Source organism: Rahnella inusitata (genome assembly GCF_965118895.1).
GTDB lineage: Bacteria > Pseudomonadota > Gammaproteobacteria > Enterobacterales > Enterobacteriaceae > Rahnella > Rahnella inusitata_A.
The window spans coordinates 56,776-114,446 of sequence record NZ_CBCPJJ010000023.1; the positions used below are offsets into that span (position 1 = coordinate 56,776).

The 57,671-nt window shown below is 54.5% G+C and carries 44 protein-coding genes and 1 pseudogene (1 of these 45 running past the window's edge); 17 read left to right on the forward strand and 28 right to left on the reverse strand.

What is annotated here, in order from left to right; all coding sequences use genetic code 11:
- Positions 1-173, forward strand: the final stretch of a protein-coding gene (gene argA, locus ACMHLI_RS19300) for an amino-acid N-acetyltransferase (RefSeq protein WP_413530871.1). 1,153 nt of this gene lie to the left of the window's left edge; only the last 173 of its 1,326 coding nucleotides appear in the window; its start codon lies beyond the left edge, outside the window; its stop codon occupies positions 171-173.
- Positions 174-241: 68 nt separating this feature from the next.
- Here the strand turns inward: argA and ptrA are convergent, their stop codons facing one another.
- From ptrA to rppH, 9 genes are all read right to left on the reverse strand, one after another.
- Positions 242-3,127, reverse strand: a complete 2,886-nt coding sequence (gene ptrA, locus ACMHLI_RS19305) for a pitrilysin (protein ID WP_413530872.1) — start codon at positions 3,125-3,127, stop codon at positions 242-244.
- Between the two features lie 275 nt (positions 3,128-3,402).
- Positions 3,403-3,762, reverse strand: coding sequence for a prepilin-type N-terminal cleavage/methylation domain-containing protein (locus ACMHLI_RS19310; RefSeq protein ID WP_413530873.1), 360 nt, complete (start codon positions 3,760-3,762; stop codon positions 3,403-3,405).
- Positions 3,755-4,192, reverse strand: a complete 438-nt coding sequence (locus tag ACMHLI_RS19315; protein WP_413530874.1) for a YgdB family protein — start codon at positions 4,190-4,192, stop codon at positions 3,755-3,757. Before ACMHLI_RS19315 ends, ACMHLI_RS19310 begins: the two co-directional genes overlap by 8 nt.
- Before the next feature lie 56 nt (positions 4,193-4,248).
- Complete coding sequence (locus ACMHLI_RS19320) at positions 4,249-4,830, reverse strand: prepilin peptidase-dependent protein (RefSeq protein ID WP_413530875.1); 582 nt, start codon at positions 4,828-4,830, stop codon at positions 4,249-4,251.
- Positions 4,827-5,321: a prepilin peptidase-dependent protein gene (locus ACMHLI_RS19325; protein WP_413530876.1), complete on the reverse strand. Its 495-nt coding sequence runs from the start codon at positions 5,319-5,321 to the stop codon at positions 4,827-4,829. Before ACMHLI_RS19325 ends, ACMHLI_RS19320 begins: the two co-directional genes overlap by 4 nt.
- 240 nt (positions 5,322-5,561) lie before the next feature.
- Positions 5,562-6,356 (reverse strand): thymidylate synthase, encoded by a 795-nt coding sequence (thyA, locus tag ACMHLI_RS19330; RefSeq protein ID WP_413530877.1) that lies wholly within the window; start codon positions 6,354-6,356, stop codon positions 5,562-5,564.
- 6 nt (positions 6,357-6,362) lie between these two features.
- Entirely contained in the window at positions 6,363-7,232 is an 870-nt protein-coding gene (lgt, locus tag ACMHLI_RS19335; RefSeq protein WP_112165953.1) for a prolipoprotein diacylglyceryl transferase, read from the reverse strand.
- 181 nt (positions 7,233-7,413) lie between these two features.
- A complete protein-coding gene (ptsP, locus tag ACMHLI_RS19340; RefSeq protein WP_413530878.1) occupies positions 7,414-9,660 on the reverse strand; it encodes a phosphoenolpyruvate--protein phosphotransferase in 2,247 nt (748 codons plus the stop codon).
- An 11-nt stretch (positions 9,661-9,671) separates the two neighbouring features.
- A complete protein-coding gene (gene rppH, locus ACMHLI_RS19345) occupies positions 9,672-10,199 on the reverse strand; it encodes an RNA pyrophosphohydrolase (protein ID WP_112165949.1) in 528 nt (175 codons plus the stop codon).
- A gap of 696 nt (positions 10,200-10,895) precedes the next feature.
- Between rppH and mutH the strand changes: the two genes are divergently transcribed.
- The 3 genes from mutH to ACMHLI_RS19360 all read left to right on the forward strand — a co-directional run bounded on the left by mutH (position 10,896) and on the right by ACMHLI_RS19360 (position 13,156).
- A complete protein-coding gene (mutH, locus tag ACMHLI_RS19350) occupies positions 10,896-11,582 on the forward strand; it encodes a DNA mismatch repair endonuclease MutH (RefSeq protein WP_413530879.1) in 687 nt (228 codons plus the stop codon).
- A 138-nt stretch (positions 11,583-11,720) separates the two neighbouring features.
- Entirely contained in the window at positions 11,721-11,939 is a 219-nt protein-coding gene (locus tag ACMHLI_RS19355) for a YgdI/YgdR family lipoprotein (protein ID WP_413530942.1), read from the forward strand.
- A 176-nt stretch (positions 11,940-12,115) separates the two neighbouring features.
- Entirely contained in the window at positions 12,116-13,156 is a 1,041-nt protein-coding gene (locus tag ACMHLI_RS19360; protein ID WP_112165946.1) for an NADP(H)-dependent aldo-keto reductase, read from the forward strand.
- A 67-nt stretch (positions 13,157-13,223) separates the two neighbouring features.
- Here the strand turns inward: ACMHLI_RS19360 and lplT are convergent, their stop codons facing one another.
- From lplT to ACMHLI_RS19375, 3 genes are all read right to left on the reverse strand, one after another.
- On the reverse strand, positions 13,224-14,432 hold the full coding sequence (lplT, locus tag ACMHLI_RS19365; protein ID WP_413530880.1) for a lysophospholipid transporter LplT: 1,209 nt from the start codon (positions 14,430-14,432) through the stop codon (positions 13,224-13,226).
- Positions 14,429-16,594 carry a bifunctional acyl-ACP--phospholipid O-acyltransferase/long-chain-fatty-acid--ACP ligase gene (gene aas / locus ACMHLI_RS19370; RefSeq protein WP_413530881.1) on the reverse strand — a complete coding sequence of 722 codons (2,166 nt, stop codon included), beginning with the start codon at positions 16,592-16,594 and terminating at the stop codon, positions 14,429-14,431. The genes lplT and aas overlap by 4 nt, the downstream gene beginning before the upstream one ends.
- A gap of 325 nt (positions 16,595-16,919) precedes the next feature.
- Positions 16,920-19,190, reverse strand: a complete 2,271-nt coding sequence (locus ACMHLI_RS19375) for a molybdopterin guanine dinucleotide-containing S/N-oxide reductase (protein ID WP_413530882.1) — start codon at positions 19,188-19,190, stop codon at positions 16,920-16,922.
- A gap of 252 nt (positions 19,191-19,442) precedes the next feature.
- Here ACMHLI_RS19375 and galR point away from each other — a divergent pair, with 252 nt between their 5' ends.
- Positions 19,443-20,450, forward strand: a complete 1,008-nt coding sequence (gene galR / locus ACMHLI_RS19380) for an HTH-type transcriptional regulator GalR (protein WP_413530883.1) — start codon at positions 19,443-19,445, stop codon at positions 20,448-20,450.
- Here galR and ACMHLI_RS19385 read toward each other — a convergent pair.
- The 5 genes from ACMHLI_RS19385 to ACMHLI_RS19405 all read right to left on the reverse strand — a co-directional run bounded on the left by ACMHLI_RS19385 (position 20,443) and on the right by ACMHLI_RS19405 (position 24,910).
- Positions 20,443-20,895 (reverse strand): GNAT family N-acetyltransferase, encoded by a 453-nt coding sequence (locus ACMHLI_RS19385; protein ID WP_413530884.1) that lies wholly within the window; start codon positions 20,893-20,895, stop codon positions 20,443-20,445. The genes galR and ACMHLI_RS19385 overlap by 8 nt on opposite strands.
- A 5-nt stretch (positions 20,896-20,900) precedes the next feature.
- Entirely contained in the window at positions 20,901-21,674 is a 774-nt protein-coding gene (locus tag ACMHLI_RS19390; RefSeq protein ID WP_112165934.1) for an FCD domain-containing protein, read from the reverse strand.
- Positions 21,675-21,768: 94 nt separating this feature from the next.
- Complete coding sequence (locus ACMHLI_RS19395) at positions 21,769-22,086, reverse strand: PTS sugar transporter subunit IIB (RefSeq protein WP_413530885.1); 318 nt, start codon at positions 22,084-22,086, stop codon at positions 21,769-21,771.
- A 14-nt stretch (positions 22,087-22,100) separates the two neighbouring features.
- A complete protein-coding gene (locus ACMHLI_RS19400) occupies positions 22,101-23,537 on the reverse strand; it encodes a glycoside hydrolase family 1 protein (protein ID WP_413530886.1) in 1,437 nt (478 codons plus the stop codon).
- Positions 23,538-23,572: 35 nt separating this feature from the next.
- A complete protein-coding gene (locus ACMHLI_RS19405; RefSeq protein ID WP_112165928.1) occupies positions 23,573-24,910 on the reverse strand; it encodes a PTS sugar transporter subunit IIC in 1,338 nt (445 codons plus the stop codon).
- Between the two features lie 286 nt (positions 24,911-25,196).
- On the opposite strand from ACMHLI_RS19405, the gene ACMHLI_RS19410 reads away from it, so the two are divergent.
- Positions 25,197-25,514 carry a PTS lactose/cellobiose transporter subunit IIA gene (locus ACMHLI_RS19410; protein WP_112165926.1) on the forward strand — a complete coding sequence of 106 codons (318 nt, stop codon included), beginning with the start codon at positions 25,197-25,199 and terminating at the stop codon, positions 25,512-25,514.
- A gap of 127 nt (positions 25,515-25,641) precedes the next feature.
- On the opposite strand, the gene lysA is transcribed toward ACMHLI_RS19410, so the two are convergent.
- The gene (gene lysA, locus ACMHLI_RS19415; protein WP_413530887.1) at positions 25,642-26,901 is read right to left on the reverse strand and encodes a diaminopimelate decarboxylase; all 1,260 of its coding nucleotides are present in this window, start codon (positions 26,899-26,901) and stop codon (positions 25,642-25,644) included.
- A gap of 133 nt (positions 26,902-27,034) precedes the next feature.
- Between lysA and ACMHLI_RS19420 the strand changes: the two genes are divergently transcribed.
- Positions 27,035-27,964, forward strand: coding sequence for a LysR family transcriptional regulator (locus ACMHLI_RS19420; protein WP_413530888.1), 930 nt, complete (start codon positions 27,035-27,037; stop codon positions 27,962-27,964).
- A 54-nt stretch (positions 27,965-28,018) separates the two neighbouring features.
- Here the strand turns inward: ACMHLI_RS19420 and ACMHLI_RS19425 are convergent, their stop codons facing one another.
- Positions 28,019-29,182 carry an MFS transporter gene (locus ACMHLI_RS19425; protein ID WP_413530889.1) on the reverse strand — a complete coding sequence of 388 codons (1,164 nt, stop codon included), beginning with the start codon at positions 29,180-29,182 and terminating at the stop codon, positions 28,019-28,021.
- 336 nt (positions 29,183-29,518) lie between these two features.
- The gene (locus tag ACMHLI_RS19430; RefSeq protein WP_413530890.1) at positions 29,519-30,436 is read right to left on the reverse strand and encodes a LysR family transcriptional regulator; all 918 of its coding nucleotides are present in this window, start codon (positions 30,434-30,436) and stop codon (positions 29,519-29,521) included.
- A 116-nt stretch (positions 30,437-30,552) separates the two neighbouring features.
- On the opposite strand from ACMHLI_RS19430, the gene ACMHLI_RS19435 reads away from it, so the two are divergent.
- Entirely contained in the window at positions 30,553-31,428 is an 876-nt protein-coding gene (locus ACMHLI_RS19435; protein ID WP_413530891.1) for an MBL fold metallo-hydrolase, read from the forward strand.
- Between the two features lie 133 nt (positions 31,429-31,561).
- Here the strand turns inward: ACMHLI_RS19435 and ACMHLI_RS19440 are convergent, their stop codons facing one another.
- Entirely contained in the window at positions 31,562-32,278 is a 717-nt protein-coding gene (locus tag ACMHLI_RS19440) for a tetratricopeptide repeat protein (protein WP_413530892.1), read from the reverse strand.
- A gap of 130 nt (positions 32,279-32,408) precedes the next feature.
- Between ACMHLI_RS19440 and ACMHLI_RS19445 the strand changes: the two genes are divergently transcribed.
- Positions 32,409-34,163, forward strand: coding sequence for an ABC transporter ATP-binding protein/permease (locus tag ACMHLI_RS19445; protein ID WP_413530893.1), 1,755 nt, complete (start codon positions 32,409-32,411; stop codon positions 34,161-34,163).
- Between the two features lie 173 nt (positions 34,164-34,336).
- Positions 34,337-35,077, forward strand: a complete 741-nt coding sequence (locus ACMHLI_RS19450) for a GntR family transcriptional regulator (RefSeq protein ID WP_413530894.1) — start codon at positions 34,337-34,339, stop codon at positions 35,075-35,077.
- On the opposite strand, the gene ACMHLI_RS19455 is transcribed toward ACMHLI_RS19450, so the two are convergent.
- Positions 35,074-36,675 carry a PTS transporter subunit EIIC gene (locus ACMHLI_RS19455; protein WP_413530895.1) on the reverse strand — a complete coding sequence of 534 codons (1,602 nt, stop codon included), beginning with the start codon at positions 36,673-36,675 and terminating at the stop codon, positions 35,074-35,076. The two genes, ACMHLI_RS19450 and ACMHLI_RS19455, sit on opposite strands and share 4 nt — an antisense overlap.
- Before the next feature lie 391 nt (positions 36,676-37,066).
- On the opposite strand from ACMHLI_RS19455, the pseudogene ACMHLI_RS19460 reads away from it, so the two are divergent.
- Both ACMHLI_RS19460 and ACMHLI_RS19465 read left to right on the forward strand, forming a co-directional pair.
- Positions 37,067-38,977: pseudogene (locus ACMHLI_RS19460) on the forward strand (NAD(P)-binding protein).
- Positions 38,974-40,152 (forward strand): c-type cytochrome, encoded by a 1,179-nt coding sequence (locus ACMHLI_RS19465; protein ID WP_413530896.1) that lies wholly within the window; start codon positions 38,974-38,976, stop codon positions 40,150-40,152. The pseudogene ACMHLI_RS19460 and the gene ACMHLI_RS19465 overlap by 4 nt, the downstream one beginning before the upstream one ends.
- Positions 40,153-40,317: 165 nt before the next feature.
- Here ACMHLI_RS19465 and ACMHLI_RS19470 read toward each other — a convergent pair whose 3' ends face one another.
- The 4 genes from ACMHLI_RS19470 to ACMHLI_RS19485 are packed head-to-tail and all read right to left on the reverse strand — an operon-like array spanning position 40,318 to position 49,379.
- Positions 40,318-41,766 (reverse strand): efflux transporter outer membrane subunit, encoded by a 1,449-nt coding sequence (locus ACMHLI_RS19470; RefSeq protein ID WP_413530897.1) that lies wholly within the window; start codon positions 41,764-41,766, stop codon positions 40,318-40,320.
- The gene (locus ACMHLI_RS19475) at positions 41,756-44,884 is read right to left on the reverse strand and encodes an efflux RND transporter permease subunit (protein WP_413530898.1); all 3,129 of its coding nucleotides are present in this window, start codon (positions 44,882-44,884) and stop codon (positions 41,756-41,758) included. Before ACMHLI_RS19475 ends, ACMHLI_RS19470 begins: the two co-directional genes overlap by 11 nt.
- Positions 44,881-48,090 carry an efflux RND transporter permease subunit gene (locus ACMHLI_RS19480; RefSeq protein WP_413530899.1) on the reverse strand — a complete coding sequence of 1,070 codons (3,210 nt, stop codon included), beginning with the start codon at positions 48,088-48,090 and terminating at the stop codon, positions 44,881-44,883. Before ACMHLI_RS19480 ends, ACMHLI_RS19475 begins: the two co-directional genes overlap by 4 nt.
- Positions 48,087-49,379, reverse strand: coding sequence for an MdtA/MuxA family multidrug efflux RND transporter periplasmic adaptor subunit (locus ACMHLI_RS19485; protein ID WP_413530900.1), 1,293 nt, complete (start codon positions 49,377-49,379; stop codon positions 48,087-48,089). Before ACMHLI_RS19485 ends, ACMHLI_RS19480 begins: the two co-directional genes overlap by 4 nt.
- Positions 49,380-49,851: 472 nt before the next feature.
- Here ACMHLI_RS19485 and ACMHLI_RS19490 point away from each other — a divergent pair, with 472 nt between their 5' ends.
- The 3 genes from ACMHLI_RS19490 (at position 49,852) to ACMHLI_RS19500 (ending at position 52,578) form a co-directional block, all read left to right on the forward strand.
- On the forward strand, positions 49,852-50,670 hold the full coding sequence (locus ACMHLI_RS19490) for a gamma-glutamyl-gamma-aminobutyrate hydrolase family protein (RefSeq protein ID WP_413530901.1): 819 nt from the start codon (positions 49,852-49,854) through the stop codon (positions 50,668-50,670).
- Entirely contained in the window at positions 50,667-51,209 is a 543-nt protein-coding gene (locus ACMHLI_RS19495) for a M15 family metallopeptidase (RefSeq protein ID WP_413530902.1), read from the forward strand. Before ACMHLI_RS19490 ends, ACMHLI_RS19495 begins: the two co-directional genes overlap by 4 nt.
- Positions 51,210-51,393: 184 nt before the next feature.
- Positions 51,394-52,578 (forward strand): sugar transporter, encoded by a 1,185-nt coding sequence (locus ACMHLI_RS19500; RefSeq protein WP_413530903.1) that lies wholly within the window; start codon positions 51,394-51,396, stop codon positions 52,576-52,578.
- Positions 52,579-52,639: 61 nt separating this feature from the next.
- Here ACMHLI_RS19500 and ACMHLI_RS19505 read toward each other — a convergent pair whose 3' ends face one another.
- Positions 52,640-54,469 carry a methyl-accepting chemotaxis protein gene (locus ACMHLI_RS19505; RefSeq protein WP_413530904.1) on the reverse strand — a complete coding sequence of 610 codons (1,830 nt, stop codon included), beginning with the start codon at positions 54,467-54,469 and terminating at the stop codon, positions 52,640-52,642.
- A 247-nt stretch (positions 54,470-54,716) separates the two neighbouring features.
- Positions 54,717-55,133, reverse strand: coding sequence for a DUF2000 domain-containing protein (locus ACMHLI_RS19510; RefSeq protein ID WP_413530905.1), 417 nt, complete (start codon positions 55,131-55,133; stop codon positions 54,717-54,719).
- Between the two features lie 132 nt (positions 55,134-55,265).
- On the opposite strand from ACMHLI_RS19510, the gene ACMHLI_RS19515 reads away from it, so the two are divergent.
- Positions 55,266-55,733 carry an Lrp/AsnC family transcriptional regulator gene (locus ACMHLI_RS19515; protein ID WP_413530906.1) on the forward strand — a complete coding sequence of 156 codons (468 nt, stop codon included), beginning with the start codon at positions 55,266-55,268 and terminating at the stop codon, positions 55,731-55,733.
- A 205-nt stretch (positions 55,734-55,938) separates the two neighbouring features.
- Positions 55,939-57,300 (forward strand): argininosuccinate synthase, encoded by a 1,362-nt coding sequence (argG, locus tag ACMHLI_RS19520; RefSeq protein WP_015689414.1) that lies wholly within the window; start codon positions 55,939-55,941, stop codon positions 57,298-57,300.
- Positions 57,301-57,671 lie beyond the last annotated feature (371 nt).

Sequence of the window (57,671 nt, forward strand, 5' to 3'; positions counted from 1 at the left end):
CCAGTCAGGCGAAGCAAATGGGGCTAAACCGTTTGTTCGTGCTCACGACCCGAAGCATCCATTGGTTCCAGGAGCGTGGCTTCAAACCGGCCGAAGTGGATGTTCTGCCGATTCAGAAACAGGAAATGTATAACTACCAGCGCCGTTCTAAAATCCTGATCTCCGAACTCTGAACGCTGACTTTCATCCATAAAAAAGGACGCTAACGCGTCCTTTTTGCTTTCTGAGTTTTCAAATCACATTATTTATCAGTCTGTGATTTCAGGGTTTTCTGCAATGTTGAAGTATCAGCGTAGGTTTTGAAACCTTCCGGCGCAGCATACTGCGGCGTCTTGCTGTCACTGCCGGAGACCTGAGACAACATCGCCAGACCATCCGGTTTAATTACTGCCTGATGGAAGTAATCCGCCAGTTGCGTTTGTGTCAACCCGGCAATCACACGGATAACATTGGTGCGCGTATCAAATTGCGCATTCCCCCGGCTGAAATCATTACCTAATCTGTCCGCTTCTTCATCCAGCGTTTGCGGGCGTTGCTGCATTTCATTTACCAGCCCTTGTTTATACTGATTAAACTCCGCGTCTTTCATTTCACGCAGACGTTTTTCGGCTTGTGGGTAAAAGGCCAGATAGCGCTGATACAGATAGTCCGGCTGCTTGCTGTTACTTTGCAGTAAGAAACCGATACCCCATTGTTTACCGACAGGAATGGGGAACGCAAATACCGCGTAACCGAGTTGCTCCTGCGTGCGAAGCTGGCTATAGAACCACGGTTGAATAATTTGCCCGAGTAATGCGCTGTAGCCCATGCTCTGGACTTCGTCATAACCGGTCGGCACATACACGGCGGCCAGCGCCGAGTCAGAACTGCTGCCGACACGCTGGATGTTGGCTTTCAGAGGCTCAGTCACAACGGCCTGCGTGCCGCGCCACCAGTCGGTTCCGTGCTTACCAAGTTTGTGCATAATCTGCTGCGACATAGCTTTCACCTGATCGCCCGTCATATTGCCCACTACCATGATTTCCACAGCGGCGTGGTGAATAAGCTGCTCACGGTAAGCATTCACATCATCAAGTGTGATATCCGCAACCAGCTTCTCGCGTTCTGAACGCTCGGTATAAGGCACGCGCGAAAGTAACTGAACCGGCTGGAGTGCTAACTCGAAGGCTTTGCCTTTATCCGCAGAGGCTAAACGCTCCCGATACCATGATTTAGCCTGATCAAGCTGTTGCTGCGTGGGTTTGAAATCAGGATAGCTGTCCACCAGTGCGGCCAGTAAGTCCGGCAGACATTCCGTGAAACCGCTGGCGGTAAACTGCAGCCCGTTGTCAGGCGACGTACCAAAGCTCAATCCGCCGATAGAAGCCTGATAACTTAGCTGATCGTAAGCTACGCCGGTAAGATAATCCGTCAGGCCGTAAAGTACCTGATTTTTCGCCGTGCTTAACGCCTGTTCATTGCGAAAGGATACCGTCACGCTGGCTTTCGGTTCATCAGCGAAGAAGCGGCTTGGCATGTAAAATACCCGCAGGCCTTTATCTTCAACCAGCAGTTCAGGTTTTGTCGCTTTAGAATCTTTGGTTACCAGCGCCAGAGAGTTCGGAATGTATGGGTTCAACTCAGGCAGAGTGAGTTTGATTCCCTTCCCCAGGGATTTCCAGTGCTCGAAGGTTTGTGGCAGGACTTTATCGACCTGATAAGGTGCATTCACAAAGTAAGCGACTTTATTGTGTGGCTCATTCGGACTGATGATCCAATAACGCGCATTTTGCGGCGTCATTTCATCCAGCCTGGATTCGATCGCTTTCGGATCGTATTGGTCCGTCAGATAAGGGGAATCCAGAACGTGCTCGACCGGCACACGCAACATGGTATCCACCAGCCATTCGACGTAATCCATATCCCTCGTCAGCGCCGGATAGCGGAAGTCGAGCGCCATCACGTGGGCAATTTCATCGAAATAGGGTTTCTTTATGCCCTGCTCGCGCATTTCACGCAAATAACTGAAAATGGCGGCAATGACCGTATCGCGCTCGGCGAGACCTTTATCCGTCAACGAAACTGAAATATTAAACACGCCCTGATTCCGGTTGACCATCGGGTCCGCACCGGCACTAATACCATCGGCGTAGCCTTGCTTTTGCAGCCAGTCAGACAATGTATTCAGACTGCGGTTACCAATCAGGTAACTGATATAGGTATCCGTCTTACTGCGAAACGCGGCGCTGTTGTTGTCAATGGCGAACTCAACGCGTAATTCTTTGCGCGGCTGTGCGGGAACAAAATGGATATATTCGCCTTTCTGTTTATCCGTTAAGGTCGGCACGGAAATCGGCGGTACGGCGGCATGATGATTGGCAATCTGCCCGAAAGTGTTTGCGGCCAGTTGCGCCAGTTCCGGCAAAGGTTTATTGCTGTAAATCACGCCGACCATCAGATTGGCAGAGTAGTAGCGATGATAAAAGTCCGTCAGCTGATCGTGCAACTTGCTGCCCGGCTTGTCCTTTAGGGTATCGAGATTCCCCCCCGAAAAGCGCGAACCAGGATGTTCCAGATTCAATGTTTCAGCGCGTACCTGTGCCATACGCATTCCATCACGGGAACGCGCCATGGTCAGTTCAGCATTCACCGCGTTGCGTTCTCGGTCACCATTGGCGGGGTCTAACAGGGGTTCTCCGATTGCATCGGAAAGGCGATCTACTGCTTCAGGCAGAGCGTCATTTTCAACTTCCAGATAGAATGCCGTGCGATAGGAAGCGGTGCTACCGTTATGGCTGCCGCCATGTTTTTTGAGAAATTCGGAAAGGCTTTCTGGCTGAGGATATTTTTTGGATCCCATCAGCAACATGTGTTCAGTGTAGTGAGCCAGACCTAACTGTGAGTCCGGGTCTTCCAGCGAGCCGACGGGAATAGCCAGAGCTGCGAGGGATTTAGGCGCATCTGGATCAGAAACGAGCAAAACCGTCATGTCATTCGCCAGCGTTATCGCCTGATACTGACGCGGGTCGTTCTGACTTTTATTGATAGCTTGTGCATAAGGCTGCCAACCGGCGGCACTTGAAACAACAGGGGCCCAAAAGGTCAATAACAACAGTAACCCTGTAACTCGGGTAACCTGTTTAAACATTGCCACTCTCCCTCAATCCAATAAACGTGCCACACGGGCAAAAAATAACGGTTCATCCACTGATGAACCTCAACCTGCTGTTTTATGCCGTTGAGTCTTTTCAGACCCCGCAGTTGCAGGATAGTTGTCAAAAAATCAGTCTCGGGATGTACGTTCTGGTGCTGTTTCACATTTTGCACCCGGACACGATACTCCCCTCCCGGATAAATCACCTGTTTAAACCACTCTATGCAGTTGGGCTGCCATTGCAAGCGGCTTGACAGTATTTCTCCCGCCTAACCGGAAGATGTGGGCGTATCTGGCTCGCAAAGCAAACGCTGCAACTGCGCCTGATAGTGCGCCGGTGTACGGATAATCGCGCCGATCACTTTGCATCGTTGCCCGGCAGTAAAACCCGAGATCTGATACTCCCAGCCATTAATTACCGGTTCAGTGCCGTTTCCGCTGACCGAATAGGCTTCTAACTGTGAGTGCGCCTCTGACCACGCCTGCTGCACCTGCCACTGACGCATAAAACCCTGGCTCAGAGACTGAAAATAGTTGAGCAATCCTAGAACCGATACCGACAGCAGCAGCGCGGCGATCAGCGCCTCAGGCAGGCTAAATCCTTGCTGTTTGGCTTCTTTCTCAGTCATCACAGAACTGCTCATCGCCTTCGGGACAGAAATCCAGCCAGCCTTGCCTGAGTGGAAAAAAAATCAGCGAGCCATCGGCTTGTATTTGCGCGCTGACCTGCTGGTAAATGGTCACGGGCTCTCCCCCTTCCGACACTCTCCCTTCCCCGCGCACCACAAAAACATCTTCACGTAGTGAAGGGCGGACACAGGTACGTCCTGACCCCACAGCCAGGATCCCGGAGGTCAACGCCTGACATTGCCACTTCGTCTGTGCCGTTAATTTCCACCGTTCGCTGATTCCCCAGCTCAGTGAAGACGCGGCATTCTCCCAGGCAATCGCATACCGGTGCTGATGAGAAGTCAGTGCCAGCCCGGCAGAAAGCTGTTGCTGTAGCGAATTAAGGGCAATCATTCCCAGCCCCATCATCACCATAATACTCAAGATCATGGCACTGCCCTGCTGATGGTATTGAGAGGAATGCCTCCTGATTTTCGCCCGGAATTTCATAAGGAATGTCCCGCAACCTGGACAATAATTTTGCGGTGGATCAGGGGATCTTTGCTCCAGCTGGCCTCAAGTTCCAATGAGAAAAGGCGTCCGGCATTCAGGCCTGAATGTTCCGTCACAGCAAACTTCGTGACGTTAACTTCTGCCGGGTCGAGCAATTTCTCCCAGCCAGAACTGTTGCATGCATCTGTACCACGCTGGATTTCAATACCGCCCTGACGCAGGCGATAACCAAAGTATTCAGATTCTGCGCTACCCGGTTTTTCCCAATGCCCGTTTCTGTTCAGATCATAAATCGCGATAACACAGGAACCTGCAGTTTCTCCTGACGCATTGCCGAGAATGACCGTTTTACCATCACACACGCCATTGCAAAACCCAGCGCGTCGTAAATCCTTTTCGACAGTAAAGCTGGTCTGGCGCAGCAGTTGATCCAACTGATAATGTCGCCCGAGACTTTGGCTTCGCTGGCGCATCAGCGGATAAATTTGCGCCGCACTGAGCATCAGCATGCTGCCGACGCCCATCGCCATCATCACTTCAGGCAGTGTGAAGCCCTGCGTTCGACGGGAAATCACTGGCAGACTCCGATGCCCAGCATCGGCTTATTTTCACTGCACAGACGCAAACGCCCTCTGGCTGATAGCACCACACGCAGACTCCCCGCCGCATTTTTTAGTGTCATATGCCCGGCCAGTGCGGCATTTCGCAGCCCGTAAAAACCCATCGCTTTGCCGGTAAAATCGATTAACTCCATATCCGGTTCACTGACCACAAACACTCTTCCGACCGCTGCACTGCAAACTGCCGGACGCGCACCTGCCCCAATGCACCCGCCGGTACCGCTTATCATCCACAATATGGCGGAACAGTTGTAATTGTTGGCTTCAGCCTGCAAATCATAAAGATACAATCGCAGATGCTGCGCCTGCTGTTCGAGTTTAAGCGCCTGCTGATATCCGCGCCAGCTGTGCAATCCCCACAGGATGCACATCGCGACCAGCGCAACGACCACCATCATTTCAATCAGTGACATTCCCTGCTCTCCTGAACGATCGGTTGTTTTCATACGCTCAGGGTAGGCATTTGAATTTTCACCACCAGTGGCAAAGTGGTTTTCTCCATGACATCCCCAGAACAAAAAGTGCAAAAGAATGCACGCGACAAAAATGTTGCGCGACGTCTCGCAAAATCAAAATGTGGGATGCAATAGCGGTGTGAATCGTTGAGGGGAAAGCGTAAAAAGTGTCGCAGAGGGAAGTCAGGATAATGGCTGCCTGACAAACGTCAGGCAGCAAACAGCGAAGAATCAGATAGCGACGGGCGCTTTTATTGCTGGGTGCGGATCGTATCCCTCAATCTCGAAATCTTCGAAGTTGTAGTCAAACAGGGAGGCAGGCTTGCGTTTGATAATCAGTTTAGGCAACGCGCGTGGTTCACGGCTCAGCTGCAGCTGCGTCTGTTCCATATGGTTGCTGTACAGATGGGTATCCCCACCGGTCCAGACAAAATCGCCGACGTCAAGAGAGCACTGCTGCGCCATCATGTGCACCAGCAGTGCGTAACTGGCGATGTTAAACGGCAGGCCAAGGAAGACATCGCATGAACGCTGATACAGCTGGCAGGACAACTTACCGTCCGCCACGTAGAACTGGAAGAAAGCATGACAAGGTGCCAGTGCCATCTGATCCAGCTCACCGACATTCCACGCAGAAACAATGATACGGCGCGAATCCGGATCGTTTTTCAACTGGTTCACGACGTTGGTCAGCTGGTCGATTTGCTTTCCATCAGCAGCCCCCCAGGCACGCCATTGCTTGCCGTACACGGGGCCGAGATCGCCGTTTTCATCGGCCCACTCGTCCCAGATGCTGACATTGTTTTCACGCAGATAGGCGATATTGGTTTCGCCTTTCAGGAACCACAGGAGTTCATGAATGATGGAGCGTAAATGACAGCGTTTGGTGGTGACCAGCGGGAAACCATCCTGCAAATTGAAACGCATCTGATGACCAAAAATCGACAACGTGCCGGTACCCGTACGGTCGGCTTTAGGGGTGCCTTCATCGAGCACTTTCTGCATTAAATCCAGATACTGTTTCATGTTACCTCACGACAATTGTTTCTGCGGACGGCGGTATGCCCAGACCATCATAATCAGGCCGATGACTACCATCGGAATGGACAGTACCTGCCCCATGCTGATCACGCCGTCGAACAAACCGAGCTGCGCATCCGGCTGGCGGAAATGCTCAACAATGATGCGGAATAAACCGTAACCGATCAGGAACAAGCCTGATACCGCGCCCATCGGGCGTGATTTGCGAATAAAGACGTTCAGGATGATAAACAGCACGATGCCTTCAAGCAGCAGTTCATACAGCTGGGAAGGATGGCGTGGAAGAACACCATACTGGTTCAGAAGCGGCTGCCATTTAGGGTCAGCGGCAGCGATGGCGATATCTTCCTGACGGGAGCCGGGGAATAACATCGCCCAAGGCACATCAGTGGTCACACGCCCCCACAGTTCGCCGTTGATGAAGTTACCCAGACGCCCGGCACCCAGACCAAACGGGATCAGCGGCGCGATGAAATCCGCGACCTGGAAGAAATTACGTTTGGTACGGCGGGCGAAGACCAGCATTACGACGATCACACCGATCAGGCCGCCGTGGAAGGACATACCGCCGTCCCACACTTTGAACAGATAAAGCGGATTGTCGAGGAACAGAGGCAGATTATAGAAGAATACGTAACCGATACGGCCACCGAGGAACACGCCAAGGAAACCGGCATACAGCAGATTTTCGACTTCGTCTTTGGTCCAGCCGCTGCCCGGCTTATTGGCACGGCGCACCGCCAGCCACATCGCAAAGACAAAACCGACCAGGTACATCAGTCCGTACCAGTGGAGGGATACTGGTCCGATAGAGAAAATCACCGGATCAAACTGGGGAAACGCCAGATAGCTGTTGCTCATCTATCACCACAAATTGTTTATTGTTTTAGCCCGGTTAGGGGTCAGCAGGGTGCGAATAGTAGCATAGCCGGGAGGATTTCCGGGGCTATGGCCGGGGAAAAGTTCTGTAAAAAAACGTCTCATTCTGCGCCGCATTGGGGGCAGGCAGGAATGACGCGGTGGTAAACGCCGCGCCTGAGTCCTATTTACCGCCGCGAATCAGCCCGCCCAGACCGCGCCTTTCCATGAATGCTGCCGTCATATGACGAACATCCGTAGTGAAATGTGCCTGCAAAACCCGGCTGGCAAGCTCTTCGGCATCCACCAGATCGATACGGCGCAGCAAATACTTCACGCGCGCCACGCTGCGCCCGTTCATGCTCAGGTTACGGTAACCCATACCGGTCAGCAGCAATGCGCCCATCGGGTCGCCCGCCATTTCACCGCACAGGCTGACGTCCAGCCCGATCGCTTCAGCGCTGGTAATTATCTGCCTGAGCACCCGCAGCATCGCCGGATGTAAGCTGTCATAAAGCCCGGCAACGCGGGTATTGTTGCGGTCAACCGCCAGCAGATACTGAGTTAAATCGTTGGTGCCAACCGAGATAAACTCCACTCTTCCCGCGAGAGCCGGCAACATAAAGATCATCGACGGCACTTCAATCATCACCCCGATGCGCGTGCGCGGCAGTTGGTAACCAAGCTGCTCCTGCACTTCACGTCCGGCGCGGTCTATCAGACGGCGTGCCTCATCTATCTCTTCGAGGCTGGTGACCATCGGCAGCAAGATACCCAGATTCCCCGTCGCCGCATTGGCACGCAGCATGGCGCGCACCTGAATCAGAAAAATTTCCGGCTGATCGAGCGTAATACGAATACCACGCCAACCCAGACAAGGGTTTTCCTCGCTGATCGGCATGTATGGCAGCTGTTTATCAGAACCGATATCCAACGTTCGCAATGTCACCGGCTTTTGCGGGAACAGCTGCAACATGCCCTGATACTGCGCCACCTGCTCCTCTTCGGAAGGGAAACCGCTTTGCAGCATGAACGGAATTTCAGTGCGGTACAGACCGACGCCGTCCACACGACTGCCGAACAGTTTTTCGTGATCGGCACTCAGACCGGCATTGAGCATCACCTTCACTCTTTCGCCGCTTTTCAGCGCCGCAGGCTGATCAACATCATCTTCAGCGCGCTGGCTCAGCTCCATTTCTTCGCTGATGAGCCGTTTATATTCGGCGACCAACACCGGTTCCGGGTCAATCAGCAATTCGCCACGATAGCCATCAACAATCAATTGTCGCTGGCTGAGCAGCGCAGGTTGAATATCCGCGCCCATAATCGTCGGCACGCCCATCGCGCGTACCAGAATGGCCGCGTGGGAATTCGCCGCACCGTCGCGCACCACCACGCCCGCCAGCCGGTCCTGCGGGACTTCGGCCAGAAGCGTTGCGGTCAGTTCATCTGCGACCAGAATGAAACGCTCCGGCCACTGAGTATTGCCCTGAATGGTATCATCGAGATGGAAAACCAGCCGCTGCCCAAGCGCGCGCAAATCGCTACCGCGCTCGCGCAGATAGGTATCCTGCAGGCTGGCAAACTGCGCAGCAAATTCTTCAACGACCTTTTTCACCGCCCATTCAGCAACCGCACCCTGATCGATCTGCGCAAACAGTTCACGCTTGAGACGCGCATCGTTAAGGAGGTGGGAATAGAGGTCGAAAATTGCGGCACTTTCTTTTTGTGCGCTGGCGGTAAACCGTTTACTGAAACGGCGGAACTCTGCACCGGCATCTTCGAGCGCACGGGTCAGCCGCTCGCGTTCACGCACCGTATCGAGCGTGGACGCCATATAAACGTGTTCAAGGGATGGCTGTGAACTGTCCTGCCAGCCGATACCGATGGCAACACCCGGTGAAGCCGCCAGCGCGCGGACGCGGGTCTGGCGAAATCGGCCGTACAGCACGTTCAGCTGGGCTTGTGAAAGGATCGCCGCCAGCTGAGTCGCTAACGTAACTAAAAAGGATTCTTCACTTTCGTCGAACTGCCGATGTTCGCGCTGCTGAATAACCAGCACGCCAAGTAGCTGACGACGGTGAATGATCGGCACGCCTAAGAAGGATCGGAAAAGATCTTCTTTTACGGCTGGAATGTATTTAAAGCTGGGATGACTCTGCGCGTCGGCGAGGTTGATAGGTTCTGCCAGCCGGCCTACCAGACCGACGATCCCCTGATCAAACGCGAGCGTAATAGTGCGCCCGCGAGGTTTTTTCAAACCTCGCGTCGCCATCAGGTAATAACAACGACGGTCATTGTCAGCGAGATAAACGGAACACACTTCGGTGTCCATCGCCAGGCAGGTTTCATTGACCAGTACGTCCAGCGCATCATTCAGGCTGGCCGCCATTGCTACCTTTTCAACAATTTCTCGCAAACGCGTGAGCATCTCTTCGCGACTTAGCCTCTTTTACGACGATAAGCGGGCGATGTCTTGGGAAGGGAAATTTCCTGCATCGGCATAATAGTGGTCGAAAACTCTTTCATCACGCGACGATACACATCGCGCTTAAATGACACCACCTGACGAACCGGATACCAGAAACTCACCCAACGCCAGCCATCAAATTCAGGCGTACTGCTGCGCTGCATATTGATATCAGCATCGTTACACATCAGTTGCAGCAAGAACCATTTTTGCTTTTGGCCGATACAAACCGGCTTTGTGTCCCAACGCACCAAACGTTTTGGCAATTTATAACGTAACCAGTTGCGGGTGGACGCCAGAATACGCACATCTTTGCGGCCCAGACCCACTTCTTCAAACAGCTCGCGGTACATTGCCTGCTCAGCAGTTTCCCCTGGATTAATGCCTCCCTGAGGAAACTGCCAGGAGTGCTGACCGTATCGTCTGGCCCATAATACCTGGCCCTGCTTGTCACAGATTACGATACCAACATTCGGGCGGTAGCCATCATCATCGATCACCGGACTACCTCAATAGCTTAAAATCATAGATGTTCTGATTGTTTCACACTACCAACAGGCGGTAAACCACTGGTTAGCGCTGATCCACACGAATAAAAATGGGATAACTTTCACTAATTGGCAAAGTTATAAACAGATTCGGGCCAGCACTCGCGATTTTATTCACTTTTTCTGTGGATAGATGTGTGCAGAACTTAAGAGTAAGCAGGGTAAAACTCTCGTGAACTTATCCCCAGCCTGAAAATTAACATTTATAAAATACATATAAAGCATTCAGTTACGATGCATAAACCGCGTTATCAACCACCTAAAAAAGTGAGGTACGTCACACGCAGACATGATCTGGCGAAAGATCCACCAATGACGTTTTTATCCACAGCGATCGTCTAAAAGTTGACGTCGTCGGGGTAGAAATTGGATAAAACACTGTCCGTCAAGCCTGTAAATCGAACCAGTGATCGGATTTATCCAAGGTTATCCAAGAAATCTGTGGATAAGTAGGGGGAAGATCCTGTTCATTGTCGCCTTCAACAGGTGGTCAACCTAAAAACTGCTTGTGATAAACCGGCCAGAACCCTAAAAAAAACCAAATTAAATCATGCTATTATTCATCCATCTCACGGGTATAACTTTTTATGCACTGCATTACGCAGGGTGAGGTTAAAAATTAACCTAAATTCATGAGTGTTGTTTTTTATGTCTATTCCGTTACCTGCAACTGAACCGCCCCGTCACGAAGATGAGCTGCTGCACCGCGCGCAGTCGCTGGCCGGTCACAACTTAGGCGAGCTCGCAGCCCGCGCAGGGTTGCCGATCCCGGCCAATCTCAAACGAGAAAAAGGCTGGGTAGGAATGTTATTGGAAGTCTATCTTGGCGCGATTGCTGGCAGTAAGCCGGAGCAGGATTTCGCCGATATTGGCATTGAGCTAAAAACTATTCCCATTGATTCGCACGGCAAGCCGCTGGAAACCACGTTCGTCTGCGTTGCGCCGTTAACCGGTAATAGCGGCGTGACCTGGGAGAGCAGCCATGTGCGCCATAAACTGGCGCGGGTGCTGTGGATCCCGGTTGAAGGCGAGCGCCAGATCCCGCTTTCTGAGCGCCACATTGGCGCACCTTTATTGTGGCAGCCTTCCAAAGAAGAAGATGAGCAGCTGCGTCAGGACTGGGAAGAGTTGATGGATTTGATCGTCCTGGGCAAAGTTGAAAGCATCACTGCGCGCCACGGGGAATTCCTGCAACTGCGCCCGAAAGCGGCTAACAGCAAAGCGTTAACCGAAGCGATCGGCGAATTCGGTCAGCCGATCCTGACGTTGCCACGAGGTTTCTATCTGAAAAAACGCTTTACCGGCGCGCTGCTGGCCCGACATTTTCTGCTCTGATGGCACTCATTTTAAAAATTTCACGCACCTTTTGTGCCACTTTTTCAACCCTTTGCTACGATAGAATGTGATTATGTCCGGACAGAATAATGTCAGACTTTCTAAAACGTCGCGTACACACAAGGAATGATAAAAATGATGAAGAAAACATTGATGATGACCAGCGCCGCGCTGCTGGTATTCGGGCTCGCAGGCTGCGCCAGTGATTATGTGATCTCAACCAAAGACGGCAATATGATCCTGACCGACGGCAAACCGAAGCTGGATAAATCTACCGGCCTGTTGAGCTATACCGACGAACAAGGCAACGAGCGTCAGATCAACAACGACAACGTCAGCCAGGTGATGGAACGCTAATTCAGACCTGCACCAACCGATAAGAGCCGGTTTTGGACTGGCTCTTTTGCTGCTTCCCCCGCTCTCTCTGATTACCGGCACTCTCTGCCACTTCCACCTGATGTTTCCCTTGTATATAGTCAGATAAGGCACTTTTTCTATCAGCCTGACATTCTCAGAAGAAAGGAAGACCGGCAATGCAATATCACCGTATACCCCACAGTTCTTTAGAAGTGAGCTTACTGGGTCTTGGCACCATGACTTTTGGTGAACAAAACAGCGAAGCCGACGCCCATCAGCAGCTCGATTACGCCGTTGCAGCGGGCATCAATCTGATTGATACCGCAGAGATGTATCCTGTTCCGCCACGCCCGGAAACCCAGGGTCTGACCGAAAGCTATATCGGCAGCTGGCTGAAAGCCCGTGGTAACCGCGAGAAGATCGTGCTGGCGAGCAAAGTCTCCGGCCCTTCCCGTGGCAGCGATAATGCGATTCGTCCGGCGCAAATGCTGGATCGTAAAAATATCCGCGCGGCGCTGGATGCCAGCCTGACACGTCTGAATACCGATTATCTGGATCTCTATCAGCTGCACTGGCCACAGCGTCAGGCCAATTTCTTCGGCAAGCTGGGCTATCAGTACACCGAAGAGCAATCTCCGGTGACGTTGCTGGAAACGCTGGAAGCGCTGAACGAACAGGTTCGCGCCGGTAAAATCCGCTACATCGGCGTTTCAAATGAAACGCCGTGGGGCGTGATGCGCTATCTGCAACTGGCTGAGAAACACGATTTACCACGTATTGTTTCCATTCAAAACCCGTACAGTCTGCTGAACCGCAGCTTTGAAATCGGGCTGGCAGAAATCAGCCAGTACGAGGGCGTTGAACTGCTGGCCTACTCCAGCCTGGCGTTCGGTACGCTGAGCGGGAAATACCTGAATGGTGCGAAACCGGCCAATGCGCGCAATACGCTGTTCAGCCGTTTCACCCGTTATTCTTCTCCACAAGCTGAAGGCGCAGTGGCGGAATACGTGGCATTGGCGAAGAAACACAATCTGGATCCTTCGCAGATGGCGCTGGCCTTCGTGCGTCAGCAACCGTTCGTTGCCAGTACTTTACTGGGTGCGACCACGCTGGAGCAGCTGAAGATCAACATCGACAGTCAGGATTTGACGCTCGATGCCGAAATCATGGGCGAGCTGGAAAACATCCACAAACGCTTCACCATACCTGCTCCGTAACTGCGTATTTCAGACATAAAAAAGGGCGCTCAGCGCCCTTTCGTTTTTTCGGGTAATGCAAAACGCCTCAGATCTGACGGCGCTTTTGCATTACCTGCCAGATCCACAGCGCAGTAATGGCCAGCGCGAAGACCACACCGAAGCCAATACCGATCGCAACGACCGGCGCACCCGCCATCACGACCAGCGAATACAGGCCAAGCATCAGCAGCATCGCGGTATTCTCGCCGAGATTTTGCACCGCAATCGCATTACCGGCTCCGACAGAGGCTTTCCCGCGATGCTGTAACAGCGCATTCAGCGGCACCACGAAGAAGCCACCGAGAACCCCCACCACCACCAGGACGATATACGAACTCAGCATGCTGGTTTGCAGCGCGAAGACTACTACGGCGATACCAATCGCCACGCCCGCTGGCAGGCAACGTTTGACGGTGTCGAGACGGATTAACTTCGCGGCCGCACCGGCTCCGAAGACAATCCCGATGGCCACCATTGCGTTGAGTAACGTCGGCGTTTTGTTATCGGTAATCCCTAACGCCACCGGCACCCACAGCACCAGCAGGAAACGCAACGTCACGCCTGCGCCCCAGAACAGGCTGGTACCGACCAGCGAAAAGCGGGTTTCACCATCATTCCACAACGTTTTACACGCCGAGAAAAACGTCCGCGTCATTTTAGCCGGATGCCACGACTGTCCGGCGCGCGCCGGGGTCAGTTTTGGGATAAACCAGTTGGCAACCACGGCAGCTCCGTAGGCCAAAACGCAGATGCCCAACGCCGCCAGAATATTCCAGTCAGCCAGCGCGCCACCCGCTACTGAGCCGAGCAGGATCGCGGCAATCGTCGAGGCTTCCATCAGACCGTTGGCTTTAACCAACTGCTCGCCGCTGGCGATTTCCCCCAGAATGCCGTACTTGGCCGGTGAATAGGCGGCAGCACCGATGCCAACCAGCGTGTAGCCGAGGAACGGATTCAGACCGGCGCAAATCACCGCCGCACCGCCGAGCTTCAGCAGGTTGGCGACCATCATCACGCGGCCTTTGGAGAAGCTGTCAGCGAACTGCCCGACAAACGGCGCGAGAATGATGTAAGTCGCGACAAACGCCATCTGCAAAACCGGCTGGCTCCAGTCGGGATAAAGCTGTTGTTTGATCAGCGCCAGTGCGGCAAACAGCAGCGCGTTATCGCCGAACGCCGACAAGAACTGCGCGACGATCACCGCCGTCATGCTTTTTGACATCAGCGGCGATGCCGCCACTAAAGGTTTACTCATGCCTCAGTCTCCGGTTTTTCTGCCATCTCGCGCAGGGTGACAAAATCAGGTTTACCGCTGCCGAGCAACGGCAGGGCTTTGACCACGCGAATATCACGCGGCACGGCAAGTTCCGGCAGTCCCAGTTCGCGGGCGGCTTTGCTCAGCGCATCACGACGAAGTTCTGCATCGGTAGTAAACAGTACCAGCGCTTCACCTTTGCTGCTGTCGCTGCGCGACGTCGCGGCATGCTGGCCGTCCGGGGAGGCTTTAATCGCCAGCTGTTCGACGCTTTCCAGCGACACCATTTCACCGGCCAGTTTGGCAAAACGCTTCACGCGGCCACGAATGGCGCAGAACCCTTTTTCATCCAGCGTGACGATATCGCCGGTGTCATACCAGCCCGCCTGCATTTCGCCGTCGGCATTTTCAGCCTGTGGTGTTTCGAGTACGCCCGGATTTTCGACGCGCAGATAGCCTTTCATGATGTTCGGGCCGCGCAGTTGCAGGCGCCCCCCCTCTTCAATACCCGGCACCTTAATCAGACGCGCCTCCATCCCCGGTAAGATCTTCCCGACGGTATTCACCCTGGTCGCCATCGGCACGTTGATTGCCACCACTGGCGCACATTCGGTCACGCCGTAGCCTTCAAGAATGCGGATACCAAATTTGTTCTGCCAGATTTCCTTGGTGCTTTCCGCCAGTTTCTCCGCACCGGCCACCACGTAGCGCAACCTTGCAAAATCATAAGGATGAGCAAAGCGGGCGTAGTTGCCGAGGAAGGTCGAGGTGCCAAACAGCACGGTACAGTTCTGGTCGTACACCAGCTCCGGTACGATGCGGTAATGCAGCGGGCTTGGATACAGGAACACGCGCGCACCGGTCAGCAGCGGCGTTAACAGGCCGACGGTCAAACCAAAGGCGTGGAACAGCGGCAGTGAGGACATGAAGCGGTCACGCGGCGTGAAATCCGCCACGGTGCGGATCTGCTCGACGTTTGCCAGCAGGCTGGCGTGTGAATGCACCACGCCTTTCGGATTGCCTTCTGATCCGGAGGTGAACAGCACCAGCGCGGCGTCGTCAGCCTTTTGCGGCAGCATCGCGCGACGCGGGAAGATCAGGTGGAACAAGATCCACAGCTTGTCTTGCGTGGTGACCGTGTCCTTTAAATCTTCCAGATACACCCAGTTGGCTTCCGGCACGTTCTCCGGCAGATGGGTCAGTTTGCCTTTCTCAAGGAACTGGCGGGAGGTGATGATGGTTTTGATCTGCGCCGCTTTCATCGCGCTTTGCAGGCCCTTCGCCCCGGCGGTATAGTTGAGCAGCGCCGGAATACGGTTACGCATCGACGCGCCAAACAGCGCAGCCGCCATGATCGTGGCGTTCGGCAGCAACATTCCGACGTGCTCACCTTCGCGGGTAAACCTTTGCAGGATCCGGCTCACGCCGAGGGATTTTTTCAGCAGCCCCTGATAGGTATCTTCTTTAAACGCGATATCGGCGATGCATTTTTTGCGGCGACCATAGCGCGTCTGCGCACCGAGCAGCGCTTCATACAGCGTTTCCGGCTCGCGGGTGGCCATGCGCGCCTGCATCATCACTTTATGCAGTTGCTCACCGGCCAGGATCCGGCGGTCTCGTGAGCGTGGCGCATCCGGCATCGGAATCGTCAGCGGCGGTAGCACGTTGATGGTGATTTTCGGGAACCAGCGGATTTTAAAACTGCCGAACAGGCGGCCAAACGGAGTGTATTCCGCGCCGTCGATGCGTATAGGAATGACCGTTGCCTGAGACTTCGCCGCCACAAAGGCCGCGCCGTCGTAAATCTTCATTAATGAGCCGGTGACCGTGATACGCCCTTCAGGGAAGACCACCACCGGACGGCCCTTCTCCACTTCGCGGATCAGATGTTTGATTGCCATCGGCTTGGTCGGATCCAGCGGCATGAAGTCCACATACGGCTTCAGCCAGCGCATAAACCAGGTATCTGTGATGTTGGAATAGACTGCAAATACCGGTTTAACCGGCAGGAAAAGCACCAACAGCATGCCGTCAATAAATGAAACATGGTTGGGTGTCAGCAGTAAACGCGGATAATCAAATGCTGGTTTGGCCGGTGTCACCGTGACCCGGAACGCGATGCGAAACAGCCACCTGAACGCGGCGAAAAGAAAGTTATACATGTTTGCCATCTCCTTATGTGTCATCCCTGATCCTGAAAGAAAAAGGTTGGGGAAACAGCATACTATAAGCCGCTGAATAATGACGACAGTCAGAAGTGAGTTTAGGAAGACGCTGAACGAGTTGTCAGCATTGAGGCAAAAAAAAACCTACGCATCCGCGTAGGTTGGTGCAAATTTAATCGGTATCAACATGCAGAGCACGTTGATGATTCACCAATCAATACCTCTGGGACGTTCAATCTATCTGGTTTGTAGTAATCACAGCCAGCAGGCAATCGAAACATAATTCCGCAAAGTGTAACCAGTGGTGAAAATGCTCCCGGTTTTAATCATTTAGTGCTGATTGCGTCACTTCAACCAGGCAACTCATGGCATTAGGTCCCTGCGTTAAACGCGAAGTGCCGATATCAAGCGTAAGCACATTCGGATTCCCGGCCTGTTCCGTTTCCTGCCAGTTAGCGCCAAAGCCCGGATTAAACCACGCACCGGTGGACATCAGCACCACACCGCGCGTAATCCCGTCGTTGAACGACACACCGGCCAGACAGCTGCCGCGCGCATTATGCACTTTGACACGATCGCCGTCGTTCAGCTGGCGGCTGGCTGCATCCTCAGGGTGCATAAACAGCGTCTCTTTTCCGGCAGTCTTGTTCGACTGCGCCAGCGGCGACTGATCGAGCTGGCTGTGTAAACGGTCTTTCGGCTGGATGGAGATCAGGTGCAGCGGCCACTCTTTGGCCGTTTCTGCGCCCAGCCATTCGACCGGTGGCTGCCATTCAGGGTGGGGTGCGAAATCGGCATAACCGTATCCGGCGATAGTTTCCGAGAACAGTTCGATCTTACCGCTGTGCGTGCCCAGCGGGTTTGCACGCGGACTTTTGCGGAACTCCTCGAAGAACACAAAATCTTTTTCCGGCATCGGCAGCTCTACAAAGCCGCGTTCCCAGAAGGATTCGAAATCCGGCCATTCCACGCCGGTGCCTTTTTGCGCTTCACCACACTGACGGTAAATGTGGCGCAGCCATTGATCTTCATTGCGCCCCTGCGTGAATTGCTCGCGATAACCCAGACGGTCGGCGATGTCGGCGAAGATATCAAAATCGTTACGCGCCTGATGCTGGGGTGCAATCGCCTGATGCATCGCCAGTACGAAGCGGTCACGTGAGGATCCGCCGATATCGTTACGTTCGAGCGAAGTGGTGGCAGGCAGCACGATATCCGCCATCTGCGCCGCCGGTGTCCAGACGTTATCCTGCACAATGATGGTGTCCGGCTTCTGCCAGCCTTCCACCAGACGGTTCAACTGTTGATGATGATGGAACGGGTTGCCGCCCGCCCAGTGCACCAGATGGATATCGGGATAATGCTGTGTTTCACCCTGAAACTCGTATGGCTGCCCCGGATTGAGCAGCATGTCGCTGATGCGCGCAACCGGGATCGCCAGGCCGGAAGGATTCGGCCCCGCACTGACCGCAGGACCCGGCGTGTCATAACGCGGATTGCCGACGCTGTTCATCGAACCGTGGCCGAACGAGAAGCCGCCGCCCGGCAGGCCGACCTGTCCGAGCATCGCCGAAATGGCAATCATCATCCAGTAAGGCTGCTCGCCGCGATGGGCGCGCTGCACGGAATACGAACAGGTAATAAAGCTGCGCACGCCGATCAGATCATCGGCCAGACCCGCGATACGCTCCGCCGGAATGCCGGTAATGTGACTCGCCCAGTCAGGCGTTTTAGCCACACCGTCTTTCTCACCGCGCAGATAAGCGGCGAGCTGCGGATAGCCCACGCAGTGACTGGCAAGAAACGCATTGTCCTGCGCCTCTTTACGCTGAATTTCATAGGCAATCGCCATCATCAGCGCCGCATCTGTGTTAGGCCGGATCGGGATCCACTCGGCATTGAGGAATTCCGGGCAGTCATCGCGCATCGGGCTGATGTTGATGACCCGTGTGCCTTTCTTCGCCAGCTGTTCCAGCGCCGGTTTCAGGGTATGTTCCACTGCGCCGCCGGAGGCCACCTGTGAATTTTTCAGCGCCAGACCACCAAAGGCCAGCAGGATTTCAGCGTGTTCAACCACGCTCGGCCATGAGGTCACGCGGCCGGTCAGCGGCGTGAAAGTGCCGATAACATATGGAAGGAAAAACTGCGCCGAGCCCCAGCTGTAGTTGCCGAGCTGATCCACCCCGCCGCCGCCGGTGAAATAGAAACGGCGCACCAGCGAACGGGCATGATGCAGGCGGCCAGCGGAAGACCAGCCGTAGGAGCCGTTGAAAATGCCGGAGGCGCCGTAACGGTCACGCACGCGGCGGTTCTCTTCAGCCACCAGATCCAGCGCCACATCCCAGTCCACTTCGACAAAATCTTCGCGCCCCCGCAGCGAGCGATCGCTGTTTTCGCGCTTTTGCAGCCATGAACGGCGCACCGCCGGTTTGCGGATCCGTCTATCGGAATAGACCAGCGGCACAATGGAATCGAGTAAAGGCGAAGGATCGGCATCCGCAGAATAGGGTTCGCAGCGGATCAGCCGTCCGTCTTCTACGACGGCAGTGTACGCGCCCCAGTGAGCCAGTTGCGGATAGCGTTTTATGGACATGTTTTTTTATTTTCTCAGCGCAGGTGTTTGACCTTAAAAATACCATTCACGTCGCGCTCATTTCAAAGAACAAATAATCTTAATCAATGTCATTTCCATCCTTTCCGACTGCGAATTCCGTTAAAGCCGGGGTTCTTTTGTCGTTACATCTGTCTTGCATCAAAAAGTTGCGATCGTCATCCTTGCAGCCACCTGTCTTTTCCGCAAGACTGGCGGTGTAAACGATTACCCTCACGGAATAGCGGAAGTGTTATGGCAACGATTAAGGATGTAGCAAAACTGGCAGGCGTATCGGTTGCGACCGTTTCACGCGTGATAAATCATTCCCCGAAGGCCAGCGAAAGCTCGCGGGAAGCGGTTCAGAGCGCCATGCAACATCTGCAATATCACCCGAATGCCAATGCCCGCGCACTTGCCCAGCAGGCAACGGAAACGCTGGGGCTAATTGTCGCTGACGTCTCCGATCCGTTCTTTGGCGCGATGGTCAAAGCAGTGGAACAGGTGGCCTATGCGACTGGCAATTTCCTGCTGATCGGCAACGGCTACCACAATGTAGAAAAAGAGCGCCAGGCGATTGAGCAATTGATCCGTCACCGCTGTGCGGCGCTGGTGGTTCACGCCAAAATGCTGCCGGAAGACGAACTGACCAGCCTGATGCAGCAAATTCCGGGAATGGTGCTGATTAACCGCACGCTGCCTGGCTTCGAACAGCGCTGTATTGCGCTTGATGACCGTTACGGCTCCTGGCTGGCGACCCGCCATCTGATTCAGGCCGGGCATAAACGCATTGCCATCCTGTGCTCCAACCACGGTATTTCTGACGCCAGCGATCGTCTGCAAGGCTATATCGACGCACTGACAGAGAATAATATCCCGGTGGATGACAAACTCATTGCCTACGCCGAACCAGATGAAATCGGGGGCGAGAAAGCCATGGCGGATTTGCTGGGGCTGGGGAAAGGATTCACGGCGGTCACCTGCTACAACGACTCCATGGCGGCGGGGGCGTTATCAGTGCTAAGCGATAACAGCATTGATGTGCCTGGCGAAATTTCGCTGATAGGTTTTGATGATGTGCTGATTTCCCGCTATTTGCGCCCGCGTCTGACCACGGTGCGCTATCCGGTCGTGGCGATGGCGAATCAGGCGGCGCAGCTGGCGTTAGCGCTGGCAAACGGTCAGCCATTGCCGGAAACCACCCACATGTTCAGCCCGACGCTGGTTCGACGTCACTCTGTGAGCGGGCCGGCGATCAGCTAAGAGACTTTTTGTAAACGCGGACTGTCTTATCAGGATAGTCCAGCGCATCGCCAATATAGCGCCAGCCAAAACGTTCGTAATAGCCGGTGAATTCAGCGTAAAGATAGAGTTCGGAAAAGCCGCTGCGGCGGCTGTGCTCCAGAAGAAATTCCTGCAACTGCTGCCCCAGCCCGCGTGAGCGATAATCCTTATCGACGTACAGCGCCGCCAGCCACGGCGTGAGATCCTGACGGCTTATCAAATCGCAGCGCCATAAACCCACCGTCCCTGCCAGCCGTTCGCCGTCCAGTGCGATAAAAGTCTGCGGCAGATCAGCCCCCGACAGGCTGCTTTGCACCACGCTGGCATAAAAATCGCGGCTGTTTTCGCTGCCGAACGCCTTCCACAGCCAGTCAGTGACCTGTTCTTTACACTCAGGGCGTGCGCTGAGATTGATGATATTCATCGCGTTCAGACCATTTTACCCTGAAAAATTGGCACTGATTCAAACAGATAGCCGTCGAACTCCGGCGCATCGACGTCGGAAAGTTCCATCAGGGTATTTTTTACGTTTTCCATGTGCTGCCACATCGCCTGATAGGATCCCATCACGTCGCGGCGGCGCAGCGCGGCCAAAATATTCTGATGATCAGCCAGCCATTTCAGGCGGTATCCACGCGTGGCGATATGGCTGTGTAACTGTTTCCACAGCGGGCTGGAGTCGCGGTGCATCCAGATATTTTTCACCGAATCGAGCAGCATCTGATTTTGCGTGGCGCCGGCAATCAGCAGGTGAAACAGGCGGTCATTGTCGCCACTTTCATCGTTAGCCACGATGGCGGTTTGTTCCTGCTCCAGCGTGCGGCGCAGATTTTCGATATCAGACTTGGTCGCCATTTTGGCGGCAAACGCGGCAATATTGCTTTCGAGTAGCTGCCGCGCCTGTAAAATCTCAAACGGGCCAATCTGCCCCTGATACATCAGTTCATCTTCGCCCTCTTCCTGCGAAGGAATGCGGATCACGTACACGCCCGAGCCTTGGCGGATATCCACCGTGCCTTCGAGCTCCAGCATCAGCAAGGCTTCGCGCACGATAGTCCGGCTGACGCCATAGGTTTCCGCCATATTGCGCTCCGGCGGCAGGCGTGACCCCACGGCGAACTGGCCTTGCTTGATTTGCTCACGCAGGTCATGCCCGATTTCCTGATACTGTTTTCTGTCCTGCGAAACCACACCTTTTTCCACACGCTCACCTTGCTGCAAAAACGAAAATGAAAATCCAAAATAATCCGGGCTGCAGGCTGATGAACCCCAGACCTGCAACCAGAAGTATGAGGGATTACTTTATCAGACTTAATGCCTGATCCAGCACTTTCGCACCATTGAGCGTTCCGTAAGCCATCATATCAATGACGTCGATCGGAATATTGTGTTCATCGGTCAGCTTTTTATTTTCCGTCAGTTTGAATCTCACCTGCGGCCCTAACAGCACCACCTGAATATCGCGACCATAGGCTTCGAGTTCATCACGCAGATTATTTTCCGGGATGGCGTAGATCTGAAATTCCAGGCCACGGGCGGCGGCTTCTTTTTCCATTTTGGTGACCACAAGGGAAGTGGACATCCCTGCCGAACAGGCTAAAACGATACGTTTCATAGTGTTTCCTCGGGTTATTTATCTTCGTCATCCAGCGTCAATGACAACACGCCATTTTCACTGAGCGATTTAAACCAGCGGGATGATTTCTTTTGATGGCGATTCCGGTTGTCATCGAGATCAATTTCAATCAACCCGTAGCGATTTTTAAAGGCATTCATCGGCGAAACGTTATCGGTAAACGCCCACAGCATATATCCCTGACAATTCGCGCCGTCTTCCCGCGCTTTTAATGTCCAGTAAAGATGTTCGGCGATAAATTCAATGCGGTAATCATCCTGAATTTCACCGGTTGCATCATCGCGGAATTGACCTTCATTTTCGATGCCCATGCCGTTCTCGGCCACAAACCACGAAATATTGCCGTACTCCGATTTGATACGCATCGCCATGTCATACACCACGCGGGGATATATTTCCCAGCCGCGGGATTTATTCATCCGGCGCCCCGGTAGCTCAAAATGCTCGTAATAATACGCCGGGTGGAAAGGCGTCTCTTTATTCCATTCGCGGGACGGCGCTTTCACACGGTGCGGGTAATACAAGTTAATCCCCACTTCATCCACGGTATTATTGCGGATGATTGCCAGCTCCTGTTCGGAATAATCAAAATCAACGCCATGCTTTTCGAGCAAATCCAGCAATTCCTGCGGATACTCGCCTTTGATCATCGGATCTAAAAACACGCGGTTATAGAAGAGATCGTATAAATGCGCCGCCTTCTGGTCATGCGCCGCGCTTGAACGGGCGTAGGTGACTTCAGGATTTAAAATCACCCCGACGGTGCCCGTAGCGTTATAGCCTTTGCGGTAAAACAGCTCGACCACTTTGGCCGTCGCCAGCACTTTGTGGTGATTCCATTGCATCCATTTGGCGGTGTTCTGCTCGAACGGCCAGCGGATCGCATCCAGATACACGCGGGTTTGCACCACCACCGGCTCATTGAACGTAAACCAGCGGTCGACTTTATGGGCGAAGCGCTCAAACACCTTTTCGGCGTACAGCACGAACAGCTCGACGACTTTTTTCGAGCTCCAGCCGTCATATTTTTCAATCAGATAGGCCGGAAGTTCGTAGTGCTCAAGGCACAGCATCGGCACGATACCCTGGAGTTTCATCTCGTCGAGCAGCGAGTCGATGTAAGCGGCGTACTCCTCATCGACGATGCCCAGTTCATAATCGGTGAGAAAACGCGACCAGTTGACCGACGTACGGTAATGGCTCAGCCCGCTGGCTTTCATCAGCGCCACGTCTTCTTTATAACGGTGGATGAAATCCGTGGCTTTGGCCGGGCCGTAGCCGTTGTGCCAGACGTGACGGCTGTTTTTGTACCAGAGATCCAGATACGAATCCTGCCCGTCTTTCTTGCCGCTCCAGCCCTCGGTCTGCCAGGCTGAAGCCGCGGCACCGAGGATAAATCCGTCAGGAATGGCGATGGAAACCTTGCTCATAACAGTCCTCTTTAATCCGAATAATTTTGTGAGCTTCATGCCGTCGCAGCTTGTTTCTTCTGCATCGCCTCAAGCTGTGCCTGTTCGGCGCGGCGCGAGGCCACTTTCACAAACGGCAGATAAATCAGCACTGACACCACGATGCAACCGGCCTGGGTGATCACCGCGCCCATCGACCCGGCGGTGGAGAGCCAGGCGTTGATGATCGGCGGCGTGGTCCACGGCACCATTACCACGGCGCGTCCGGCAAAACCGAGGCTGGTGGCGAAATAGCCGATAGTGCCGGTGATAAGCGGCGTGATGATAAACGGGATCGCCAGAATCGGGTTGAGCATGATTGGCATCCCGAAAATCACAGGCTCGTTGATGTTGAACACGCTTGGCCCGAGGGAAAGCTTGGAGATTTCGCGCATCTCTTTGCGGCGGGTGGCGAGCATCACTGCCAGCAACAAACCGATGGTGCAGCCTGAGCCGCCGATGCTCATATACACATCCCAGAACGGCATGGTGATGATGTTCGGTACTTCATGACCCTGCTCGAATGCCGTCATGTTTACCATGATCGCGCCCAGCAGCAGCGGTTCACGGATAGGTTTGATCATCTGATTACCGTGAATGCCGATCACCCAGAAGAGTTGCGCGACAAACATCAGCAGCAGAATACCCGGCAGGCTTTGCATCACGGATTCCAGCGGACGCTGGATCACCTGATACACCGCATCGTACAGATACATGCCGGTGACCTGATGGAACACAAATCCGAAGGTAGCAATGATCACTACGGTAATAATGGCGGGAATTAACGCCGAGAACGACGCGGAGACATTTGGCGGCACACTTTCCGGCATCTTAATTCGCAGGCCGCTGTAGCTTTCGAGTTTGGAATAAATCTCCACGGACAGAATCGCAATAAACATCCCGAGGAACAGACTTTTGGTATCAGAGAATTGCTTTGCCAGTACGTCTTTCACTTCCTGCATCTGACCATTCACCATCATATCGACGGTGGTGGGCGTCACGGCAATAAAACAAATCACCGCCAGCAGACCGGGAAATAACGAGCGCGAGCCATTGATTCTGCCTAATTCAATACCGATTAAGAAGACGGCACCAATTGTCAGGAAACTCAGCGTGGCGTAGTTAATACTGCTCATGATCGGTTTGAGCGTGGCCAGCCACGACAGCATTTCAAAGTGGGCTAATCCGTTTTTCGGATCCATCACCATGTTAGAAATTAAAACTGAGAATGCCCCCACAATAATGACGGGCATTAATGTGATAAAAGCCGCCTTGATAGCCATAATGTATCGGTAGCTATTGAAGGTATTGGCGAATCCCCCGAGAGAATCGATAAAACGGTCTTTAAATGACATGACACCACCTCTTTTAATTTTGTGTAAAACTGTACAGGTGTTTGTTTCGCATTGACCTTTTATACCGCTGGAAGAAAAGGTGTCGCGCGAAGTAGAGCCAGATTCCGTTTCTGAGAGTGATCCTGTCGGCCCGCATTTCGCATTACTTCTTTCATAATGCGAAATGTGGCATGCCAAAAAATAGCGGAATGAGAATTAATTTCTGTGACAGCGTTCTCACATGTGAATATTGGAATTCCAATATGATGAATTCACACTTTTCTGGTATACCAATTTGGAGTTTTCGATGGAATTCGATCTGGAACAAACGGTGATGGAGTTATTGATCAACGCCGGAGAAGCACGATCCAACGCGATGATGGCGATTCAGCACGCGCGTAAAAGAGAGTGGGCAGAAGCCGATGCGATGCTCAAAGCCTCCGACGACGCGGCGCGTGTGGCGCATAAAGTGCAGACACAGCTGATTGGCCTGGATGAAGGCGTGGGCAAAATACCGGTGAATTTGATCATGGTGCATTCTCAGGATCACCTGATGACCGCCATGCTGTGCCGCGAACTGGCCGAAGAGATCGTGTTACTGAGAAAGGAAATGTTTGATAAGTAAGTGCTCTCCCCCGCGAAGAAAAGGAAGCCTTCCGTTTTTTTAGGTTTGGCTTTTGCTCCTCCCCCTGCGACTGTCTCTTGATCAGGAGATCTGATCAAGAGACAGTCGCAGCGGAGGGAACTACAAATTACAGCTCCAGAGCCAGCAGCTCTTCTATTGTCTGACGACGACGAATCTCACGCGGTACGCCATTCTCGAACAACACTTCCGGCAACAGCGGACGGCTGTTGTAGTTGGATGACATTGATGCGCCATACGCGCCGGTATCGTGGAATACCAGATAATCGCCGATGGTAACCGGTGGCAGCGGGAAGGTTTCAACGCCTCCGCCTGCCTGCTGGGTAAAGACATCGCCGGATTCACAAAGCGGGCCAGCGATGACTGAATCCGTCAGCGGTTGCCCTTCCAGCTCGCGGCCGTCGGCCGGTAACAGCGAAATGTGGTGATAGCTGCCGTACATCGCCGGGCGCATAAGGTCGTTAAAACCTGCGTCGCACAGTACAAAGTGACGGCTGCCCATATTTTTCACCGCACGGATTTGTGCCACCAGAACGCCGGATTCCGCCACCAGGAAGCGTCCCGGTTCGATTTCCAGTTTTACTTCATGCCCCAGATGCGCGGCGATTTGCTCGCGGGCGCGGTTCCACAGCCCAAAGTAATGACCCGTATCAATGGATTCTTCCTCAAAATGGTACGGAATCGATAAGCCACCACCGGCGGAAATCGCTTCAATATCCTCTCCGGTTTCAATCACCTGACGCACCATCGCATCACACACCTGCTCCAGATGACCGTAATCTACGCCGGATCCGATATGCATGTGGATCCCAACCAGTTTCAGGCCGTAACGGCTGATTTCTGCCAGCGCCTGCGGTAAATCGGCATACCAGATCCCGTGCTTACTGTTTTCGCCGCCGGTGTTGGTTTTCTGGCTGTGACCGTGGCCGAAGCCCGGATTCACACGCAGCCACACCGGATGCCCGGTTTTTTGCTGCCCAATCTGGCTCAGCATATCGATGGAACCGGCATTGACCGGGATATCCAGCGCAGTTACCCGTTCAAGCGTCGGCTGATCCATCACGTCGGCGGTAAAGACAATTTCACTCTGCTCGCGGCCCGGAACGAAACCGGCCACCAGCGCGCGTTCGATTTCACCCAGAGAAACAGAATCCACCTTGACGCCCTGCTCACGCATCAGGCGCAGAATGTGAATATTCGAACAGGCTTTCTGCGCAAAACGGATGACGTCGAACTGACGCAGTTGCGCAATGCGCGCTTTGATGATTTCCGCATCATACGCCCAGACAGGGCAGCCAAACTGTTGAGTCAGAGCCAGTAAATTTCCGGCGTTAAGCGCGGTGGTGGTGTCGTTCAGGGCGCGTGGCATAAGGTTTTCCGTCAGGTGAAATCATTTCTATTTCCCTCAGTATGCCGTGAGACAGAGGGGCGATGAAATATCTATTTCAGGCAAGTCTATTCATTTATGATATGGCTTATTGATCCCGATCCGGATGAGAAGCATGCCTGCCATTTCCCTGCGCCATATCGAAATTTTTCATGCGGTGATGACCACCGGTAACCTGACGGAAGCCGCCGCGTTGCTCAACACCTCGCAGCCGACCGTCAGCCGCGAACTTGCGCGCTGTGAAAAGCTGCTGCATTTGCAGCTGTTTGAGCGTCTGCGCGGACGGTTGTATCCGACGGTGCAGGGATTACGTTTATTCGAAGAGGTTCAGCGATCGTATTACGGGCTGGACAGGATCGTCAGCGCGGCAGAGGGTATCCGCCAGTTTGAGCAGGCGCAGCTGTCCATCGCCTGTCTGCCGGTGTTCAGCCAGTCGCTGTTGCCGGCGGTCTGCAAACCCTTTCTGGATAACTACCCTGACGTCAGTTTCAATATTGTGCCGCAGGAATCGCCGCTGCTGGAAGAATGGCTGTCGGCGCAGCGCCATGATTTAGGGCTGACCGAAAATACCCAGACGCCTGCGGGCACCGAACGCCAGACGTTGCTGACCCTCAACGAAGTTTGCGTGTTGCCTCCAGGGCATCCGCTTGCGGCAAAGCCATGCCTGACACCGCAGGATTTTAGCGGACTGAATTTCATCAGCTTATCGGCGACAGACAGTTACCGTCAGTTGCTCGATACGCTGTTCGCCGAACACCACGTCGCGCGGCGGCTGGTGATGGAGACGCACAGCGCCGCCTCGGTATGCAGCATGGTGCGCGCCGGCGCGGGTGTGTCGATAGTCAACCCTCTGACCGCCTTAGACTATGCCGAAAACGGCGTGGTGATCCGTGAGTTCAGCGTCGCCGTGCCCTTCACCGTCAGCCTGATCAAACCCTTGCACCGCCCCGCTTCCGCGCTGGTTACTCTTTTTACCGAACACTGTCATCAGCAGGCGCAACGCTTTGCTGAGCGGCTGGATGTCGCGGTTTCAGCGATCCGATAAAAAAGGCCACACAGAAGAGATTCTGCGTGGCCTGTTCATTGCGTCAATCAGATATTACGCGACGGCTTTCTCTGTCTTCTTCGCCGCGCGACGGAAGGTGATTACGCACAGCACGAAGCCAATGGCACCGAGGCCGCCCGCCGCCAGAGGCACGCTGCTAAGGCCCATTCCGCGTTCGATCACCGCGCCGCCCACCCAGGCACCCAGCGCGTTGCCGACGTTAAATGCCGCAATGTTCAGCGTCGAGACCAGATTCGGCGCGTTTTTGCCGTAGGTCACCACGTTCACCTGCAATGCCGGAACCGCCGCGAAGTTGACCATCGCCCAGATAAACAGCGTGATTTCCGCCGCCACCAGATGAACGCTGGTGTAGCTGAACAGAACCGAGAACACCGCAATCAGCAAGAACGTGGTGGTCAGAGAAACACCCAGACGCCAGTCAGCCAGACGCCCGCCGACCACATTGCCGATGGTCAGGCCGAGACCGATCAGCAGCAACGTCCAGCTCACACCGTGCTCTGAAACGCCGGTGATTTCGGTCAGGATCGGCGCGATATAAGTAAACAGCGCAAACATCGCCGCCGCAAAGAAAATGGTGATCGACAAAGACAACCAAAGGCCAAGACTACCCAGCGCGCGAATTTCTTTGCGCAGGTCCGTCGGTTCTTCTTCTTTTTTATCCGGCAGCTTTTTATACAGCGCGTACAGCGACGCCACGCCGATCACGGCGACGACCCAAAACGTTGAACGCCAGCCAAATGCCTGGCCGAGTGCGGTACCCAGTGGGACGCCCAGCACGTTCGCCAGGGTCAGACCGGTAAACATCAGCGCCACCGCAGAGGCCCGACGGTTCGGTGCCACCAGACTCGCCGCCACTACCGCGCCAATCCCGAAGAACGCACCGTGGCACAGTGCAGTTATCACGCGTGCCAGCATCAGGAAACCGTAACTGTACGACAGGGCGCACATCACGTTACCGAAAATAAAGATGCCCATTAACAGCAACAGGGTATTTTTGCGCGGCAGTTTCGCGGTCAGCACCGCCATGATCGGCGCACCGATTGCCACGCCCAACGCATATCCACTGATCAGCCACCCGGCCGACGGGATACTGACATTCAGATCACCCGCCACGTTGGGCAGCAGCCCCATGATGACGAATTCGGTGGTTCCGATAGCAAACGCGCTTAGCGCCAGTGCCAGAAGTGCAACAGGCATAACAACTCCCCGATATTATATTTAACCAAATTTTGAACGACGCTCAGCCGGACGGACTTTAAAAAGTCAGTCTGGCGAAACAAAAAAATAAGAAAATCAGACAGGAAATCAGCAGCGACAGGAATCGATAACCTTGTGTGTTTTATGGTTTTTATGCTGTTTTCCCTTTACAGAAATACCATGCAGATCACACTTTTGACCATACGCAGTCTGTGCCCTGCCCTCAGGAAAGGGCAAACAATTTAGTTAACGTTATGAATATCAAAGTATTAAACAAATGTGAGTAAAGATGTCAAAAAGGAACCGTTCCCAGTGAGCTGAGGTCTTTTCCGTAGCTCAGTCCTCCTGACCGCTCAATGACAGCCAGCGCGGATGGCCTTTAAACCATTCCACCAGAAAATCGAGCAGTGCGCGCAACGCCGCAGGCATCTGCCGCCGCGAGGCGTAAATCGCATAAATCCCCATCTCCTGCGGCTGCCAGTTTTCCAGCAATGAAACCAGCTTGCCGCTGGCGATCAGCGGAGCCGCAGAATAGTAAGGCTGCATGACGATCCCCGCACCTTCCACCGCACCGGTCAGCAACACCAGTGATTCATTAGCGCTGAGATTGCCGCTTACCGGGACTGAGATTTTTTCGCCCTGCCGCTCAAACTGCCACAGACTTTTGCCGAAATAGGAGTACGTCAGGCAGTTGTGAACGCTTAGATCCTGCGGATGCTGCGGCGCGCCCTGCGTGGCAAGATAAGCCGGAGACGCACACACCACCGACGGACAGAGCGCCAGCGGGCGGGCGATCAGGTTTGGATCCAGATCGTTAGTGATGCGCAGCGCCAGATCGATGCGATCTTCTACCAGATTAATCGCCCGACTCTCCAGCTGAAGATCGATACTCACCTGCGGATGTCGCCGCAAAAATTCGCTGACGGCAATCACCACCGCGCCCTGCCCGAACGACTGCGAACAACTCAGGCGCAGCAAACCGCGCAGCGCTTCGTCGGAGGTATCTGCCACGCTGCCCATCTCCGCTGCCACCGCGAGCATCTTGCGGCAGCGCGCCAGCGTATTTTCACCGGCATCGGTCAGGCTGAGCTTGCGGGTGGAACGGTGCAGCAGGCGCGCGCCCGACCACTTCTCCATCTCCGACAGATAACGCGTCACCATCGCCCGCGACATATTCAGCGATTCGGCGGCGCTGACCATACTTTTGCGTTCAACAATGGCAACAAACACTTGTGCAGCGGTAATTCTGTCCATGATTCGTCCGGTTTATGCAACAAACAGTTGCGCATTATCCTGTTTTTCTCGCGGATTATGCAACGTACAGTAGATGCTTACTGAACGTGATTATTTTATGCCTCTGAGGAAATGTTATGCGTCTTAAACTCTTAAAACCACTGACCCTGATTGCCGCCCTGCTAGGTACCAGCCTGTCCGCTCACGCCGCTACTGCGCTGAAAATGGACGTCTACAATCCGGGTGAAAACGCCATCTTCCCGGTGTCTTCAGAAATTATCACCGGCGAGAAAGAAGCCGTGCTGATCGACGCCCAGTTCCAGCGCAATGATGCGCAAAATCTGGTGGAGAAAATCAAAGCTACCGGTAAAAAACTGACCACGGTGTACATCAGCCAGTCAGACCCTGATTACTATTTCGGGCTGGACGTAATCCACGCTGCGTTCCCGGACGCCAAAATTATCGCGACGCAGGCGACCATTGATCTGATCAACGCCAGCAAAGATGGCAAAGTGGCCTTCTGGGGCCCGCAGCTGAAAGAGAACGCACCGAAATCCGTGATCGTTCCGCAGCCGCTGAAAGGCAGTACGTTTGAACTGGAAGGTCATAAATTTGAAGTGAAAGGCGTTGATGCCGCACGCACGTTCGTTTACATCCCGTCACTGAAAGCCGTCGTTGGCGGTGTGCTGGTCAATGGCGACAATATGCACGTCTGGACAGCAGATACCCAGACCGCAAAATCCCGCAAGCAGTGGGTGGAAGCGCTGGATGAAATCGCTGGTCTGAAACCCGACGTCGTCGTGCCGGGACATTTCCTGCCGGGCGCACCGCATACGCTTGAAGCGGTGAAATTCACCCGCAATTATTTGCTGACGCTGGAAAAAGAACTGCCGAAAGCGAAAGATTCCGTCGCACTGGTTGCCGCGATGAAAAAACATTATCCGCAGCTGAAAGACGATTCTTCATTACAACTGAGCGCGAAAGTATTGAAAGGGGAAATGCAGTGGCCTTAATACTGGTTGAAGCTGCGGCCAACCGCAGTTTGGGTATTACAGAATAAACTTTATCTATCAGAGGATTACACCGACTGGTCTTAACGCTAAACCCGCATAACGCGGGTTTTTTAATAGCGGGTCCAGGCAGAACTTACGGCGTTACCCGCACAAATTCCCCTTCGGCCTGAACGTTATGCCCGAATCCGCAGTCGCCGGTAGTGTGCAATCTGACATTTTCAGTGGCGAAATTCATGTCCACCGAACATTGCCCCTCGCCCGCTGAGGCGTCATCGGCTTCATGATAAACCGCGTGATGGTCTTTAATCGCGGTCACTACCGAGAATTCGCCGATGTTCGGGCCGTAATACAGCGACATCTGCCCCATGTACTGCCCGGAGAAATCAATTTTGAACTGCGCCTCTTCGGCTTTGACGTCCACCAGATTCCAGCTGCCGAAACCGGCATATTGCCAGTATTCCCCGGCTGCGCTTTCGGGCTGCGGTAGCGCGTCAAGTTTCGGCTGGATCTGACTCAGATTGTATTGTGATTTTTTGTCAGCAGGCGCCAGCATCAGCCAGGCTTTGGCTTTACGGTAATTGCCCTGACGAATGTAGGTCAGCGCGATGTTGTTATACGCGGTGGCGATCTGATCCTGCGGCTTGTGGCAGAACTCGCTCCAGGCCACCTGATTGCGGAAAATTTCCCGCGCTTTGGCAAATTCCCCCTGCTGGTACGCGACTTTTCCGGCAGAGGCGTAAATACCCGCTTTCACGCAATCGGCATTAATGTCCGGTTCATCAATCTGAGCAAGCGCCTGAACGCTGGTAAAACATCCTGCCACCAGCAGAAAATTCACTGCGACTTTCATCAAACATCCTTCTACTTTTGTGGTCTACAGAGCTTCGTGCTGGAAAAACATCCTTACAAGTACTTTATTGCCCTATCGCACTAAGGCACTCATTCTGGGATGATTAGGCTTCACAACATATCGATTAAACATGGCAATTATGACTAAAAAACCTGGTAAATCGGCGCAATGGGGCGCCGTCTGGCAGTTGATTAAGCCTTATTGGCGCTCAGAAGAAAAGTGGCGAGCCTGGGGCATGTTGGCCACGATCGTTATCCTCTCACTGGCAACCGTCTACATCAGCGTCCTGCTTAACGAATGGAATCGCGTATTTTACGATGCGCTGCAAAACAGAAACTACCCGGTTTTCAAAGCTCAGCTGTGGAAATTCACCTGGCTGGCACTGCTTTTCATCGTCATTGCAGTGTACAGGGTTTACCTGACGCAGGGCCTGCAAATGAGCTGGCGACGCTGGATGACCGAAGAGTATATGGAGAAGTGGCTGACCAATCACGCCTATTATTACACGGAGTACCAGCATCAGGTGGATAACCCCGATCAGCGTATTTCCGATGACCTCAATGCCCTGACCAGCGGCACGCTTTCACTGGTTCTCGGGTTGCTGTCGAGCGTCGTCACGCTGTTCTCTTTCGTGTTTATTTTATGGTCGATCAGTGGTCCGCTTAACTTCGTGTTCGCCGGCCATCATTTCGATATTCCCGGCTACATGGTGTGGTTCGCCCTGCTGTACGCAGCTCTGGGTTCCTTCATTATCTGGTGGATCGGTAAACCGTTGGTCAAACTTGGTTTTAATCAGGAATGGTTCGAGGCGAACTTCCGTTTCGGGCTGATCCGTATCCGTGAAAATAGCGACGCTATTGCGCTATACCACGGCGAGAAAAACGAACGTGACCAGCTTTCCGGCAAGTTTGATTCGATCAAAACCAACTGGTGGTCGATCATGCGCGTCACCCGTCGCCTGAATATTGCCTCCAACTTCTACGGCCAGTTTGCCAATATCTTCCCGATTCTGGTTGCTTCACCGCGCTATTTCGCCGGTGCGATCCAGATGGGTGCGCTGATGCAAATCGCCTCGGCGTTCGGTCAGGTGCAGGGCGCACTGTCATGGTTTATCGATGCCTTTACCGATCTGGCCAACTGGAAAGCGACCGTTAACCGTCTGGCTGGTTTCAACGCCGCGATTGATCAGGTTAACGCTCAGCCACGCGGTATCAAAGTTGGTGAAAGCGCGGAACATGCGCTGAAACTCGATAACCTGACGCTGAATCTGCCGGATGGTAGCCCGCTGTTCTGTAACGTTTCCGCCGAGATGAAACCGGGTGAACGCGTGCTGATTGCCGGCCCTTCCGGTTGTGGTAAATCGACGCTGCTACGCGCCATTGCCGGTATCTGGCCTTACGGCGCAGGCAATATCTCGCTGGCTCAGGGCAAGCGTTACCTGTTCCTGCCGCAACGCAGTTATATTCCAATTGGCACCCTGCGCGATGCGCTGAGTTACCCGGACGCCAGCCGCGAATATACCGATGAGCAGCTACAGCACGTACTGGAACAATGTCGCCTGCCGCATCTGGCATCGGTCGCCATGCTGGATGATTACGCTAACTGGAGCCAGCGCCTGTCGCCGGGAGAGCAGCAGCGTCTGTCATTTGCCCGCGCCCTGCTTATCAAGCCGGATACGCTGTTCCTTGACGAAGCTACCAGCGCAATGGATGAAGAAACTGAGCATCGGGTTTATGCGTTGTTGCTGAGCGAACTTCCGGAAACGTCGGTCATCAGCGTTGCGCACCGTAACACGGTTGCTAAGTACCATCAGAACTGCTGGCGTTTCAAAAACCAGGAAAACGGTCCGTGCGGATTTACGTCGAGCGCGGTTTTACCTCAATAGCGTCTGACGCCCGCGTAATAAACTAAGCGCATAAAGGTTGCTGATAACAGCAACCTTTTTTTTTTGCTTTCATAACCCATTTCAGCGCACAAAACCCGCAACACAATTTGTTCGAATGTATACCCGGCTATACAATTATCCTTAACAGCTATTATTTAGTGACCGGAGGTCTGATGAAAATTGATAAGAATTCGTTCACGCCGCTCTACCTGCAAATTGAGCAGCAGCTGACCGAAAAAATCAGCGCAGGCGACATCAGACCCGGTGACCCGATCCCTACGGAAGCCGCGCTGTGCGAGATATATGGCGTATCGCGCATGACCGCGCGAAAAGCAGTGGATTATCTGGTGCGTCAGGGCAGAGTAGCGCGTTTTCGCGGGCGCGGAACCTTTGTGGTTGAGCCGCCAAAACAGCAGAAAATCATTCTGCCACTGGACCGGCACCTTACCGCCAGTGAAGTGGCGCAGGAAAATAATCAGCGGATTGAAAATCAGGTTCTGGATTTTCGCCGCATCCCTGCGAGTGAGAGTATTGCTACTGAACTGAACGTCGCCGCAGGTACGGAAGTCTATTTCATGATCCGCCTGCGCCTGCTGGGCGATGAGCCTTTTGTGTATGAACAGTGCTGGATGTTGTGCGATCGCTTCCCGGATATCACCCGCGCGGCGATGACGTCCTCGAAATACGCCTATATCCGCTCGAAAGGTTTTCAGCCTTCGGGAAGCACCAAGCTCATTTCAGCAGAACTGCCTTCTAACGAGATCCGCCTCGCGCTGAATCTGTCACGCGACCAGCCGGTGTTGCATTCTCACGCCATCGTCACCTTTACCGACGGTTCGCTGTTTGAAGTTTCCGACGTCTACTACAACCAGAAAAACTACGGCTTCAGCGTCCATGCCAAAGTCAAAAGTTAGGCGATACCGGAAAGCTCCGCCTTCACCAGATTTGCGACCTGTTCAACCTGCGGACCGTAAATTACATGCACGTCAGTGTCAGTGATCCGTTTCACGCCTGCCGCCCCGGTTTTCATCAACGTGCCATCCTGTACCTGTGACATATCTTTCACCTTCACGCGCAGACGGGTGAAGCAGCAATCGACCGCCGTGATATTCCCTTCGCCGCCCAGCCCGATAATAATATTTTTGGTTTTTTCACCGGTACCCTGCGCCGGTTTAGCGCGCTCCTCGGCATCATTTTCATCCTCACGGCCCGGTGTTTTCACCTGCATGCGCAGGATCACCCAGCGGAAGCTGAAGTAGTACAGAGGTGCATAGATAATCCCGAGGATCAGCGGATACCACCAGTGCGTTTTGCTGCCGCCAAGCACGCCGAAGATCAGGAAGTCGATCGCGCCGCCCTGCACGTTACCGATCATCACGTGGAACATTTGCATCAGCACGAAAGAGAGTCCGGTCAGCACCGCGTGCAGGATATACAACACCGGCGAGACGAAGATAAAGCAGAACTCCAGCGGCTCAGTGATGCCGGTGGTAAACGACGCCAGCCCACCCGCCAGCATCAGCGCTTTTACGCGCCCTTTATGCTCGGGGCGCGCGCAGTGATACATCGCCAGCGCCGCCGCCGGTAAGCCAAACATCATTACCGGGATTTTTCCCTGCGCCAGAAAGCGTGTCGCCTGCTGGGTTACGGCGTCAGAGATCATGCCCGGATTAGCCAGCGCAGCGTTGAAGATATTCAGCGCACCGACGATGCTTTGATTATCCACCGTCGTCACGCCACCAATCGGCGTGAAGCGCACGGTTTCGTTGATGATGTGATGCAGGCCGGTCGGGATCAGCAATCGCTCGGAAGTGGCATAAATAAAGGTGCCGACTTCCCCGGTTCGCCCGATCAACTCGCCGACCCACTGGATCCCCTGCGCGACGGTCGGCCAGATAAGCGACATCAGCACCCCGACGATCGGCAGTACCAGAATGGTCACGATCGGCACAAAACGACGCCCGCCGAAGAAGGCGATCGCCGTGGGTAACACAATGGTATAGAACCGGTTATGCAGCCACATGGTGATAAGACCGACCAGTACACCGCCAAGCACGCTCATGTTATAGGTGAAAATCCCCAGCGTGTTGGTGAACTCCGCCGCGTAGATCATCGCATCGCTTTCGGTCATGCCTTTCGACGTGAGCTTCGCAACGGTAATGGTTTCCGGGCTAATCCCCTGCGCCAGCAGGCTATAATTAACCCCGACGTGCAACCCGACAAAGCCGATCACTGCGGAAAAGGCCGCTGTGGCCTTCTCTGCATTGGCCAGACCCATCGCGGTCGCCACCGCAAAGAACAGCGGCAGGTTAGCAAACAGTGCGCCGGACACCTGCCGGATAAACCCGATCACCAGCTGTAACGTTTTCATCTGCGTGAACGCTTCACCGGTCACCGACGGATTCTGCAACGCCGCGGCCAGCCCCAGGAAAATCCCGGCGGCGGCGATCACCGAGATAGGCGTCATCAGGGCTTTCCCCAGATCGTGGATCTTGCTGCCAAGTTTCATCATCTGTATCCCCTCAATTCACTGGCTAAAAAACACGCTTTCATTGAGTTAAGTCACAGAATGTATAGTTGTATAGACATAGTGGTCAGGAGTATGAAAGAGATCACAGTTTTGCGGGAAGATGAGGAAGGGGTAAGACGTTTAATAACTGAGCAAGCCAGCAAATATCTCTAATCATCCTAACCCTTAAATTCAGCTCCTGATACCTGCGGCACGACTTCCAATCAGTTCAGCCCTCTCGGCAAAATTTCCTCCTTCCTCATTTGCGCCCGCCATCACGCTCTAAGTCGCTCTTTATGTTAAAATTGTTAAAACATTGATAATTTTTTTTAGCGTAAGACTTTTGCCGCGCTGCTTCAGTGCGGGTTGATAGTGGGCAATTTAAGGAAACAATATGGGCATCACTCGTCGTGATTTTTTAAATGGTGTGGCGATTACCGTGACCGCTGGTATGACGCCGTTTGAGGCGCTGAAGGCCTCGCCGCAAACGGCGGCGCAGACGCTGTATTATCCGCCTTCCCTGACCGGGCTACGCGGTAATCATCAGGGTTCTTACGAGGCGGCGCATATACTCGGGCGCGAAGGTAAAAAGGTCGATCCGTCCAGTTTACCGGTGGAGGATGAGTTTGATCTGGTGGTCGTCGGTGCCGGGATAAGCGGTCTGGCGGCGGCGTGTTTCTGGTAGGAACAACATGGCAAGCAGCAGCGGATTTTACTGCTGGACAACCATGATGATTTTGGCGGGCACGCCAAGCGCAATGAATTCCATGTCGAGGATAAAACCCTGCTCGGTTACGGCGGCAGTGAGTCTTTCCAGTCGCCGCGCACCAACTTCAGCCCGGTAGCGATGGGGCTGCTGAAAACGCTGAACGTCGATATAGAAACGATGGCGAAGGACTTCGATCAGACGTTCTATCCGGATCTGCACCTGAGCCGTGGCGTGTACTTTGATCGCAAAAACTTTGGCGTCGATAAAATCGTCAGCGGCGATCCGGGCCGCGCGGTGGCCGATGATATCCCACCGGATCGCCTCAACGGGCGCGATATCCGCGATTTCATCAATGATTTCCCGCTACCGGAATCTGACCGTAAGGCGCTTATCGCCCTGCATACCGAAGAAAAAGATTATCTGCACGGGATGAGTCAGGAAGATAAAGTCGCCTGGGTGGACGGGCACAGTTATACCCAGTTCCTGCGTGAAAAAGTCGGGCTGAGTGAGATGGCGATCCGTTATTTCCAGCAGCGCACCAATGATTTTCAGGCGGTCGGGATCGATGCCACCTCATGCAGCGATGCGCGCATCTGTGCCCTGCCGGGGCTGGAAAGCATGGGATTACCGCCGCTGGACGCAGAATCGCTGGAAGATCTCGATCAGCCTTACATTTTCCACTTCCCGGACGGCAACGCCGGTCTTGCGCGCCTGATGGTGCGTCATCTGATCCCGCAGGTCGCGCCGGGCAATACGATGGAAGATATCGTGCTGGCGAAATTCGATTACAGCCAGCTCGATAAGAGCGGGCAACCGGTGCGCCTGCGTCTGAACAGCACCGGCATGCACGTCGCCAACGTGGAACATGAGGGGAAACCGGCGGTTGAGGTGACTTACATGACCGGCTCACAGCTGCACCGCGTCCGCGCCGGACAGGCGGTGATGGCCGGTTACAATATGATGATCCCCTATCTGGTGCCGGAAATTGCCGACGCCCAGAAAGCCGCGCTGAAGGTGAACGTCAAAGCGCCGCTGGTGTATACCAAAGTGGTGATCCGCAACTGGCAGCCGTTTATCAAACTCGGCGTTCATGAAATCTACTCCCCCGGCGCGCCTTATAGCCGCGTGAAGCTGGATTATCCGGTGGATATGGGCGGTTATCAGCATCCACGCGATCCGAATCAGCCGATTGGCCTGCATATGGTCTACGTGCCGACGCTGCCAGGCAGCGGCCTCAGCCCACGCGAACAGTCTCGCAAAGGCCGCGCGCTGTTACTCGGTACGTCGTTTGATGCGCATGAAAAAATGATCCGCGATCAGCTACAAGGCATGTTCGGCGAAGCCGGTTTCGATCATCAGCGGGACATCATGGCGATCACCGTCAACCGCTGGTCACACGGCTATTCCTACTTCCTCAGCGGGATGTTCGACGACGAAGAGCAGTCGCAGAAAACCATCCAGCTCGCCCGTCAGCCGGTCGGGCGCATCACTATTGCGAACTCCGACTCCGACTGGAGCCCGTATGCTAACTCGGCGGTGGATCAGGCCTGGCGCGCAGTGAACGAACTGACAGCCATGAAGAAGGTGAACGCATGAAACAGCTGATGATTTTCGCCACACTGATGGCGACGGCAGGCTCTGCGATGGCGATGTCCGAAGGAGAATATGTCGCTAAGTCCGCCGACTGCGCGGCCTGTCACACATCATCGACAGGCGCGGATCTGGCGGGTGGCGTGCGTTTTGCGACGCCGCTTGGTGAGATCTATTCGACCAATATCACGCCCGACGTGAAATCTGGCATCGGTGGTTACCGCTTTGAAGAGTTTGACAAAGCGATGCGTCAGGGCATCGCCAAAGACGGGCATCCGCTTTATCCGGCTATGCCGTACACCTCTTATGTGAAAATGAGCGGCAAGGATATGCGCGCGCTGTACGACTATCTGATGAAAGAGGTGAAGCCACAGCCAGTCGCCAACCGCGACAATGACATCAGCTGGCCGATGTCGATCCGCTGGCCGCTGCACGTGTGGAACAGCATTTTCCTCGAGGAAGGCGAATACACACCGCAGGCCAGTCAAAGTGCCGAATGGAACCGGGGTGCGTATCTGGTGCAGGGCGCCGGACACTGCGGTGCCTGCCATACACCACGCGGCTGGGCGCAGCAGGAGAAAGCGGTCGATGAGCAAAGCACGGCGTTTCTAAGCGGTGGTGAACTCGATGGCTGGTCTGCGCCTTCACTGCGCGGCCTCAACGTCAGCCAGCCGGAGCTGGTCACATTGCTGAAAACGGGTCGCAACGCACACGACGCGGTCAGTGGCCCGATGGGGGAAGTGATCACTAACAGCACGCAGTTTATGACCGATGCGGATCTCAACAGCATGGCGGTGTATCTGCTGAGTCTCAAAACGGAGACACCGGATAAACCCGCGAAAGTTGCCGTCGCGACGCCTGCCGGGCAGCAGACCTTTATGCGCTACTGCTCGACCTGCCACGGTGTGAACGGCGGCGGGAAAGACTATACGATCCCGGCGCTGGCGGGCAATCTGACCGTCAACGCTGAAAATCCGCAAACGCTGTTAAGGGTGATCCTCAACGGTGGCCAGACGCCGGTGACGGCAGAGCATATGTCCAACACCATGCCCGCCTACGGCTGGACACTGACCGACCAGCAGGCTGCAGAGTTAACCAACACCCTGCGCGCCAGCTGGGGGAATCACGCGGCCGAAGTTACTGCGGAGGATGTGGCGAAGGCGCGGAAAGCCGGGAAATAACAAGATAGCCGATTGTTCTGGTCTAGTAAAAGTTAACACCCCATCCCAGCCTTCTCCTCATGAGAGGGGAAGGCGCCGATCGAGTCACTCACTGCCGACGGTTTTAGCTTCTCCTCCTGCGAAGGGGGGGCTGGGAGGGAGTTTAATACAGCACTTCAAAATACACTATTTCCCCACATCCCCATCCCAGCCACCGCCCAGTGCGGCGATAAGCTTAACGCTGGTTACCATCTGAGTGCTGACCAGCGACAGGACGCTTTGCTGCTGGGTCAGGCTGGTATTCTCGGTACTGGCGACGTCAAGGTAGTCAATCATCCCGGCCTGATACTGGTTGTACGTCACGCGCGCGGATTCTTTGGCGGAATCGGCGGCGTTCTGGCGGGCGATGAGTTCGTTATCCAGTGTGTGCAGTTCGACCAGATAATCTTCCACTTCCTGCATCGCGGTTAACACGCTTTGGCGATAACCGGCGACGTCGGCATCATAGGCAGCTTCGGCCTGTGCGACTTTGCCACGGGTCGAACCAAAATCCAGCACCGTCTGGCTAAGTTCCGGGCCTAAAGACCAGACGCGGTTCGGCAGTGAGAACAGGTTATGGAACGCTGAACTGGCGAATCCACCGCTGGCGCTTAAGGTCAGATCCGGATAATACGCTGCGGTCGCGACACCGACGGCGGCGTTGGAAGAGGCCATGGTGCGTTCAGCGGCGGCAATATCTGGTCGACGCTGCAACAGCTGAGAAGGTAAAGCATCAGGGATCTGCGGCAGAGTCAGTTTGACATCGCGCGCGGCAAGGCTGAATTGCGCCGGCGGTTTACCGATCAGCACCGCGATAGCGTGCTCGAGCTGGGCGCGCTGCCATTGCAGATCGAGCGCCGAGGCTTTGGTGCTTTCCAGCTGCGTCTGTGCCTGCGCCAGCGTGGCGCGTGAGGCGTTACCGCCTTCATACTGATTCTGAATGACGGTCAGATAACGCTGATATGCCTCGATGCTGCGCTGATACAGGGCGATCTGCTGATCCATCACCCGCAGCTGAAAGTAATCCTGCGCCAGTTCGGACTGCGCACTGAGCGTGGCGTCGGCAAGATCGGCCTTGCTCGCCTGCGCGCTGGCGTCCTGCTCTTCTGCCGAGCGGCGCAGTTTGCCCCACAGATCCAGCTCCCAGCTGGCGCTGAGTTCAGCCGACTGTTTTTTGGTGACGGTCGATGACGTACCGCTGCGCGTGCTGCCAACAGAGGCATCGACGGAAGGATAGAGATCCGAACGCGCCTGGGTAACTAACGCCTGCGCCTGACGGTATTGCGCGGCGTACTGCGCGACGTTCTGGTTGGAAATCTTCACCTGACTCAGCAGCGAAGACAGCTCCGGGTCCTGATACACCGTCCACCAGTCACCTTTGCTCTGGTTATCTTTAGGAATCGCCGCCGTCCAGCCTTTGGCTTCTTTAAACGCCGTCGGCATGGCGACGTCAGGCCGTTGGTAATCCGGCCCGACGGTACAGGCGCTGACGAATAATGCCAGCGCCAGCGGAACAAGACGGAACGCCATAGTACGGGATTTTTGCAAAGTCATCAGATTCGCTTCAGGGTAAGAATTCATTGTTTTATCGGTCATGTGAACTGACCTCCGGCGACGTAGTGTGCGGGCGCAGACGATGCCATAGGCGATGCGTCGCGCGGCTTGTGCGATCCATGTACAAGTACACCACCGGCGTGGTGAATAACGTCAGGATCTGGCTCAGCGCCAGCCCCCCAGCGATTGCCAGCCCCAGCGGGCTGCGCAGATCTGCATCGCCGCCGCTGCCAAGCGCCAGTGGCAATGCGCCAAAGAACGCCGCCAGCGTGGTCATCAGGATCGGGCGAAAACGCATCAGGCAAGCCTGAATGATCGCCTGCTGTGGCGAAAGGCCGAGGCGGCGTTCGGCGTCGAGCGCGAAGTCGATCATCATGATCGCATTCTTCTTCACGATGCCGATCAGCAAAAGGATCCCGATCAGCGCGATCACCGTCAGTTGCGTGCCGGTCATCAGCATCAGCAGCAGTGCGCCAAGGCCGGCTGACGGCAGCGTTGAGAGAATGGTCAGCGGATGAATGTAGCTTTCATACAGCACGCCGAGGACGATATACACCGCCGCCAGCGCCGCCAGAATCAGCCACGGCATGGAGCTTGCCAGCGCCTGGAACGCCTGCGCCGTACCGGCATAGCTGCCCTGAATGGTATCCGGCAAACCAATTTTCGCCATCGCGGTTTTCAGCGCGGCCTGCGCCTGTTCCAGCGCGTAACCGTCGGCCAGGTTAAAGGCGATGGTCGTGGTTGCCGTCTGCCCCTGATGCGCCACCGAGAGGGGTGCATTCGCGCCGCTGAACGAGGTAAAGGCCGACAGCGGGATCTGTTTACCTGCGTCGGTCACTACATACAGCTGGTTCAGTACATCAGGATTGCCGGTGTAATCCGACGTCAGGTTCATCACCACGTGATACTGGTTAAGCGTTTTGTAGATTGTCGCGATCTGCCGCTGGCTGAAGGCGTTGTTGAGCAAAGTATCGATCATCTTCACGTTAACACCGAGCTGCGTGGCGCGGTCGCGATCGATATTAAGCATCACTTCCTGCCCGCCGGTCTGCGAGTCCGAATCGACGCCGGTCAGCTCCGGCAGTGCTGCCAGCGCGGCTTTCACTTTCGGCGCCCATTCGCGCAGCAGGGAAAGATCGTCGGCCTGTAAGCTGTACTGATACTGGGCGTTGGCGCTGCGCCCACCGATGTGCAAGTCCTGCGCCGCCATCAGAAACAGCTGCGATCCCGGCACTTTGGCGGTTTCCATCATCAGGCGATTAGCCACCTGATTGGCGTTGGCGGTGCGTTTATCGAAATCTTTCAGGCGCACGAAAAACGTTGCGGTATTGCGTGACCCAAACCCGCCGCTGCCCGCAGAACTCATCACTGCCTCCACGGCCGGATCGTCCTGGATTATCTTGCTGTATTTCAGCACCTGCGGCTGGATCGACTGAAACGACGTGTTCTGATCCGCCCGCAACATGCCCATCAACATGCCGGTGTCCTGATCCGGGAAGAAGCCTTTTTCCACCACGGTATACAGGTAAAAGTTGAGCAGCACCGTCAGGAACAGCCCGACCAGCGTGATCAGCTGATGGCGCATCACCCAGCCGAGCGCCACAGAATAGGCGGCCAGTAGTTTGTTGAGGCCGCGTTCGATCATGCGATAAATGCGCGGCTGACGTTTTTCCACCGGCGGTTTACGTTTCAGAAAACGTGCGCAGAGCATCGGCGTCAGGCTGAGCGAGACCAGCATGGAGATGATCAGTGAGACGCTGAGCGTCACCGCAAATTCGCGGAACAGACGCCCGACGATGCTGCCCATCAGCAGGATCGGGATAAATACGGCGATCAGCGACAGCGTCATTGAAAGCACGGTAAAGCTGACTTCCTGTGCGCCTTTGATAGCCGCACGCACCGGCCCCATACCTTCTTCGATATGCCGCGTAATATTTTCGAGCACCACGATGGCGTCATCGACCACAAAGCCGGTGGCGATAATCAGCGCCATCAGCGACAGGTTATCGAGGCTGTAGCCGAGCAGATACATCACCGCACAAGTGCCGATCAGGGAAACCGGCAGCGCCAGCGCAGGGATCAGCACCGCGCGCCAGTTGCGCAGGAAAACAAACACCACCGCAATTACCAGCAGCGTGGCTTCCAGCAGGGTCATTTCTGTATCGCGCAGGGAAGCGGAGACGTTCGGGGAGCGGTCGAGCGCCAGATTGAGCTGGACGTCGCCCGGCAGGCTTTCTTTCATCAGCGGCAGCGCGGCTTTGATCGCCTCGATGGTTTCCAGCATGTTCGCGCCCGCCTGACGCGTTACGCCGATCATCACCGACGGCGTGCTGTTGTAATAGCCGACGTTGTATTTATCTTCGACCGAATCATAGACATTGGCGACGTCGCTGAGGCGGATCGCCGCGCCGTTGATGTAGGTGATGATCAGCGTTTTGTACTGTGCTGCGGTACTTTGCTGACCGTTGCCTTCGATCATCCATGACTGGTTCGAGCCTTGCAGCAGACCTTTAGGCAGGTTGCTGGTGCTGTTGGCAATGGCCGAACGGATGGTGTCGAGGGAAATGCCGTAGGACGTGACCGCTTCCGGACGTAAATCAATCCGCACGCCCGGCAGCGCGGAGCCGACCAGAGACACCTGTCCGACGCCGTTCACCTGCGCTATTTTCTGTTGCAGCTGGCTGGAGGCGATATCGTACAGCTCGCCTTTGCTGCGCGTGGCCGACGTCAGCGCCAGCATGATAATCGGCGCATCCGACGGGTTGGCTTTGCGGTAGGTCGGCAGCGACGGCATGCTGCTCGGCAGCAACGCGCGGGAAGCGTTGATCGCCGCCTGCACGTCACGCGCTGCGCCGTTAATGTCACGATCTAAATCGAACTGCAAAATCACGCTGGTGGAGCTTTGCGAGCTGCGCGAGGTCATCTCCGTGACGCCCGCAATCTGCCCGAGCGCCCTTTCCAGCGGCGTGGCGACGGTAGCCGCCATGGTTTCAGGGCTGGCACCCGGCAAACTGGCGCTGACCAGAATGGTCGGGAAATCCACCTGCGGCAGCGGCGCGACCGGCAGCAAACGGTAACCGAGCAGACCAAGCAGCAGAACCGCCAGCGTCAGCAGCAGGGTGGCGACCGGCCGCAGGATGAAGAAGCGCGAGATATTCATCGGTTGTCCGCCCGCTGCGCGGCACGACGGTGGCGCGGATTAAAGCGGTGCGAAAGGTTGTCGAACATCAGGTAGATCACCGGCGTGGAGAACAGCGTCAGGATCTGACTGAAGATCAGACCGCCGACGATCACAAGCCCCAGCGGCTGGCGCAGTTCCGCGCCGGATCCGCTGGCCAGCATCAGCGGCAATGCACCGAGCAGCGCGGCCATGGTGGTCATCATGATCGGGCGAAAACGCAGTAAACAGGCCTGATGAATTGCCTCACGCGGCGATAACCCCTGCTTATTTTCCGCTTCCAGTGCGAAGTCGATCATCATAATGGCGTTCTTTTTGACGATCCCGATCAGCAGGATCACCCCGATCAACGCGATCAGGCTGAACTCGGTTCCGGCAAAGATCAGCGACAACAGCGCGCCCACCGCCGCCGACGGCAGCGTGGAAAGAATGGTCACCGGATGGATAAAGCTTTCGTACAGAATGCCGAGCACCACGTACATGGTCAGCAGCGCGGCGAGGATCAGCCACAGCGTATTGCCGGTCGCGCTTTCAAACGAGGCTGCCGCCCCCTGATAGCGCAGCGTGATGCTGTCCGGCATTGCGATATCCGCTATGGTCGTTTTGATCGCCTGCTGCGCCTGCTCCAGCGAATAACCGTCGTTAAGGTTGAAGGAAACCGTTACCGCCGGGAACTGGTTAAGGCGTGCCTGCAACAGCGCGCCGGTGCGCATGTGGATTTTGGCGATCGACGTCAGTTTCACCATACCATTGCTGGAACTGCTGGTGCTGGTGGATGACGTGGAACTGCCTGATGCGGTGGTCGTTGAGGACGCCGCGTTGCTGTTTGAGGTTGTGCTGCTGGTCGCTGATGTCGTGGCGTTGCTCGCCAGATAGATGTCATCGAACGAAGCAGGCGACTGCTGGAACTGCGGCGCAACTTCCAGCACCACGCGGTACTGGTTAGCCTGAGTAAAGATGGTGGACACCAGACGCTGACCGAAGGCGTTGTACAGCGCGGTATCGACGTCAGACGCCGTAATGCCGTAACGCGCGGCGGCGTCGCGATCTAATTCCACGTAGGCTATTTGCCCCTGATTTTGCAGGTTGCTGACCGCATCGCCAAATTCCGGCTGCTCGCTGAGTTTCGCCAGCAGTTTCGGCGTCCACTCCACCAGATTTTCGCTGTCTGAATCATCGAGCGTGAACTGGTATTGACTCGGCGTCACCTGATCGTCAACGGTCAGATCCTGCGATGCCTGCAAATACAGTTCGATACCCGGCACACCGGCAGTTTCCTGTTTCAGACGCTCGATGATCGCCGGCGCACGTTCGCTGCGTTCATCAAAAGATTTCAGGCTGATCTGCAACCGGCCGCTGTTCAGGCTGGTGTTATTGCCGTCCACGCCGATGGTTGAAGCGACGCTTTCGACATCCGGATCTTTGAGAATCGCGGCAGCCAGTAACTGCTGACGGCGCCCCATTTCGCCAAAGGACACGTCCTGCGACGCCTGCGTAATGCCCTGAATCATCCCGGTATCCTGCGACGGGAAGAAGCCTTTTGGCACAATCACATACAGCAGCGCGGTGAAAACTAACGTGGCGGCGGCAACCAGCAGGGTGAGTTTTTGATGGTTAAGCACCACGATCAACATGCGGTCATAACCGGCGATCATCTTATCGAAGAATTCGCCGCCTTTGCGGTAGAACTTACTCTGTTTTTCCTCCGGCGTATGGCGCAGCAAATAGGCACACAGCATCGGGGTGAGCGTCAGCGAGACGACCATCGACACCAGTATCGACACCGCCAGCGTGATGGCAAATTCGCGGAACAGGCGCCCCACCACGTCACCCATAAACAGCAGCGGGATCAGTACGGCGATAAGAGAAAAAGTCAGGGAAATGATGGTGAAACCGATCTGTTTCGAGCCTTTCAGCGCCGCCTGCATCGGGGTTTCGCCCTCTTCCAGGCGTCGCGAAATGTTTTCCACCACCACGATGGCGTCATCGATAACGAAGCCGGTGGCGATGGTCAGGGCCATCAGCGATAAGTTATTCAGGCTGAAGCCGCACAGGTACATCACACCGAAGGTGCCGATTAGCGACAGCGGCACCGCGACGCTTGGGATAAGGGTCGCCGCCACGTTACGCAGGAACAGGAAGGTCACCATCACCACCAGCGCAATCGACAGCAACAATTCGAACTGAACGTCGCTGATCGAGGCACGGATGGTCTGGGTCCGGTCAGACAGAATGCTGACTTTGACCGAGTCCGGCAGCGCTTCCTGCAATTTCGGCAACTGGGCTTTAATCGCATCCACCACCTGAATCACGTTGGCACCGGGCTGGCGCTGAACGCTGATAATGATCGCCGGTTCTTTATTCGCCCACGCGGACAGATACTGGTTTTCAGGCGCTTCGGACAGCGTGGCGATATCGCGCAAACGCAGCGCAGCGCCGTTTTCGTAAGTCACAATCAGGTTGGCGTATTCGGACGCGGTGCGCAGCTGATCGTTAGCATCAATGGTGATCGAATGATGCGGGCCGTCGAAACCGCCTTTGGAACCGTTGACGTTGCTGTTACCGATCAGCGTGTTAATGGATTCCAGCGTGAGGTTATGCGCCGCCAGTTTGCGTGGATCTACCTGGACGCGGATGGCAGGCTGATGCCCGCCCGCCAGCGTCACCATGCCGACGCCGGAAATTTGCGAAAGCTTCAGCGCTACGCGGGTGTTCACCAAATCCTGCACTTTGGTCAGCGGCAGCGATTCGGAGGTGACGGCCAGCGTCAGTACTGCGGCATCCGCCGGGTTCACTTTTTTATAGGTCGGCGGATTGGGTAAATCTTTCGGCAGCAGGCTGTCGGCGGCGTTGATTGCGGCCTGCACTTCCTGCTCGGCGACGTCGAGAGACAGATCCAGCGAGAATTTCAGCGTAATGATCGAAGAGCCGCTGGCGCTGGTGGAATACATCTGGCTCAAACCGGCCATCTGGCCGAGCTGGCGTTCAAGCGGCGCGGTAATCCCCGACGCCATCACGTCCGGACTGGCACCCGGATAGAGCGTGGTCACCTGAATAGTCGGATAATCGACCTGCGGCAGCGCCGAGGTAGAGAGCATGTTGTAGGCAAAAATGCCCGACAGCAGCACGGCGACCATCAGCAGAATGGTCGCAACCGGCCTTTGAATAAAGAGGCGTGAAGGATTCATTTCGGCCCGCTGTCTTTGCCGGTCGTGGCTTTATCGACACCAGCGCCTTGCTCACGCGCTTTCGAAGAACCGGCAGCGGCGGCATCCTCGGTATTGGCGGTCACCACCTGCACTTTCGCGCCGTTTGTCAGACGATCAATGCCGGTCGTCACCACTTGTTCGCCCGGCTTCACGCCCGACAATATCGCTACCTGGCTGTCACCAAAGTCCGGCCCGGATTTCACCGCGCGGCGCTCGATGGTGTTATCAGCTTTGATCACGTACACAAAATCGCCGTTACTGCTCAACTGCAACGCCGCTGCCGGAATAACCGTGGCGTCTTTGAGCGTAGAAACCTGTAAGCGGGCGTTCACAAACTGGTTTGGATAGAGTTTTTCATCCGCATTATTGAACAGCGCTTTCAGCTTGATACTGCCGGTGCTGCTATCAATTTCATTACTGATAAATTGCAGCTGGCCCTGATCGAGCACTTCGCTGCCGTCCTGATTAAAGGCGGTGGTCGGCAGTTTATTGCCGCCGCGCAGCGCTTTGAGCAGGGTTTGCAGATTGCTTTGCGGCACGCTGAAGGTGACAGCAATCGGCTGCGTCTGGGTAATGGTGACGATACCGGTCGTTGAGCTGCTGGTGACCATATTGCCCGGATCGACCAGACGTAACCCTACGTGGCCGCTGACCGGCGCGGTGATTTTCGCGAACTCAAGATTCAGTTTGGCGGCATCTATTTGCGCCTGATCGGCTTTCATCGCCCCGGCGTACTGCCCGGCGGTCGCAATCTGGCTTTCCAGATCCTGACGCGCTAAAGAGTCCTGCGCATACAGTTTGCGGTAACGCGCCAGCGTCAGCTCAGCGCTTCTCGACAGCGCCTGATTCTGCGCCAGTGAGCCCTGATACTGCTCAAGCGTCGCCTGATAGCTGCGCGGATCAATTTGCGCCAGCAACTGCCCCTGCTCGACTTTCTGCCCTTCGGTGAAATACACCTTCATCAGCTGGCCATCGACCCGGCTGGTGACCGTCACGGTGGCATTCGCCACCACGGTACCCAGCGCACGCAGATAGACCGGCACATCCGCCTGCGTGGCTTTTCCGGCCTGCACCGGCGTATCCATCCCCATCATCATCTGGCCGCGCATCGCGCGCATACCGCCGCGCCCTGGTCCTTTTTTACCCGCGGATTCGGACGAACTCTGATGGAAAGCAAAGAACCAGACCAGGATCGCCGCAATGATGATGGCGATGATGACCCACACGAAGGTGCGTTTTTTAGAGCGAGATGAGGCAGTCGGCAGCATAAATTTCTTGATTTCGCAGTATTGATGAGGAGAAAACAGCTGAAAATTGACCTTCAACCAGAGATTTTATTGTTCGGCAAAAAAACCATTATCCCTGAAAACCACGGGTGGCTGTTTTTAGGACAACGTAAAGATTTCGTTAGTAATTAAGAATATGTATTTCAATCATCCGGATGAATTATACCCGCTAATTTAGCCTTTAGAGGTAGCCAATGTTAAGGACTAAATGAGAATGAAAGTTGAAGAAGGAAGCAGAAAATTTTCAGGAACTGTCAACGCCGCCCGGAATTTTGTCAGGAATACGCTGATTTAGCATGAAAAATAAACAACCACATCATCCAAATGGTTTAAAAAAGTAGAGGTAAATCCTGAAAATTGCATTCATTGATAATTTATATTGTTTGAGCTGACCGCCCCTTGATATGGTTAATTTTCTGGTTGTTTTTCATCTTCATGGCAGGGAATCGGGAGAATGCATACAAAATTTCAATCCAGACCGGTAATCGGGGTCACGCTCGACAGCGAGGAAGCCGGGGGCTACGCCGACTTTCCATGGTACGCCTTACGTCAGAACTACATGGAAAGTCTGGCAGAGCTGGGGGCTGTACCGCTGGCATTGCCGCATCATGCCGATCTGGCGGATGAGTATCTCGTGCTGTGCGACGGGATTGTTGTGACCGGCGGCGCGTTTGACGTCCCACCCGAGTTGTTCAATGAGCAGCAGACCAGCAGTCAGGTGCGACTGAAACCTGGCCGCACCGAATTCGAAAAAGCCATCGTCAAAGGCGCGATGCAGCGCAACATGCCGCTGCTGGGCATCTGTGGCGGCCAGCAACTGCTGGCAGTCCTTACCGGCGGCACGTTGCATCAGCATATTCCCGATGCGCTGCCTGATGCGCTCGAGCACAGCACCACCGTCGATACCGAAAATGCCGGAGGCAAAAAGCGCGCTCGCCATCAGGTTGAGATCGTCAAAGGGTCGCTGCTTAGCCGCTGCGTTGACAGCCTGCACTATGAGGTCAACAGTTCGCATCATCAGGCGGTGAAATCTGTCGGCGAAGGTTGCCGCATTAATGCGTATGCGCCGGACGGCGTGATCGAAGGCATCGAGTGCGAAGGCTATGACTTTTGCCTTGGCGTGCAGTGGCACCCGGAATATCAGCAACATCAGCAGGATACACAATTGCTGAACGCGCTGGTGTCAGCGGCTTCGCGTTACAAGCATTCTATGCGCAGTTCGGCGCGGGCGATGACCGACGCAATGACGCGCAAAGGGAAAGAAGAGGCATGAATCAGGCGGTGCTGAAAACCAAAACAGACCAGATGTTGCGGGATCTGATCATCGACCCGTTGGTTATCGCACACCGCACTCTGCCGTACTTCGAGCAAGTAAGTGAGCACTTACTTGTGGACGCAGAGACCGATGCGGACACCGGTAAAATCTACCGTCTGATCTCCCCTGCCGCGCAGGCATGGCGGACGATGAAACAGCAGGCCGCCGCCGAAGGCATCGCCATTTATCTGGTATCCGCGTGGCGCAGTCTGGAATATCAGGCGGGTCTTATCCGCGCGAAGCAGGATGCCGGACTTCCGCCCGAAAACTTCTTTACCTCACTGGCACCGCCCGGATGCAGCGAGCATCACACCGGCTGCGCCGTGGATATCAATACTCCCGGTTGTGATGAAGTCACCGGCGTGTTCGGTGAAACCGACGCTTTCGCATGGCTGAAAGCCAACGCCGCGCGCTTTGGCTTCGTGATGTCTTTTCCGCTGAACAACCCGTGGGGATTCATCTACGAACCGTGGCACTGGTGCTGGCACCCGCAATAACGCCATGTCGCCTAAACGGGTGATCTGCCTCTCACTTTCCATAACTAAAATTGTCCCTAAAACATTTTTCTGTTAGGCCAATTTTCTATTTCATTTTTAGAACAAATAAAACACACTATGCCCTCAAAAGGCTTCCTGAGAAGCGAGCCTGGTCTTTACACCTTCTAATAAGTCATAAATTTCAATGCAATCAGATACCGTTTTGCGCAGGACAGCATGGCTTCGCGTTGTGATGCTGGCGGTCGCCGCCTTTATCTTCAATACCACCGAATTTGTGCCGGTCGGATTACTCTCCGACATCGCCGCCAGTTTCAATATGAAGACGGCGCAGGTCGGCCTGATGCTCACCATTTACGCCTGGGTGGTCGCGCTGATGTCGCTGCCGCTGATGCTGCTGACCCGCAACGTCGAGCGAAAGCGCCTGCTGATCGTGATCTTCTGCCTGTTTATCGTCAGCCACGCACTCTCCGTCGTGGCCTGGGATTTCTGGAGTCTGGTGGCGTCACGCGTCGGTATCGCCCTCTCCCACGCCATTTTCTGGTCGATTACCGCCTCGCTGGCTATCCGCGTGGCACCGGCCGGTAAAAAAACGCAGGCGCTCAGTATGTTAGCCACCGGCACCGCGCTGGCGATGGTGCTTGGCCTGCCGCTTGGCCGCCTCATCGGCCAGTATCTCGGCTGGCGAACCACCTTTATGTGCATTGGCGGCGTTGCGCTGCTGACGCTGATTTGCCTGATCAAACTGCTGCCGCCGTTGCCAAGCGAACATACCGGCTCCCTGAAAAGCGTCCCGATGCTGTTCCGCCGTCCGGCCCTGGTCGGCATGTATATTCTGACCGCGCTGATAGTGACCGCTCACTACACTGCTTACAGTTATATTGAGCCGTTTATTCAGACCGTCGCGGATATGGGTGAGAACTTTACTACCTTCCTGCTGCTGATTTTTGGTGGTGCGGGGATTTTCGGCAGCATTATTTTCAGCGTGTTCGGCAACCGCTTCCCGGCAGCGATGCTCAGCGGCCCGATCCTGATGGTTACACTCAGCATGTTGCTGCTGTTCTTAGCGGCGGCGTACCCGGTCAGCATTTCGATTCTGTGCGTGGTCTGGGGGCTGGCGATGATGATTATCGGACTGGCGATGCAGGTTCGCGTACTCGGACTGGCCTCCGACGCTACTGACGTATCGATGGCGCTGCTGTCGGGTATCTACAATATCGGGATCGGCGCGGGCGCATTGATCGGCAATCAGGTGAGTTTGCATCTGGCAATGAGCGACGTCGGCTACGCCGGCGGATTCCTCGGCTGTATCGCCTTTGTCTGGTGTCTGACGATTTTCAAACGCTATCCGCAGTTAAAAACCACCAGCTGATTGCATACGGCTGTGGTAAAAAACTCACTGCGCCGCAATAGCGCAGTGAGCAATAAAACAATTACTCGGTCACAAAACGTGAAACGGAACCCGCCAGGCTTTGCGCCTGATCGCGCAGCGCGTTGGCGGCGGCAGAAGACTCCTCCACCAGCGCAGCGTTTTGCTGAGTCACGTTATCCATCTCGATAATCGCTTCCCCGACCTGAGAGATCCCGCGGTTCTGCTCATCTGACGCCTGAGCAATTTCATTCAGAATTTCAGTGACATTACCGATGGACGTCACGATGTCATGCATCGTCGTGCCTGCCTGTTCGACCAGCTCAGACCCGGCGCTGATACGCTCGACCGATTCGCCAATCAGCTCCTCGATCTCTTTTGCAGCCTGCGCGCTGCGCTGCGCCAGACTTCTTACTTCACTGGCCACCACCGCAAAACCTCTCCCCTGCTCACCGGCACGCGCCGCTTCGACCGCCGCATTCAGCGCCAGAATATTGGTCTGGAATGCAATGCTGTTGATGACGGTAGTGATTTCACCAATTTTGCCTGAACTGGCGGTGATCTCATTCATGGTTTTCACCACGTGATTGACCAGTGTGCCGCCCTTGTTGGCCGTCTCAGAGGTCTTGCGCGCCAGCTGGCTGGAGTGGTGAATATTGTCGACATTCTGTTTCACCGTCGCGGTTAACTGCTCCATGCTGGCCGCCGTTTCTTCCAGCGCAGCGGCCTGCTCTTCGGTGCGCGCGGACAGATCATTATTCCCCGCCGCAATTTCGCCCGACGCAAGACTGACCTGCGACACACCGCTGCGGATGTCGCCGATAATGCGGCGCAGCTCGTCGTTCATTGCACCTACTGCCTGCATCAGTTCACCCAGTTCATCACGACGTGTGGTCTCCAGATGAGCACGCAGATCGCCACGGGCAATTTGCTGTGCAACGCGCAACGTCGCGGACAGCGGCGTGGTGATTTGGCGAGTGATAATGAACGCGATTGCAATGCTTAACAGCACCGCCGCCACCATGATCATCGACATCCATAAAATCGCCTGATTGATATCCGAATGCGTCGATTTCAGCTCTTCCTGAAACAGGGAACTGCTGGCCGTCGTCAGCGCCATGCCAGACTTCGCAAGCATTTTCGTTGCCTGCTCTTCGGCAAGATAAGAAGCCAGATACGCCTGTGCACTTTCTTGTTTCGCGCCCACCGAACGCACCACGTCGCTTAACGCATTAGCATCCGCCGCGCTCAGCTGCGGTTTCACTGCATCCATAAGTTGAATCGATTCAGCGATGAATCGTACCAACGCCTGCTGCGCCTCTTCGGTATTCTGGAGTTCAAGCAGTTTGACGCGCACCGCTACGCCGGTGAGGTGCTTGCCGATTTCATTCAACGCATTCGCCGTGACCGCCGTGGCGGGATCCTGCGAATACGCCTGTGCCAGACGCGTCACGTCGGCCTCTTCTTTGGTCAGACCCAGCGAGCCGACAATGCTTTCACGTTTGCGGGTTTCGCTGACCGTTTCCGCGCGCTGCTCCCGATAGCCCTGCATCGCGCCCGGTAATGTCCGCAGCAACTCCAGCTGCTCAGGACGCCACTTGTAGGCCTGCAAACTTTCTATCTTGAGATCGACCTGTTTCAATCCTGCTTCGTTAATGCCGATGAACTTTTCATCATGGGTTTTGACATATTGCAGCCTTGCATCTTTCGATAAAGCAAACTGATCGGTGATCACTTTTAACTGACTGATTTTCTCGGCACGCCCGGAGATATCATTAAGGTTTTTAATGCCACAGATCGCGACCGCCACGCTGAGTAACAGAACAAGCCCGAAACCGGTTGCCAGTTTCTTTCCGACTTTAACATTTTCAAAACAAACTAATAACTTTCTCATAATAATTAACGCTCCATTATTTTGTTTATATATGCAGGTGTTACCTAAAGCCTTTGCATTATCGGCAGGTAAGGAGAATTAATTAATGATCGTTATAATGATTAAGGGAAATATCACGTTATGTAACTATATAAAGTGCAATGGGAAGAATATTGATGAATAAACACGCAGAGGATTGGAATTGGAGAAGGATTATTGATGATTACCGACCCGCAACGCGACGGGTCAGCTATTTTTTACTTTCGTATCAGCGCAGTAGCTTCAGATTTCCGGTGAGCGATTTGATCCACTTTTCCGGCCCGACCAGGCCTAAGCCGTCGATCACTTCATCATGCAAATCGCGCAGCAAAAACGTATTTTCGTACTCTTCAAACGAATGAAGGGACCGGGCAAACGCCGGGAACGCCACCACACCTCGCTCGCCGCCCGCATCGAGGGCTTTAAACATCAGCGCCTTAAGGTGATCCGTTGTGCCCTGTAAAACGGGGACGGGATATTTTGAACTGACATCGATCGTCGCCCCCTTCATATCGGTCAGTGAGTTACCCGCCAGCATCGGAAATTTCGCTGCCAGACCAATACCTATTGCGCCCGCCGTGTTAGCCAGCAATCCCGGCGGAAGGTCAGGATTAAGGATAATCGCCAGCCGGAGTGTGTCTGTCATTGTGTCGCCCTTTGTCATCATCAGTGATACATAAAGCATAACCATCCGCTGCTGAAAGGTGCTTTCTTTTATTGGTGAAAAATGCCCTAATCTGGTTACTCCTTTCCAAAATAGACTTCATGAAGGCAAATTATGTCCGCAGAAGAAATTTTACCGGCAGACCTTCGCATCCTTAAGCAACTTCAGAATTCGGGGCGGATGACCAATCAGGAGCTGGCTGGAAAAGTTGGCATGGCGGCCTCTCCCTGCTGGCGCCGGGTAAAGCAGCTGGAAGACAGCGGCGTGATAACCGGTTATCAGGCGAATATCGACAGGAAAAAAGTCGGCCTCGGGTTGCTGGCGTTTATCCGGGTCAAAATCGACAGTCACAGCGAAGAAGATGCCCAACGTTTCGAGCAGCAGGTCGGCGCATTACCGTCGGTGATTGCCTGCTACGCGATTGCCGGGGATGCGGATTTTCTGTTGCAGGTCGTGGCGAAAGATCTTGATAGTTTTTCGAGCTTTGCGATGGAAGTGGTGCGCCGTCTGCCGGGGATTAAAGAGATGCAGACATCGTTTGTGCTGAGGGAAGTAAAACCTCTGGATGTGCTGCCGTTGTGAGAGGATTTAAGGCTCAGCGGGGAGCTTTGCAAAACGCCATACTATTTTGAATGAACCATCGGCTTGCTATCACGAGAATTAGATATTTATGCAATAAAATTCACATAAATATGCAAAATGTATTTTACCTGAACCCCGTTTTACGATATCAATATAGGCATTGAAACTTTTAACAGACAGACCTAATTCATACAGGATTGAACCGATGACAACTATTCTCAAGCACCTTCCTATCAATCAGCGTGTGGGTATCGCTTTCTCCGGCGGTTTGGACACCAGTGCAGCACTGCTGTGGATGCAAAAAAAAGGGGCGATTCCTTATGCTTACACAGCCAATCTGGGTCAGCCTGATGAAGAAGATTACGATGCCATTCCGCGCAAAGCGATGGAGTATGGTGCAGAGAAAGCTCGCCTGATTGATTGCCGTAAACAACTGGTTGCCGAAGGGATTGCCGCCATTCAGTGTGGCGCATTCCATAACACCACCGCTGGCGTCACTTATTTCAACACCACCCCGCTGGGCCGCGCCGTGACCGGCACCATGCTGGTTGCCGCGATGAAAGAAGATGGCGTGAATATCTGGGGTGACGGCAGTACTTACAAAGGCAACGATATCGAGCGTTTCTATCGTTACGGTCTGCTGACCAATGCTGAGTTGAAAATTTATAAGCCGTGGCTGGATACCGATTTCATCGATGAACTGGGTGGCCGTCATGAGATGTCAGAATTTATGATTCAGTCCGGTTTCGACTACAAAATGTCGACCGAGAAAGCCTACTCCACTGACTCCAACATGCTGGGCGCGACGCACGAAGCCAAAGATCTGGAGTTCCTAGATTCCGGCGTGAAAATTGTTAACCCGATTATGGGCGTGAAATTCTGGGACGAGAATGTGGTCGTGAAAGCGGAAGAAGTTTCCATCCGTTTTGAGCGTGGCTACCCTGTTGCGCTCAATGGCGTGACCTTTGACGACAGCGTCGAGCTGATGATGGAAGCCAACCGCATCGGCGGCCGTCATGGCTTGGGTATGAGCGATCAGATCGAAAACCGTATCATCGAAGCCAAAAGTCGTGGCATTTATGAAGCCCCTGGAATGGCGCTGCTGCACATCGCCTACGAGCGTCTGCTGACGGGTATTCATAACGAAGATACCATCGAGCAATATCATGCGAATGGCCGCGTGCTGGGTCGTCTGCTGTATCAGGGCCGCTGGTTCGATCCGCAGGCGTTGATGCTACGTGACTCCGCTCAGCGTTGGGTCGCCAGCGAAATCACCGGTGAAGTGACGCTGGAACTGCGCCGTGGCAATGACTACACCATCATGAATACGGTCTCTGAGAATCTGACTTACAAACCAGAGCGTCTGACCATGGAGAAAGGGGATTCCGTCTTCTCGCCTGATGACCGTATTGGCCAGCTGACCATGCGTAATCTGGATATCACCGATACCCGCGAAAAGCTGCAAAATTATGTTGAGACAGGCCTGCTGACATCTTCTGCCTCAACCGGTTTACCACAGGTGGATAACAATAATCTGCCGCGTGGATTGCAGGTGAAGAACAAGTAATTGCTGTTAGCATAAAATGAAGCAGGTTTGGGTGAGACGCCTGGACCTGCTTTAAAAACATTACCGAAACTGCATTAATCACTCGCCATTGTCTGTCTGGGTAAACACACAACTCATTACTGCGTATATTGCGTTCTATTAATTAATTCGCTTGCGGTTCAAATTAGAGGCCCGGCCAGATAATAAAATGACAGACGCATGGCTGAGCATTAATTCAGGCAAAGCAACAAAGAGTTTTAAAATACGTTCTATTTTAACCAACCCCGACAGTAAATATTTATGAATAGTTTATTCTCGGTTAATTTTTAATTATTTCATACATCTGACGGGTATTCACCTGGTCAAAGCCAGGTGAATATAAAGAGCTCCCG

Coding starts and splice junctions, on each gene's coding strand:
- ACMHLI_RS19310 (WP_413530873.1), bottom strand. CDS start 3,762: ATGACTGAGAAAGAAGCCAAACAGCAAGGATTTAGCCTGCCTGAGGCG.
- ACMHLI_RS19450 (WP_413530894.1), top strand. CDS start 34,337: ATGAAAATTGATAAGAATTCGTTCACGCCGCTCTACCTGCAAATTGAG.
- ACMHLI_RS19490 (WP_413530901.1), top strand. CDS start 49,852: ATGCATACAAAATTTCAATCCAGACCGGTAATCGGGGTCACGCTCGAC.
- ACMHLI_RS19435 (WP_413530891.1), top strand. CDS start 30,553: ATGCGTCTTAAACTCTTAAAACCACTGACCCTGATTGCCGCCCTGCTA.
- ACMHLI_RS19455 (WP_413530895.1), bottom strand. CDS start 36,675: ATGATGAAACTTGGCAGCAAGATCCACGATCTGGGGAAAGCCCTGATG.
- ACMHLI_RS19405 (WP_112165928.1), bottom strand. CDS start 24,910: ATGTCATTTAAAGACCGTTTTATCGATTCTCTCGGGGGATTCGCCAAT.
- mutH (WP_413530879.1), top strand. CDS start 10,896: ATGTCTATTCCGTTACCTGCAACTGAACCGCCCCGTCACGAAGATGAG.
- ACMHLI_RS19430 (WP_413530890.1), bottom strand. CDS start 30,436: ATGGACAGAATTACCGCTGCACAAGTGTTTGTTGCCATTGTTGAACGC.
- ACMHLI_RS19360 (WP_112165946.1), top strand. CDS start 12,116: ATGCAATATCACCGTATACCCCACAGTTCTTTAGAAGTGAGCTTACTG.
- ACMHLI_RS19475 (WP_413530898.1), bottom strand. CDS start 44,884: ATGAATATCTCGCGCTTCTTCATCCTGCGGCCGGTCGCCACCCTGCTG.
- ACMHLI_RS19445 (WP_413530893.1), top strand. CDS start 32,409: ATGGCAATTATGACTAAAAAACCTGGTAAATCGGCGCAATGGGGCGCC.
- ACMHLI_RS19465 (WP_413530896.1), top strand. CDS start 38,974: ATGAAACAGCTGATGATTTTCGCCACACTGATGGCGACGGCAGGCTCT.
- ACMHLI_RS19315 (WP_413530874.1), bottom strand. CDS start 4,192: ATGATCTTGAGTATTATGGTGATGATGGGGCTGGGAATGATTGCCCTT.
- thyA (WP_413530877.1), bottom strand. CDS start 6,356: ATGAAACAGTATCTGGATTTAATGCAGAAAGTGCTCGATGAAGGCACC.
- ACMHLI_RS19325 (WP_413530876.1), bottom strand. CDS start 5,321: ATGAAAACAACCGATCGTTCAGGAGAGCAGGGAATGTCACTGATTGAA.
- ACMHLI_RS19515 (WP_413530906.1), top strand. CDS start 55,266: ATGTCCGCAGAAGAAATTTTACCGGCAGACCTTCGCATCCTTAAGCAA.
- ACMHLI_RS19385 (WP_413530884.1), bottom strand. CDS start 20,895: ATGAATATCATCAATCTCAGCGCACGCCCTGAGTGTAAAGAACAGGTC.
- ACMHLI_RS19395 (WP_413530885.1), bottom strand. CDS start 22,086: ATGAAACGTATCGTTTTAGCCTGTTCGGCAGGGATGTCCACTTCCCTT.
- ACMHLI_RS19485 (WP_413530900.1), bottom strand. CDS start 49,379: ATGCTGCCGACTGCCTCATCTCGCTCTAAAAAACGCACCTTCGTGTGG.
- ACMHLI_RS19500 (WP_413530903.1), top strand. CDS start 51,394: ATGCAATCAGATACCGTTTTGCGCAGGACAGCATGGCTTCGCGTTGTG.
- galR (WP_413530883.1), top strand. CDS start 19,443: ATGGCAACGATTAAGGATGTAGCAAAACTGGCAGGCGTATCGGTTGCG.
- argG (WP_015689414.1), top strand. CDS start 55,939: ATGACAACTATTCTCAAGCACCTTCCTATCAATCAGCGTGTGGGTATC.
- ACMHLI_RS19355 (WP_413530942.1), top strand. CDS start 11,721: ATGAAGAAAACATTGATGATGACCAGCGCCGCGCTGCTGGTATTCGGG.
- aas (WP_413530881.1), bottom strand. CDS start 16,594: ATGTATAACTTTCTTTTCGCCGCGTTCAGGTGGCTGTTTCGCATCGCG.
- lysA (WP_413530887.1), bottom strand. CDS start 26,901: ATGCCACGCGCCCTGAACGACACCACCACCGCGCTTAACGCCGGAAAT.
- ACMHLI_RS19480 (WP_413530899.1), bottom strand. CDS start 48,090: ATGAATCCTTCACGCCTCTTTATTCAAAGGCCGGTTGCGACCATTCTG.
- ACMHLI_RS19425 (WP_413530889.1), bottom strand. CDS start 29,182: ATGCCTGTTGCACTTCTGGCACTGGCGCTAAGCGCGTTTGCTATCGGA.
- lplT (WP_413530880.1), bottom strand. CDS start 14,432: ATGAGTAAACCTTTAGTGGCGGCATCGCCGCTGATGTCAAAAAGCATG.
- ptrA (WP_413530872.1), bottom strand. CDS start 3,127: ATGTTTAAACAGGTTACCCGAGTTACAGGGTTACTGTTGTTATTGACC.
- ACMHLI_RS19400 (WP_413530886.1), bottom strand. CDS start 23,537: ATGAGCAAGGTTTCCATCGCCATTCCTGACGGATTTATCCTCGGTGCC.
- lgt (WP_112165953.1), bottom strand. CDS start 7,232: ATGAGCAACAGCTATCTGGCGTTTCCCCAGTTTGATCCGGTGATTTTC.
- ACMHLI_RS19505 (WP_413530904.1), bottom strand. CDS start 54,469: ATGAGAAAGTTATTAGTTTGTTTTGAAAATGTTAAAGTCGGAAAGAAA.
- ACMHLI_RS19510 (WP_413530905.1), bottom strand. CDS start 55,133: ATGACAGACACACTCCGGCTGGCGATTATCCTTAATCCTGACCTTCCG.
- ACMHLI_RS19495 (WP_413530902.1), top strand. CDS start 50,667: ATGAATCAGGCGGTGCTGAAAACCAAAACAGACCAGATGTTGCGGGAT.
- ptsP (WP_413530878.1), bottom strand. CDS start 9,660: ATGCTCACGCGTTTGCGAGAAATTGTTGAAAAGGTAGCAATGGCGGCC.
- ACMHLI_RS19440 (WP_413530892.1), bottom strand. CDS start 32,278: ATGAAAGTCGCAGTGAATTTTCTGCTGGTGGCAGGATGTTTTACCAGC.
- ACMHLI_RS19410 (WP_112165926.1), top strand. CDS start 25,197: ATGGAATTCGATCTGGAACAAACGGTGATGGAGTTATTGATCAACGCC.
- ACMHLI_RS19375 (WP_413530882.1), bottom strand. CDS start 19,190: ATGTCCATAAAACGCTATCCGCAACTGGCTCACTGGGGCGCGTACACT.
- ACMHLI_RS19420 (WP_413530888.1), top strand. CDS start 27,035: ATGCCTGCCATTTCCCTGCGCCATATCGAAATTTTTCATGCGGTGATG.
- ACMHLI_RS19470 (WP_413530897.1), bottom strand. CDS start 41,766: ATGACCGATAAAACAATGAATTCTTACCCTGAAGCGAATCTGATGACT.